We start from the raw sequence: 53,819 nt of genomic DNA, 5'->3' as shown, positions 1-53,819 counted from the left end.
TGGGGGATCTTCCTGCGCAACCACGACGAGTTGACGTTGGAAATGGTCACCGACGAAGAGCGCGACTACATGTACTCGGAGTACGCCAAGGATCCGCGGATGAAGGCGAACGTCGGCATCCGCCGCCGCCTGGCCCCACTGCTGGACAACGACCGCAACCAGATCGAGCTGTTCACCGCGCTGCTGCTGTCGCTGCCCGGCTCGCCGGTCCTGTACTACGGTGACGAGATCGGCATGGGCGACGTGATCTGGTTGGGAGACCGCGACGGGGTGCGCACCCCGATGCAGTGGACGCCGGACCGTAACGCCGGCTTCTCCAAGGCCAATCCCGGCCGGCTGTACCTGCCGCCCAGCCAGGACTCCGTGTACGGCTATCAGGCGGTCAACGTGGAGGCCCAGCGCGACACGTCCACGTCGCTGCTCAACTTCACCCGCACGATGTTGGCCGTGCGGCGCCGCCACGAGGCCTTCGCCATCGGGAGTTTCGAGGAACTGGGCGGCTCGAACCCGTCGGTGCTGGCGTTCCTGCGGCAGGTGTCCGGCGACGGCGACACCGTGCTGTGCGTCAACAACCTGTCGCGGTTCCCGCAGCCGATCGAACTGAACCTGCAGCATTGGAGCGGACGCACGCCGGTCGAGCTGACCGGGCAGGTGGAGTTTCCGCGCATCGGTCACCTGCCCTACCTGCTGACACTGCCGGGACACGGGTTCTATTGGTTCCGGCTGAGCGGATGCGAGGAGGATGCATGACGATCACTCGCGCCGGCGTCAATCCAGGCAAGAAAGAGGAGCGGCGCTGATGACTTCCCCGGAGAAATTGCCCTGGTCCGAGTGGCTTCCACAGCAGCGTTGGTACGCCGGGCGCAACCGTGAACTGTCCAGCGCCGAGCCGAGCGTCGTCGTGGCGCTGCGCGACGACCTCGACCTGGTGCTCGTCGACGCCTCCTACGCCGACGGTTCCCGCGACCGCTACCAGGTGATCGTGCGATGGGATTCCGCCCCGGTCGTCGAGTACAGCAACGTCGCCACCATCGGCGCCGCCGACGACCGGACCGGCTTCGACGCGATGTACGACGCCGACGCGCCGCAGTTTTTGCTGTCGCTCATCGACTCGTCGGCCGCGCGCGGCGCGTCGGGCGTCGAGGTGAGATTCGCCAAGGAGCCCGACGCCGAGCTGCCGCTGGAGGCGATGGCGCACGTGTCCGACGCCGAGCAGTCCAACACGAGCGTCATCTTCGACCGCGACGCGATCTTCAAAGTGTTCCGCCGCGTCAGCGGCGGCATCAATCCCGACATCGAGCTCAACCGCGTGCTGGGCCGCGCGGGCAACCCGCACGTCGCCCGGCTGCTGGGCACCTACGAGATGACGGGTCCGGGCGACGAGACGTGGCCGCTGGGCATGGTGACCGAGTTCGCCGCCAACGCCGCGGAAGGCTGGGCGATGGCCAGCGCCAGCGTTCGCGACCTGTTCGCCGAGGCCGATCTCTACGCGTACGAGGTCGGCGGCGACTTCGCCGGCGAGTCCTTCCGCCTCGGTGAGGCCGTGGCGTCGGTGCATGCCACCCTGGCCGAGACCCTCGGCACCGCGCAGGCGGTCTTCCCGGTGGAGAACGTGCTGGCGCGGCTGTCGTCGACCGTGGCCCTGGTGCCCGAGCTCGAGGAGTTCGCCGCGACCATCGACGAGCGGTTCCGCAAGCTGGTCGCCGAGACGATCACCGTGCAGCGCGTCCATGGCGATCTGCACCTGGGGCAGGTGCTGCGCACGCCGGAGAGCTGGTTGCTCATCGACTTCGAGGGTGAGCCGGGGCAGCCGCTCGAGGAACGCCGCGCGCCCGATTCGCCGCTGCGCGACGTGGCCGGCGTCCTGCGGTCATTCGAATACGCCGCCTACGGGCCGCTGGTGGACCAGGCCGATGACAAGCAGTTGGCGGCCCGGGCCCGCGAGTGGGTCGAACGCAACCGCACCGCGTTCTGCGACGGCTACGCGGCGGCCTCCGGGATTGACCCCCGCGATTCGGCGCAGCTGCTGGCCGCCTACGAACTGGACAAGGCCGTTTACGAAGCCGGCTACGAGGCCCGGCACCGGCCCGGCTGGCTGCCGATCCCGTTGCGTTCCATCGCCCGCCTGACCGCCGTCTGAGCGGCGATCGCAAGCGCGGCGTAGCCGGGGCGCAGCGGGTCGCCGCCATCTGCGTAGCGTCGGCTTAGCCGGGCGCAGTCGCCCGTCGGCAAGCGGCGTGCGCTGCACGCGCCGCCGCCGTCTGGAACCATGTGCGTGTGCCGAACGAGATCAATAACAGTGAGTCGCGGTTGTCCTGGGTGCTGGCGGTGCTGGCGGGGATCCTGGGAGCGACCGCCTTCACCCATTCCGCCGGCTACTTCGTGACCTTCATGACCGGGAACGCCCAGCGGGCCATGCTCGGGTATTTCCGCGGCGACGTGTTGCTGTCGGTGACGGCGGGCGTGTTGATCGTTTGCTTCGTCTCAGGCGTGGTGATCGCCTCGGTGTGCCGGCGGCATTTCTGGGTGGCGCACCCGCATGGGCCGACGGTGCTGACGACGTTCAGCCTGCTGGCGGCCACCATGGTGGACGTCATCGATGAGGGCTGGGAAGAGAATCTGCTCGATTTCGCGCCGATCATGTTGGTGGCCTTCGGCATTGGGGCCCTCAACACATCGTTCGTCAAGGACGGCGAGGTGTCGGTCTCGCTCAGCTACGTGACCGGGACGCTGGTCAAGATGGGCCAGGGCATCGAACGCCACCTCGCCGGTGGGACGGCGGCCGAATGGCTGGGTTATTTCCTGCTGTTCGCCAGCTTCGTGGTGGGCGCAACCGTGGGCGGGTTCATCAGCCTGTTCGTCAACGGGACGTGGATGCTGGTGGTGGCCACGGTCGTGTGCGCGCTGACCACCGGCTACACCTACTTCCACTCCGATCGGCGCGCCCTGCTCGACGCGGGTGAAAAAGAGCATCGGCAGTAGCGCTGACCGGTGCGCTACTGCCGATGCTGGCTTGCCGGGATTTAGGTCGCCGGCTGCGCGGGTTGCGCCGGCTGTGCCGGTTGCGCGGGTTGCGCGGTGGTGTTGCTGGCCAGCAGCACCTGCTGCATGTCGGGCTTCATGGCCATCAACTGCTGGTTCCAGTAGGGCCACGAGTGCGTCCCGTTGGCGGGGAAGTTGAACACCCCGTTGCGCCCGCCCGCGGCCGCGTAGTTGTTCTGGAACTGCTCGTTGGTGCGCAGCGTCAGGCCCTCCAGGAACTTGGCCGGCATGTTGTCGCCGCCCAGGTCGCTGGGAGTGCCGTTACCGCAGTAGACCCAGATGCGGGTGTTGTTGGCGACCAGCCGCGGAATCTGGACCATCGGGTCGTTGCGCTTCCACGCCGGGTCGGTGGACGGGCCCCACATGCTGTTGGCGTTGTAGCCGCCCGCGTCGTTCATCGCCAGGCCGATCAGGGTGGGCCACCACCCCTCGGACGGGTTCAGGAACCCGGACAGGGCGGCGGCGTAGGGGAACTGCTGCGGGTAGTAGGCGGCCAGGATCAGCGCCGAGCCGCCCGACATCGAGAGCCCCACCGCGGCGTTGCCCGCCGGGGAGATCTGCTTGTTCGCCTGCATCCACAGCGGCATTTCCTGGGTCAGGAAGGTCTCCCACTTGTAGGTGTAGTTCTGCCCGTTGCCCGACGACGGCTGGTACCAGTTGCTGTAGAAGCTGGACTGGCCGCCGACCGGCATGATCACCGACAGGCCGGACTGGTAGAACTCCTCGAAGGCGGGGGTGTTGATGTCCCAGCCGTTGTAGTCGTCCTGCGCGCGCAGGCCGTCCAGCAGGTACACGGCGTGCGCGCCGCCGGGCTGGAACTGGACCTTGATGTTGCGGCCCATCGACGGCGACGGAACCTCGAGGTATTCCACCGGGAGCCCCGGCTTGGAGAAGGCGCTCGCGGTGGGGAAGCCTCCGGTGGCGGCGACGAGACCGGACAGCAGGGAGGCCCCCACGGCAGCGATCGCCAGTCGGCGCGGCATGTTCGCCCCCGCGCCACGCAACTTTCGCACCTTTTCGATGAACGACATAGCTCTCTACCCATCCCAACTTTCATCTGCCGCACCATGCGGTGGAATCTGTTCTCGGGGAGTGAAACACAGCGCGAGCGCCGAATTCGGTTGTCGCGGCCGCAGCGACAGATCGCGGTTAGCTAACGATTGCGAGTCGGCCAGACATCATCACGTTCGGGTCACGATCGGCTCTCGGTACCGCGCCGGCCCTTGCGACGTGATGGCGGGCGCGCTAGCACCGCCGTGGCGCTCTAGGCGACCAAGCGACGCAAAAGCGTTGACGCCGTGGTGATTCCGAGCACCGCCGCCACCACCAGCACGACGATGCCGACCGGGTTGAACGGGGTTCCGATCAGCAGCGCCCGCAGTGCGTCGACCTCGTAGCTGAGGGGATTGACCTTGCTCAGCGCGCGCAACCACGCCGGCATCACGTCGACCGGGTACAGCGCGTTGGAGGCGAAGAACAGCGGCATGGTGATCGCCTGTCCGATGCCCATCAGGCGATCGCGGTTGCGCACCAAGCCGGCCAGCGTCATCGACAGGCACGCGAAGAACGCGGCGCCGAGCATGACGACCCCCATCGCCGCCGCGATCCGCAGGGGATTGATCGTCAGTCCTACACCCATCAGGTACGCCAGCGCCATCACACCGACGACCTGGGCCACCGAACGCACCCCGGCCGCGAACGCCTTGCCGGTGATCAGCGCCGACGCCGGCGCCGGCGTCACCATGAGCTTGGCGAGTACGCCGGCGTCGCGATCCCAAATGATCTGTATCCCATAGAAAATGGAGATGAACAACGCCGACTGGGCGATGATCCCGGGGGCCAGGAAGGCCAGATACGACACCGATCCGGTCGCGATGACGTGTAGGTGGCTGAAGGTGGTACCGAAAATCAGCAGCCACAGCGCGGGCTGCACCATCCGGGTGACGAGTTCGGTCCGGTCGTGTTGCAACTTCTGCAGTTCGACGATCGCGAATGCTCCGATGCGGCCGGTCAGCGCGCCGACCCGCTGCCATCCCCGCGGTGCGCGAAGCAGTGTCCCCGCCGCGGCGCCATCAACCGACACGGCGCGCCGCCTTTCTGCTGGAACGGATTTCCCGGATGGACCCGGGTTCCTCCGTCGACGCCGCCTCGTCGTCCAAACCCGTTGCCGCGTAATGGCGGAACACATCCTCGAGCGTGGCGCCCGGCGACCCGTTGGACAGCCGGGCCTTCAACGCGTCGGGTGCGCCGACGGCCCGCAACGCGCCGTGGTGCATCAGCGCCACCCGGTCGCACAGCGCGTCGGCCTCCTCCATGTAGTGCGTCGTCAGTAGCACCGTCATGCCGAACTGCGCCTGCATCTTTCGCACCTGCGACCACACGCCGTCGCGCGCGATGGGATCCAGCCCCACGGTCGGCTCGTCCAACACCAGCAGCGACGGACGATTGACCAGCGCCTGCGCCACCTCGAGACGGCGGACCATGCCGCCGGAGTAGGCCGACGCCATCCGGTCGGCCACGCCCAGCAGGTCCATGGCGACCAGCGCCTGATCGACGCGATCGGAGCGCTCGGCGCGCGGCACACCGTACAACCGCGCGAACCACTCCACGTTCTGCCGGCCCGTCAGCGCGGGCTCGATCGAAAGCTGTTGCGGCACATAGCCGATGTTGCTTCTGATGTCGGTGGTTTGGCGGCGCGCGTCCATCCCGAAAATGTGGAGCTCGCCCTGCTGCACCGGGGCCAGCGTGGTCAGCATCCGGACCATGGTCGTCTTCCCGGCGCCGTTGGGGCCCAACAGGCCCATGGTTTCGCCGGGCCGGACCTGCAATGTCACGTCGTCGACGGCGGTGAACTGGCCGTAGCGGTAGGTCAGATGCCGGGCGTCGATGGCCATCGGCAGCGCCGCGCTCATGATCGTCGCTCCTGAAGCATGCGGGTCATCGTGTCGAGGACCTCCAATCCCTTTGCCAAGGACTCGATTTCGTCGGCGTCGAGTTCGTCGAGCAGCTCGGACAGCAGGTCGCGCCGGGCGGCCCGGGACGCGTCGAGGATCTGCTGGGCGGGCTCGGCGAGCCGAAGCTGGCACACCCGGCGATCGGTGTCCCCGGCGGTGCGGAGCAGCAGCCCGTCGGAGACCAACCTGGTGACCAGGGTCGAGGCGGTATTGGGCACCAGCCCGAGTTCGGCCGCGGCGGCGCTGACCGAGATTCCCGGACGCCGGCCGACCAGCCACAGCAGTTCGGACTGCGATTCGGAGAGCCGCGACGAATCGAACGCCCGGCCGGCCGACCGGCGTAGTTGCCGCCGGAAGCGGCCGACCACGCCGAACAGGTCGGTTGCGACGTCGGTGCGTGTCTTCACTTCCGCCATGATACCTCTGTAGCCGAGCTATTTAGGTGGGGAAGCTCCGCGTACGGTAAGTACCCGCTACCTGGGCAGGCGATGCAGCGCGACGCCGGTCACGGCGCCGTCGTCGACGTCGGCGGTCATGTACGTGCAAAACGGCTGGCGGCGCCGATCCGTCGGCGACCCCGGATTGAGCAGGCGCAACCCGGTCTCGGTGGTGCTGTCCCAGGGGATGTGGCTGTGCCCGAACACCAGCACCTGGCTGTCCGGGTACAGCCGTGACATACGCGCGTCGCGGCCCGCTGCGGCGCCGGTCTCGTGGGTGACCGTGAACCGGACGCCCGCCAGGGTCACGTCCGCCCGCTCGGGGAGCCGGGCCCGCAACGCCGGGCCGTCGTTGTTTCCCCAGCACCCGACCAGGCGTGTCGCGGCGCTTTCGAGGCGATCGAGGAACTCCGGCGAGATCCAGTCGCCGGCGTGGATGACGACGTCGGCCTGGGCGACCTCATCCCACACCTGCGCGGGCAGGTCGCGGGCGCGTTTGGGGATGTGGGTATCGGCGATCAGCAGCAGCCTCACCGACCCATTGTGGGCGAAATTCTGGGTAGTCCACGGCTGAAAGAGGAGGAATCACATGACACCGGGATTGAGCACCACGCTGCACACCTCGTTCGAGGACGCGGTGGAGCGCACCACGCAAGCGCTGGCCGACCAGGGTTTCGGCGTGCTGTCCACGATCGACGTCAAGGCCACGCTCAAGCAAAAGCTCGGCGAGGAGATGGAGGACTATCTCATCCTGGGCGCCTGCAACCCGGCGCTGGCGCACCGGGCGCTGAACGCTTACCGCCAAATCGGCCAATTGTTGCCGTGCAACGTGGTGGTGCGCTCCGACCCCGCCGGCGACGCGGTCTTGGTCGAGGCCATGGATCCCCAGCTCATGGTCAAGGTGACCGGCGAAGCCGGGGCGCTGCAGGAGGTCGCGGACCAGGCCACCACCAGGCTGCAAGCGGCGATCGGCGCACTCGGGTAACCGTCAGCCGCGCTCGCTGCGGGCCTCGGCGCCCGATTCGCCGGCATCGAACGAGTCATCGGAGCCCGCGGCGCCCACGTACGAGCCGTCGTCCTCACCCGCGGCGGCGCGGGACCGAGCTTGGTGGGTGTCGGGTTCCACGTCTTCCTCGGCTTTGTGGCCCTTGCGGTCTGGCATGGCGGTTCCTTTCTGAAGCCCACGGCGACGCCGCGGCATCGAACACCTGGCGCGGCAACGTCCACCTCCCGAATTCCCCCGACGGCTCAGGCGAAACGGGTGGGCGCGGCCTTCGGCGCCCGGGCGCTACCGCGCCAGGAAGTCGAGCAGGGCCGCATTGAATTCGTCGGGATGGCTCGAGATGGGTTCGTCCGTCCACCGGCTGCCACCCGCGAGGGCTCGGTGCTAACCGCGCGGCCCACCGTTATTGTTAGCAGCCGAAACCAAGGAGAACACCCAATGCGCACCTTCGAATCAGTCGCCGACCTCGCCGCCGCCGCGGGCGAGGAGCTGGGCCACAGTGACTGGGCCACCATCACCCAGGAAGACGTCAACCTGTTCGCCGACGCGACCGGCGATCACCAGTGGATCCACGTCGACCCGGAGCGGGCCGCGTCCGGGCCGTTCGGCACGACCATCGCCCACGGCTTCATGACCCTGGCGCTGTTGCCGCGACTGCAGCACCAGATCTACACCGTCAACGGCATCAAGCTCGCAATCAACTACGGCCTCAACAAGGTTCGCTTCCCCGCGCCGGTCCCGGTCGGCTCGCGGGTGCGCGCGCAGAGTTCGTTGGTCAGCGTCGACGACGTGGGCAACGGCGCCGTGCAGGCGACCATCTCGACCACCGTCGAGATCGAAGGGTCGGCCAAGCCGGCGTGCGTGGCCGAGAGCGTCGTCCGCTTCGTCGCCTGAAAACGCCGCGTCGACGCCTGAAAACGCCGCGTCGACGCCTGAAAACGCCGCGTCGAACGTCGACTTGTTGCGGCGAAACGCGGCCTCTTCGCGCAACAAGTCCACGTTCGGGTGTCGCGCGGCCGCGGATCAATCCTCGCCGCGGGTGTCGATCACGCGCTGGGCGATGTCGATGAGCTTGGTCTGACTCTCCTGCGACAGCCGGCGCAGCAACTCGAAGGCGCGCACGTCGTCCACGCCGTAGCGCTCCATGATGATGCCCTTGGCCTGCCCGATGCGGTCGCGCGACGACAGGGCCGATTGCATCTGCCGTCCGTGGCGCCCGGCCATGATCGCCGACGCGGCGTGCGCGGCGAACACGGTTCCGATGGTCTCGGCCTCGGTATCCCACACGTTGGGCCGGAAGCTGAACAGGTTCAGGGCGCCGGCGGTGCGCTCGGCGGTGTAGAGCTTGAACGACAGGCTGCTCAGCACCCCGTGTTCGACCGCCGCCGGCGCGTACTTGGGCCAGCGTGGCTCGTCGCGCAGGTCGTCGCTGCGCACGATCGTTTCATTCAGGGCGGCGTCGTGACAGGGGCCCTCACCGAAGTCGTGCTGCAGCTTGTCGAGCTTCGCGACCAGGCTGTCGGTGTCGGCGACCGATTCGAACTCCCCACCCGCCTTGAGCAGCAGCACCCCCGCGATGTCCGCGGCCGGTATCAGCTCAACCGCGGCGGTGGTCACGTCGGCGAAGACGTCGTCCAGCGAACGTGGGGTGGCGATCTCGCGGGCGAGCTCGGCAATGCGCACGGCCAACTCGTGCTTCGAGGTTGGGTCCAAAGACTCCATAGGGGCGCATTCTCCACGATGGATCCCCGACGCGTAACCCCGGCGATCAGCGGCCCCGGCCGGACGGCCGACCGATGGGAAGTTGCGATGCCCCGAGTTTGGCGTCATAGGCCCCGGGTATCCGGCGTCGACCAGCCCCATCTCGATCCCCCAGGGAGGCCCCAGTGTTTGTGCACAACAAAGATCTTCAATTCGAGGTACGGGTCGACCGGCCCGACCCTCGATTCGCGTCGCTGCTGATGGACCAGTTCGGCGGCGCCAACGGTGAACTCACCGCGGCGCTGCAGTACTTCACCCAGGCTTTCGTGCTTCGCCAGAAGAACCCGAAAATGTATGACTTGTTCATGGATATCGCGACCGAGGAGCTCAGCCACCTCGAAATGGTCGGATCGATGATCACCATGCTGCTCGACGGGCTCAACGACAACCTCAAGATCGCCAACGAGAAATGCGACTGGATGCCGGCGGTGACGGCGAACGGCGGCGGCCGGGACGGCCTCATCCACTCGGTCGCGGTCAACCCGCTGTTCCTGGTGCTCAGCGGCGGTGGACCGGACGTCAAGGACTCCGGCGGAAACAACTGGACCGGCGCCTACATCGACGCCAACGGCGACCCGACCGTCGATCTGCGCAACAACGTCGCGGCGGAATCGCGCGCCAAGATCGTCTACGAATACCTCAAGCAGTTCACCGACGACCCCGGCGTCCAGGACACGCTGACGTTCCTCATGACGCGCGAGGTCGCGCACTATCAGCAGTTCACGGCAGCGCTCAACGAGCTTCCGGTGAACTTCCCGCCGGGACAGCTGCCCGGCGACCCGCGGTTCCAGAACGTGGCGTTCAACATGTCCAACGGGGGCGGCGAGTCCGTTCGCGGTCCGTGGAACCAAGGACAGGGCCCCTGGCCCGAGGGCACGGAATGGGAGTACGTGGAAAAGCCCGAGCAGCAGTGGCTGGGCGGCGCCACGCGCAAGAACACCGGCGCCAAGGAGAACCCGCAGGGCTCGCCGGCCGTCAACGCCGAGAAACCGTTCACGCACGAACAGCACGTTCCCACAGGCTAATTGGAGACGAGATGGCCGGGCGTCCGATCAAGACGCCCGGCCATCGTCGTTGCCGGGTCAGTGCATCTGCGGATCCGGCGGATTGTCCTTGCCGCGTCCGGTCACCGCGTCCCGGACGTGGTCGACGATCGCCGCGCCCATCCCCATCGTCTTGAGCACGGCCGGGTTCGGCGGCGTGTCCGGGTGCGGTCGCGTCGGAGCGATCTTCTTTGCCGCTTCCAGCTTTTCGCCGATCTTTTCCAACTCCTCACGGCTGAGCACCGTTTCGACTTGGGGCCACACCTCATTCTGTTCGTAGGCGATGTGGTCGCGCCCCGCCGCGACGAATTCCTGCAGCGCCTCGTGGTAGTCCGGCTCGCCCGGCTTACCGTCCTCGAGCCGCTGCAGCAGCTTCTTGCCGGCCTGCTCCTGCTCGATCGCCTTGTCGACGAGTCCATCGCCCATTGCGTCGCGCACCGCCGGCCAAAAGAATTGCTCCTCAATCGCTTCGTGCTGCGATTCGGCGATGATGAGGTTGTTGACCATGGTTTCCAGGCCGCTCGCCTGCGCGCCGGGGCCCGACGGCGCGCCGTCGAGCGTCTCCAACAGACCGAGCACGCTCTTGTGGTCCTGACGGAGAAAAGTGATTGCGTCCATGCTTTGCCTTCCAATTGGGCTGTCCCTCGAAGTTGGGTGCGGATACCCGGGCCCGGGGCTTCGAAACAGCTTCGAAACGACGGGTGCCCCAAGTTCGCTCAGCGCAACTTCGGCAGGACATCGGTGCGGTAGAAGTCGATGGCGGTGATGGGGTCGTCTTGGGGAAAGTGCAGGAAGGGGACGGCCCCGGCGTCGAGCACCCGCTGCACGACGCTGATGTGCGGGGCCGCGTCGGTGCCGACGGTCCAGCCGGCCAACACCTTGTCGACGGGGTTGGACTCGGCGGCGCGCTGGATCTCGACGGGATTGGGCTGGTCGACGGCGCCGGCCGTGAAACGCCACAGCGTAGCGGCGCGGGCCGCCTCGGCATTGCCGCCGACGACCGCGAACAGTTCGGCGCGTTTACCCAACGTGGCGGCATCCCGCCCGGCGGCCTGCGCTCCGGAACCGAAGGCCGCCAACAGTTTTGGGTCCATCACATCGTGGGCCTGGGTGATCCAGCCGTCCCCGTGCTGCCCGGCCAGTTTCGCGCTCTTCGGGCCGCCGGCCGCCACGAAGATCGGCGGCGGGGTGGAAGGCACGTCGTAAAGCTTCAACGAGTTCGTCTGAAAGTATCTCCCCGAGAAGGAGATTCGCGATCCGCTCCACAACCGGCGGATCAGGTCGATCGCCTCGACCAGCCGGTCATGGCGCTCGGCGTAGTCGCCATAGGCGTTGGTGGTGGCCTGTTCGTTGAGCCGTTCACCGGTGCCGACGCCCAGGAACACCCTGCCCGGGTTGAGGATTGCCAGCGAGGCGAAGGCCTGGGCGACCGTGGCGGGGTGGTAGCGGTAGGTCGGGCAGGTCACCCCGGTGCCGAACGAGATCCGGCTGGTGGCGCTGCCGACCAGCGCCAGCGTGAGCCACGGGAACATCGAATGGCCCTGGTTGTCCTGCCAGGGCTGAATGTGGTCGCTGGCCCACACGTGGTGGAAGCCGGCCTCTTCGGCCGCCTGCGCCTGCGCCACCAGCCGGTCGGTGCGGAACTGCTCGTGGGACAGCACGAACCCCACGCCCTTGCCCGACGGCGGTGGCGGACCGGCGGACGTGGCGTGGTCGGTGCCCCGCGTCGTGCAGCCGTCCGACAGCCCGACGGACCCGAGCATGCCCGCGCCGGCGGCCACCCGCCCGAACGCTCGCCGCGACATGCCGGTCACCCGGGTCGGCATACCCGCGCCGCATCACCTCAACACCCACTAGCGTGACGTGGATGACCCCGCACGTCCGCCCGGCGCTCAAGGCCGACGTCCGCGAGCTGTCGCGCACGCTGGCCCGCGCGTTCTACGACGATCCGGTGATGGTCTGGCTGATGCCCGACCAGAACAAGCGCACCGCGGGCCTGGCCCGGCTGTTCGCGACGATGACCCGCCACCATCATCTCGGCCGCGGCGGCGTGGAGGTGGCCACCGAGGATTCGGGCATCGGCGCTGCGGCGCTGTGGGATCCGCCCGGCCAGTGGCAGGAGACGCCCGGTGCGCAGCTGGCGATGACGCCCACGTTCCTGCGGGTGTTCGGTCTGCGCTCGATGCGCGGCCGTGCGGTCCAGGAATTGATGAAGAGCGTGCACCCCGAGGAACCGCACTGGTATCTGGCGGTCATCGGCAGCGACCCGGCGGTCCGTGGCCAGGGATTCGGTCAAGCCCTGATGAGGTCGCGGCTGGACCGCTGCGACGCCGAATACTGTCCGGCCTACCTCGAATCGACCAAATTCGAAAACGTCCCGTACTACGAGCGTTTCGGGTTCACCGTCACCCGCGAGATCGTGCTGCCGGACGGCGGCCCGAAGATGTGGGCGATGTGGCGGGCGCCGCGGGCCGTTTAGTCACCCAATCCGGCGGGCAACCGTTTTGGCATGAGCGAGAACCCCCAAGCCGACGATCTGGTCGATCCCGCCGACTTTCCCGAGGAGGGCGGACCGGGCGACACCCTGAACGCGAGCGAAGGAACCGACTCCGACGAACTGCGCAACGACGACGGTGACATCGTCGTCGATCCCCCCGAGGGCTGGAGCGAGGCCAATCGCTTCGGTGTGACGGCGAGAGAGGAACGAGAGGGCGAATCCCTCGACGAGCGACTGGCCGCCGAGGAGCCCGATGTGCCCGATGACATCGAGCCCGTGGACGACGGGCCGCGGCGCGCGCATCGCGGCCAGATCGACGGCACCCCCGAAGACGGCGATTCGCTCTACGACGTGGTCGACGAGTAAGTCAGTGCTCGCCTGTTTACTGCAGCCGATGTGATCAGGGAGTGCTCTGCCACCCGGCGATGCCGGTCGCGATCATCCGCAACTGCTTGACCGCGAGCCGGCGGATGTCCTCGGTCGCCTCGGCGCTCTGCGAATCCTCGATGGCCTCCGCGATGACGATCATGGCGTTGACGAACAGGGTCGCCAGCACGTTGAGATCCTCGGTGGTCCACTTGTTCAAACCGGGGAAACGCGCCAGGTCGGTGGCCAGCTCGGAGGTGATCAGCCGGATCTCGGTGCGAATGGCGTAGCGCAGCACGGACAGGCCGCTGTTGCGCTCGCGACCGATCAGCCTCCAGTGCTCGCGCCGGTCGGCCACGCTGGCGACCAGGATCTCGACGGACGACTCGATGACCCGGTTCGGGTCGAGCTTGCCGGCGCGGGCGTCGCGCAAGGTGTCACGCAGGCTGCGAAACGACTCGTCGATCAGGACCAGGCCGAGCGCCTCCATCGATTCGAAGTGGCGGTAAAACGCCGCCGGCACGATCCCGACCTCGCGGGTCACCTCCCGCAGGCTCAGGCTGGAAAAGCTGCGGTCCTGCAAGAGCTTGAGCGCCGCGGCGATGATGGCGCGCCGCGTCGCCTCCTTGCGCTCCTCGCGCGACTGGCTTTCCCGCGAGCGTTCGCGTCCGGAGCCGCGCGCCCGTGAGCTAGGAGTACGGCTGTTCACTGTGTGAACCCTACCACATCGGGCCAGTAAACCCTTGACTACCTGGCCGTTGCGGCCGCACGGTGTACATATGTTCACTCAAAACGCTCAAGCTTCTGGCCGGGTCCTCGCGCGGACGTTCCGCCAGCGCGTGTTGGGTTCGGAGCTTCTAGACCTGCTGACCGGTCCGCACGGCGTCGACCGCTACACCGAGCTCGTCGCACCGACATGGACGCTGGGCGACGCCCGCGCCAAAGTGACCGACGTGCGCCGGACCACACCCCGCAGTGTCACGCTCACCCTGACACCCAACGACACCTTCCTGGCCACCCACACCGTCCGGGCCGGCCAGTACGTCAACCTGACCGTCGAGATCGACGGGCGCCGGCACACCCGCTGCTATTCCCCGGCCAACGCCGAAGAGGCGGCCACCCTCGAGCTGACCATCGGCCGCCATGAGGGAGGGCTGGTCTCGAACCATCTGTACGAACACGCCCGTCCCGGCATGGTGGTCGGTTTGGCCGGCGCCGGCGGCGACTTCACGCTGCCCGCGCCGCGTCCCCGGCGGATCCTGTTCGTCTCCGGGGGAAGCGGGATCACCCCGGTGATGGCGATGCTGCGCACCCTGGTAGCCCAGGGGCATCGCGGCGAGATCGCCTTCGTCCACTACGCCCGCACGCCCGCCGAGGCGTGCTACCGCGACGAGCTGGCCGCGCTGGAGTCGGTGCGGGTGCTGCGCGGTTACACCCGCGCCGACGGCGGCGACCTGGCCGGACGCTTCGGCCCGGAACACCTGGCCGCCGCGATGCCCTCACCCGACGCGGTATTCGTCTGCGGCCCACCGGCTTTGGTCGAGGCCGTGCGGGAGCACTGCGACACCGTGTACACCGAAAGCTTCGTCCCGCCGGCCTTCGAAACACCGGCTAACCCGCCAGGAGGGCGAGTCACGTTCTCCGACAGCGGCGTTGACATCGTCGACGACGGACGCCCGCTGCTGGAACAGGCGGAATCCGCCGGCCTGTCCCCGGAAAACGGATGCCGGATGGGCATCTGTCACACCTGCACGCGGCGCAAAACCGCCGGCACCGTGCGCAACCTGGTCACCGGCGCGGTCTCGACCGCACCCGATGAGGACGTGCAGATCTGCGTGTCCGTTCCGGTCGGTGACGTGGACGTCTCGCTGTAGACAACGGACTTGAGAGGAAAAGCCATGACACCCAGCAAGATCACCCTGACACCCGAGCAGGCCGAGGATTTCGGCCGCGAACTCGACGCCATCAAAGAGCGCGTGATGGCGGACCTCGGCGAAAAGGACGCCGACTACATTCGCCGCGTCATCAAGACCCAGCGTGCGCTGGAGGTCGGCGGGCGCGTGCTGCTGTTCCTGCCGCCCGCGTGGCTGCTGGGCACCGGCATGCTCGGCATCGCCAAAATCCTGGACAACATGGAGATCGGCCACAACATCATGCACGGCCAGTACGACTGGATGCGTGACCCGGCGATCTCCGGCCGCACCTTCGAATGGGACACCGCGTGCCCGGCCGATCAATGGCGGCACTCGCACAACTACATGCACCACACCCACACCAACATCGTGGGAATGGACCGCGACATCGGCTACGGGATCCTGCGGATGAGCGAGGACCAGCGCTGGCAGCCGTACTTCCTGGGCAACCCGCTGTATGCCTTCCTGCTGATGGTGTTGTTCCAGTACGGTGTCGCGCTGCACGAACTGGAAACCGAGCGGATCCGCTCCGGCGAGATCCGCCTGGAGGACAAGCGCGAGGTGCTGCGCGCCATCTGGCGCAAGACCCGGCGACAGACGCTCAAGGACTACGTCGCCTTCCCGCTGCTGGCCGGCCCGTTCGCGCCGTTCGTATTCACCGGCAACCTCACGGCCAACCTGATGCGCAACGTGTGGTCGTACATGATCATCTTCTGCGGCCACTTCCCGGACGGCACACAGGAATTCACCGTCGAGGAAACCCGGGACGAGTCGCGCGGCATGTGGTACTTCCGCCAGGTGCTCGGCTCGGCGAACCTCACCGGCGGCCGGCTCTTTCATCTGCTCTCCGGCAACCTCTCCCACCAGATCGAGCACCACCTGTTCCCGGACATGCCGGCCCGCCGCTACGCGGAGATCGCGCCCGAGGTGCAGGAGATCTGCGAGCGCTACGGCATCCCGTACAACCGCGGTCCGCTGCTGCGGCAGTTCGGCACCGTCGTCCGCAAGATCGTCAGGCTGACCTTCCCGGACAGCTGGCGGCCCAAAGCCGGCGCCGACGCGCCCGCCGCCCGCGAGCCGGTCGCCGCGTAACTCGGTGCCGTCGACGCATTGCCTTGCGCCGGACGAGGGGGACAATGAGGTCCGTGGAATGGACCGGCGCGCGCTACGCGGACACCCCGACGGTGGAGGCCTCGACGTGGATCGACGCCGACCCGCAGCGGGTCTGGAACCTGGTCTGCGATATCGAGCTGATGCCCGCGGTCAGCAACGAGCTCCAGGCCGTGGAGTGGGCCGAGGGATCGGACGGCCCGCGGGTCGGCGCCCGCTTCGTCGGATACAACGAGCACGAGGCGTTCGGGCAGTGGAGCACCACGTCTGAGATCGTCGCGTGCGACGAGCCACGCGAATTCGCCTGGGCCGTCGGCGGTCCCGATAACCCGGCCTCGATTTGGCGATTCCGGCTGGCGCCCCGCGACGGCGGCACGGCCCTGAACTACTGGATGCAGATGGGGCCGGGACGTTCGGGGTTGTCGACCGCGATCGACTCGATGCCCGACAAGGAACAGAAGATCGTGTTCGTGCGGATGCGGGAGTTCGAGGCCGCGATCGGAAAGACCCTGGCCTCGATCAAACGGCTGGCCGAGCACGGAGTGCGGTGATGCGGACCGCCACCACGGTGGAGTTCTCCGGTACCGGGGACGACGCCGGGCAGGCGGTGGCGCTCGCGGTCGAGGCGGAAAAGCTGGGCCTCGATGTGTGTTGGGTGGCCGAGGCGTGGGGCGCGGACGCGCCGTCGGCGCTGGGCTACCTCGCCGCCCGCACCGAGCGGATGCTCCTGGGATCCGGCGTGATTCAGGTCGGCACCCGCTCGCCCGTCCTGATCGCCCAGACCGCGATCACGCTCGCCAATCTGTCGAACGGGCGGTTCCTGCTCGGGTTGGGCGCCTCGGGCCCGCAGGTGATCGAGGGTCTGCACGGCGTCTCGTTCGAGCGGCCGCTGGCGCGCACCTCCGAAACCATCGACATCATCCGGCAGGCGTTCGCGGGCGGAAAGATCTCTTACACCGGTAAGGAATTCGAGCTTCCCCGCCCCGGCGGCGAGGCGGTGCCGATGCGGTTGTCGACGCGGCCGCAGCACCCGATCCCGATCTATTTGGCCACGCTGTCACCGGCGATGCTGCGGTTGACCGGGCGGGTCGCCGACGGGTGGCTGGGCACCAGCTTTGTCCCGGAAGGCGCCGAGGACGCCTATTTCCGCCACCTTGACGACGGCCTGGCGGCCGCCGGCCGCGCCCGGGCCGACATCGACATCTGCCAGGGAGCCGAGGTCGCCTTCGCCGCCGACGAAGACGAGTTGCGGGGCATGGTCGCGGGCCGCAAGAAGGAGCTCGCGTTCAGCCTCGGCGGCATGGGATCGTCGAGCACGAACTTCTATAACCGGGCCTACGGCCGGCAGGGCTGGTCCGAGGTCGCCGCCGAGGTACGCGAGCGCTGGCAGCGCGGCGACCGCGACGGCGCGGCCACGCTGGTGACCGACGAGATGGTGCTGGCGACCACGCTGATCGGGACCGAGGAGATGGTGGCCGCGCGCCTCGCGGTGTGGCGCGACGCCGGCGTGAACACCGTGCGGCTTTATCCCGCGGGCGACACGCTGGACGCCAAGCTCGAGACGCTGGGCCGGGCCATCGAGCTGGTCCGCGCGGCTTCGGATTCTTGACGGCCGCCGAACGTGCACTGGTGGCGGGTTTTCCGCGCGTTTGTCGCCCTCGTTACACGCTCGGCGGTTCAGCTGGTCGTCGTCGGCGCGTCGGCCGCCTTGACGAGCTTCACCTCCGGCCGCTGCGGCACGCCGTCGGCGAGGAACCACCGGAAGGCCAGGTTGCCGCGCGGATAGCCGAGCGTGGTCAGGGAATTCGGGTGCGCGGTCTTCGCCCCGGACAGCACGATCGTCACCGAGCCGTCACTGTTGGCGACGGCGCTGTGGCCGTTGATCGAGCAGCGCGCGTCGGGGCCCTCCGAGGCGCCGTAGGTGGCCATGAACTGGTTCCACACCACCATGTTCCAGAACCTGCACGCCGGCGGCCGATGCGTGATCACCAGCGCCTCGTCCTCGTCGAGCACGAAACTGCCATACGAGTAACAGGCGTCGCGCGCCGACCAGCCGAAGTTGGCGTCCGGCACCTGGTAGGGCTCGGCGAACGCGTTTGCGGCGTGGGCGGTTTCGTGCCCGAGGGCGTGCGCGTCTTCGACCCGGTTGCCCACGGCCAGCGGCACGATGGCGAACATGGTTTGCAGCCAGGTCGCGACCGCGCGCAGGCGCGCCGCCGTCTCGGCGTCGCCGTGGCGGATCGGCGCCGGCTCGTCGAGCGCCTCGATCCGCCAGACAACCGGGCGCCCGGTCAGGGGGTCGGCCTGGTAGTCGCGGGTCATCAACACGGCCGCGTCGGCCGTCGGGGGGAATTCGAAGGCGAAGTTGCCGTCGGCGTCGACGTCGAGGTCGGTGTCGCGGACGATCGCGACCACCCGGTCCGACCACGCCCCGAGCGTCGGCTCGTTGTAGGCGGTGACCGAAAAGTACACGCTGTCACCCTTGTTCCCGCTGATGCGGTAGCGGCGCGCCGGGTCGACCGGGCAGATGTGGTAGTAGGCGTCGGTGTTGTCCCCGCCCCAGCGGCGGTCGCGGCGGAACGGGGTGTTGACCGCGACGAATTGCGGCCGATCGGGTTCGGGGAACAGGTAGGTGTCCAACGCCACGCCCAGCGTGGTGGCGAGCATGCGGTAGCCGTCGGCGATGTGCCGGTCATCGGTGACGGCGCGGTCACCCTCCAAAAACGAGCGATCAAGGCCGCCAAGGGTTTTCAACAGATCCTGCCACGCGACCGTCGATTCGTGCGTCATGCGCTGATTCCTTCCAGGAGCAACCGTGTCGTGCGATCGACCCACGCGTCATCGAGCTCGGTGGGGCGGGTGAGCAGGGCGACCAGCGTGATGCCGGCGATGGTTTCGGCCAGTTCCGCGGCGGTGACCTCCGGGCGCACGTCGCCGCGCGCCGCCGCCGCCGCGAGCCAGTCGCCCAGCCCGCCACCGATGACGCCGGCGAAGCGCTCCAGCAGAGCCGAGTGCAGGCTCGGATCCGCGGCCATCTCGCCGATCAGGCCCGGCAGGGCCGCCCGGGCGGACGGCGTGGTGAGGAAAACCATTGTGCGGCGCACCATCTCGCGCAGGCCGTCGGCCGTCGAGCCGGTATCCGGGATGGCGGTGCCCGCGCCGATGGGGAACACCGCCTCGTGCACCAGATGCGCCTTGCTGGGCCAGCGGCGGTAGATCGCGGGCTTGCTGGTGCCGGCCCGCTCGGCGATGGCCGACACCAACAGCCCCGGATAACCGGACTCGGCGAGCAGTTCAACCGTCGCGCGCAACACCGCGGCGTCGATACGCGGATCACGGGGCCGGCCAAAATCACCATCCATTACGAAACTGAGAGTAACATAAGTCGCCGTGACCGATGCCGTTCGCTCCGTTTCCCTCGATGACCTGGCCACGCCCCGATTCAGCGCCGAGGGTCAGCAGATCCTCGACATGATGAGCGCTATGGCCCCGCAGTGCCCGTTGGACGCCGACGCGCTGCACGCCCAGGCCAGTGCGGACACCGGCCTGCACGATTTCGGGCCCGACGACTACCGCGAACGGCTCGACGTCTTCCTCGCCGCGCTGCGCGAGATCGACGGGCTGCACGGCGCCGGGGCTGTCAACTTCTACGGGCAGCTGCTGCAGATCCTGAAGAACCGGCTGCTGCTGGCCGACCTGCTGCGGCGCCATCCCGAGATCAACGACATCGAACTGACCTCGCCCGTGGTGATCGCCGGGCTGCCCCGCACCGGCACCACGCACCTGCACAACCTGCTGGCGGCGCCACCCACCTTCCGCACCATGCCGTACTGGGAAAGCAATGAGCCCTTCCCGATGCCGAACGAGGTTGGCGTGCAGCCGGATCCGCGGCGGGCCCGGATGGACGTCGCGGTCGGGGTGATCAACACGGTGATGCCGCATTTCGCGCTCATGCACGAAATGACCACCGACCACGTCCACGAGGAGATCCAGCTGCTGGCCAACGATGTCTCCACGATGCTGCTGGAGACGCTCGCCCACGTGCCCCGCTGGCGTGACTACTACCAGTCCCACGACCAGACGCCGCACTACGAATACCTGGCCACCCAGCTGCGGGCGATGCAGTTCCTGCGCGGGGGCCGGCGCTGGCTGCTCAAGTCGCCGCAGCACCTCGAACAGGTGCCGGTGCTGGATCGGGTGTTCCCCGACAGCATCGTCGTGTTCACCCACCGCGACCCGGTGCCGGTGGCGCTGTCGATGATCACGATGATCACCTACTCCGCGCGCATGCACCGCTCGCCGGTGCCGGTCGAACAGATCGCCAGCTCCTGGATCGACCGCCTCGATCAGATGCTCAGCGCGCTGGTGCGCGACCGCGACACCATCGGCCCGGACCGCTCGGTCGACATCCGGTTCGACGACTTCATGGCCGACGAAGCCGGCGTGGCCGAGCGCGTCTACGCCCTGGCCGGCGAGCCCTACACCGATGAGGCGCGCCGGGCCGTCGCCGGCTACCTGGCGGGCCACCGCCGCGGACGCTTGGGCAACGTCGAAACGTCGTATGAGATGTTCGGCCTGAACGAGCACAGCCTGCGCCAGCGCTTCGCGCCCTATGTGGAGCGGTTTCTGGCCTAACCCTTTCCGAGCCGCTACGTTCTCAACACATGGTCACCATGCCCGCGCTGGACGGCGTCGAACACCGCTACGTCGAGCTCGGAAACGGCGTGACGATCCATGTCGCGGACGCGGGCCCGGCCAGCGGACCGGCGGTGATGCTGGTGCACGGCTTCCCGCAGAACTGGTGGGAATGGCGCGAGCTCATCGGCCCGCTGGCCGCCGACGGGTACCGGGTGTTGTGCCCGGACCTGCGCGGCTCGGGCTGGAGCTCGGCGCCGCGCACCAGCTACCGCAAGGACGAGATGGCCGACGACCTGGCCCGGGTGCTGGATCGGTTGGGCGTCGCGTCGGTCAAGCTGGTGGCCCACGATTGGGGCGGACCGGCCGCGTTCATCATGATGCTGCGCCATCCGGACAAGGTGACCGGTTTTTTCGGGGTGAACACCTCGGCGCCGTTCGTCAAGCGCTCCCCCTCGATGCTGCGCAACGTCTGGCGGTTCTGGTATCAGATCCCAATCTCGTTGCCCGTCATCGGCCCCCGGGTGATCAGCGCGTCGAACCCGCGGTTCCTCCGCCTGCTGGGGTCGTGGGTCGGCGGCGGCTACACGCTGCCCGAGGAGGACGTGCGACTGTACCTCGAGTGCATGCGGCAGCCGGGCCACGCCGAGGCGGGGTCGCGGTGGTACCGGTCGTTTCAGACCAGGGAGATGCTGAGCTGGATGCGCGGCGAGTACGACGGGGCCCGCGTCGACGTCCCCGTTCGCTGGCTGACGGGCACCGAAGACCCGGTGATCACGGCCGACCTGACCGAGGGATATGCCGACCACATCAAGGATTTCGAGGTCGAACTGGTCGACGGGGTCGGCCATTGGATCGTCGATCAGCGACCCGATCTCGTGCTGGATCGGGTCCGGGCCTTCCTCGCCGAAACGTAAACCGGGTGAGGGCTTTTCGGCGCCCCTAGTCGACGCCGATGGTGACTTCGGTCGATTTGATGAACACGGTCGCCGGCTGGCCCACCTTGAGCCCGAGGTCGGTCGCGGCGTCCCTGGTGACCGACGACGTGACGACCTGATCGCCGCCGTCGAGCGTCACCTTCACCACGGCCATCACGGTGCCGAGTTCGACCTCGGTGATCTTTCCCCGGAGCTGGTTTCGAGTCGAGAGCCGCATCGCAGAATCCTCCATGTCAGAACGGGCGGGGTCTGCGGTGAGCCTAGCCCCGCCGGGCCGGGCCCGGGATGGCTTGCGACACCTCGATTTACGGCGCCGGACGCGCTCAATGCCGCGGGCCGAGCAGGGCTACGGACGCATCCACCGCCGGTTCCACGATTTCTCGGACCGGTGTTCCGTCTTCGACCGCAAGTGCGGTCAGCTCCCGCAGACCGCCCAACAGGATCACGGCCAGGGGCGCGGTCAACGGCGGCAGCTTCGCGCGCCGGAACCCGGGACTGGCGCTGAGGTCGATCAACAGGCTGGTCAACAACTGCAACCCGCGGCGCTGGACCGGTCGAGCGGCCGCACCCAGCGACGGCAACTCACGGATCCAGCTCAACGTGATGGCCGGGCGCGCCTCGATGTAACCGACATAGGCCTCGACCGCCTGCCGGATCTGTGCGTGCCAATCGGCGTCGGGATCGACCGACGCCGCGATCTTCGCGCCCAGTTTCTCGATGTCGACGGCCAGCAGCTCGAGAAAGCACTCTTCCTTGCCCGCGAAGTGGTCGTAGAAGGTGCGTTTGGACGTGCGCGCGCAACGGACGACGTCGGCGACGGTGCTGGCGCGATAGCCGCGTTCGGTGATCGACGTGGCCAGGCCGTCGAGGAGCCGGAGGCGGAAAGGATCGACCTCGTCGAGAGCGGGGTCGCCATCCGTTGCTGTCATTGCTGAGGTCACGGCCCGCACCCCCATTCGGTTCGAAACGCACCTTGTCAGCTTTGGTACTGCAGAGTACCGTACTCGGAAAGGTCCGTGGTACATCGCGGTACCAACTCCGGCCCGGCAGATGGAGCAATGACGCCATGAGTGAACTAGCCACCGTCCCGCCGGCCACGGTTCACCTGCCCCCCGCGGTCCGAAGCCCGAAGCTGGTGCAGGGCATCGGTTTTGCCGTGTCGCGGCGGATGATGATGCGACGCCTGTCACGCCGCTACGGCAACGTCTTCACGCTGCGGCTGCCGATGTGGGGGCGAGTCATCATGGTCAGTGATCCACAGCTGGCCAAGCAGATCTTCACCACCAGCCCAGACGAACTCGGCAACATCCAACCCAATTTGAGCAGACTGTTCGGTCCCGGCTCCGTATTCGGACTCGAGGGCGACGACCATCGCCGGAGGCGGCGGCTGTTGGCGCCGCCATTTCACGGCAAGAGCATGAAAAATTACGAAAGCATCATTGAGGAAGAAACGCTGCGCGAGATGGCCGGCTGGCCGGAGGGCAGCCCATTCGCGACGTTGCCGCCGATGATGCGGATCACGCTGAACGCCATCCTGCGCGCGGTGTTCGGCGCCGAGGGGGCCGAACTCGACGAGCTGCGCAGGCTCATCCCGCCGTGGGTCACCCTGGGCTCACGCCTTGCGGCGCTGCCGAAGCCGAAGCGCTATCCCCGGTTCGGCCCGTGGGGCAGGTTGGACAAGTGGCGGCGCCAATACGACATCGTCATCGAGAAGCTGATCGCCGCGGAGCGGGCCGACCCGGACTTCGCCGAGCGGACCGACGTGCTGGCGCTGCTGCTGCGCAGCACCTACGACGACGGTTCCACGATGTCGCACAAGGACATCGGCGACGAGCTGCTGGCCCTGCTGGCCGCCGGGCACGAGACCACCGCGTCCACGCTGGCATGGGCATTCGAGCGGATCAGCCGACACCCCGAGCTGTTGGCGAGGCTGGTCGAGGAGGCCGACGGGGCCGGTGAGGGCGGCAACGAGCTGCGCCAAGCGACGATCCTCGAGGTGCAACGGGCCAGGACCGTCATCGATTTCGCCGGTCGCCACGTCTACCCCGATGCCTACCGGCTCGGCGAATGGGCGATCCCGCGCGGCTATTCGATCATCGTCGGCATCGCGCAGATACACGACAACCCCGACGTGTTCCCCGATCCGCGGCGGTTCGACCCGCAACGCTTCACCGACACCAAACCGTCGGCGCTGTCCTGGATCCCGTTCGGCGGCGGGACCCGCCGCTGCGTCGGCGCGGCGTTCGCCAACATGGAAATGGACGTCGTGCTCCGGACCGTGCTGCGCCACTTGACAATCGAGACCACGGATGCGCCCGGTGAGCGGTGGCATTGCCGCGGTGTGGCGTTCACCCCGAAGGACGGCGGTCGGATCACGGTGCGCCGGCGCTGAATTCGCCGGGGACCGCTACTGGCTGGAGGCGGCCCGATGCGGCAGCTTCCAGCCCGGTCGGATGAAGTGGCAGGTGTATCCGCTCGGATAGTGCTGCAGGTAGTCCTGGTGCTCGGGCTCGGCCTCCCAGAAGTCGCCGGCCGGGCTGACCTCGGTCACCACCTTGCCGGGCCACAGGCCGGACGCCTCGACGTCGGCGATGGTGTCCAGCGCGATCCGCTTCTGCTCCTCGTCCAGGTAGAAGATCGCCGACCGGTAACTGGGGCCACGGTCGTTGCCCTGGCGGTCTTTCGTTGTCGGGTCGTGGATCTGGAAGAAAAACTCCAGGATCGCCCGGTAATCGGTTACGGCCGGGTCGTAGATGATCTCGATGGCCTCGGCGTGGGTGCCGTGGTTGCGGTACGTCGCGTTGGGGACGTCACCGCCGGTGTAGCCGACCCGGGTCGAGACCACCCCCGGCTGCTTGCGGATCAGTTCCTGCATTCCCCAGAAGCAGCCGCCGGCGAGAATCGCTTTCTGGTTGGTCATCTCTCGTCCTCCTCACCCGCCACAGTGACGCCCAGGCTACACTCCGCCGATGAGCCGCAATGGTGCCGCGAAATCATGAGCACGCCGAAGTTCTCCCGTAGCGAACTGGCCGCCGCGTTCGAGCAATTCGAAGCGACCGTCGATGCGGCCGCGCAGTCGCACGACTGGGACGCGTGGGTCCAGCACTACACACCCGACGTCTTGTACATCGAACACGCGGCGGGCACCATGCACGGCCGCGACGAGGTCCGCGAGTGGATCAGCAGGACGATGGGCAGCTTCCCCGGCAGTCACATGGTCGCGTTTCCGTCGCTGTGGTCGGTGATCGACGAGGCGACCGGGCGCATCATCATGGAACTCGACAACCCGATGCGCGATCCGGGTGACGGCACGGTCATCGGCGCGACCAACATCTCGATCATCACCTACGCCGGTGATGGCCTGTGGCGTCAGCAGGAAGACATCTACAACCCGCTGCGCTTCGTGCAGGCCACGTTGAAGTGGTGCCGCAAAGCGCAGGAGCTCGGCACCCTCGACGAGGCCGGCGCGCAATTCATGGAGCAATACGGAGGCGCCCAGTGACCGCCAGGCCCAAACTCGTCATCGGCGCCAACGGCTTTCTGGGTTCGCACGTCACGCGCCAGCTGGTCGCCAAGGGCCATGAAGTGCGGGCCATGGTGCGCGAGAACGCCAACACCCGGTCCATCGACGACCTCGAGCTCACCCGGTTTCACGGTGACGTGTTCGACACCGCCGTGCTGCGGGAGGCCATGGACGGGGTCGACGACGTCTACTACTGCGTCGTCGACACCCGCGCCTGGCTGCGCGACACCTCGCCGCTGTTTCGCACCAACGTCGAGGGGCTGCGCAACGTCCTCGACGTGGCCGTCGCGCAACCCGACCTGCGTCGGTTCGTCTTCACCAGCACCTACGCGACGGTCGGCCGGCGGCGCGGGCGCGTGGCGACCGAGGACGACATCGTCGCCACCCGCGGGTTGTCGGACTACGTCCAATCCCGGGTCCAGGCCGAGAACCTGGTGATGCGCTGCGTGGCCGAATCCGGGCTGCCCGCGGTGGCGATGTGCGTGTCGACGACCTACGGCAGCGGCGACTGGGGCCGCACCCCGCACGGCGCGTTCATCGCCGGCGCCGTCTTCGGCAAGCTGCCCTTCACCATGGACGGCATCCAATTGGAGGTCGTCGGCGTCACCGACGCCGCGGAGGCCATGCTGTTGGCCGCCGAGCGCGGCCGCATCGGCGAGCGATACCTGATCTCCGAGCGAATGATCGCGTTGACCGAGGTGGTGCGGATCGCGGCCGACGAGGCCGGCGTGCCGCCGCCGCGACGTTCCATCCCCGTTCCGGTGCTGTACACCCTCGGCGCCCTGGGCAGCCTGCGAGCCCGGCTCACCGGCAAGGACGCCGAGCTCAGCCTCGCGTCGGTGCGCATGATGCGCGCCGAGGCGCCCGTCGACCACAGCAAGGCCGTCCGCGAATTGGGTTGGCAGCCACGCCCGGTCGAGGAGTCCATCCGCGAGCCGGCCCGATTCTGGGCCGCCATGCGAAATGCCAAGGGTAAGAGCGCGACTCCCCGCTGAACGCCACGCCGACCGCTGTTCAGGACGCGGCGCGGCGCTGGGCGTGGGACTAGCCTCGAGCGGGTGAATACCGAGCGAGTGTCCGTCGATCTCACCGGGGCTCCCCAGACCATGCTGGCGACGTTCTACGCCAAGGCGCTGGACGCCGACTTCGACAAGCCGATCCTGGGTGATCGGTACGCGAAGGAGATCGTCGATCGCATCGACTACGACTGGAAGAAGACGACCATCACCGCCCGGCGGGCGCCGTCGGTCACTACCCGTTCGGCACACTTCGACCATTGGACGCGCAAATTCCTTGCGGCGCACCCGCGCTCGGTCGTCCTGCACGTGGGCTGCGGACTGGACAGCCGGTTCTTCCGCGTGCAGCCGGGTCCGGACGTGCAGTGGTACGACGTCGACTACCCCGAGGTCGCGGCGCTGCGCGCCCAGCTCTACCCGAGCGGCGATCACTATCGCGTGATCGCCGCCTCGGTCACCGACCCGTCATGGCTGAGCGAAATCCCCACCGATCGCCCCACGCTGATGATCGGGGAGGGGCTGACCATGTACCTGACCGAGCAGGACGGCACCGCGTTGCTGCGCCGGGTGGTCGACCGGTTCGGCTCGGGTGAGCTGCAGTTCGACGTGTTCAACTGGCTCGGGATCAAGTCGCAATGGCTCAACTCCGTGGTGCGACGGTCGGGATCCACGCTGCGGTGGGCGATCAACGGGCCCGACGACATCATCGCGGCCGTACCGGCAGTGCGGCTGCTGGCCTGCGAGCGCTGGTTCGAGTCGGACACCTTCGCACGATTGCCACGCTCATCCCGACTCCTGGGAAGGGTGATGTCGCTGATCCCCGCCGCCGCGAACATGTCCCAGTACCATCGCTACGCATTCGGCCCGCCGGACGGGAAGGGTTGACGGCGGCCGGGTGTTACAGCCCCAATAGGCGTCTGTAGGAGGTATCGACCATGGCCCACCGGCAAGTCCTCGAGCCGAACGCGGGGCACCCGATCACCATCGAACCCACCCAGGGCAGGGTGCAGGTCCGCGTCAACGGCGAACTGGTGGCCGACACCACCGCCGCGCTGGAACTGCGCGAAGCCACAATCCCTGCGGTGCAATACATTCCGATCGCCGACGTGCAACAGGATCGGCTCACCCGCACCGACACCAGCACGTATTGCCCGTTCAAGGGCGACGCCAGCTATTACAGCGTGACGACCTCGTCCGGTGACACCGTCGACGACGTGATCTGGACCTATGAGCAGCCGTATCCGGCGGTCGCCGCGATCGCCGGGCACGTCGCGTTCTACCCGAACAAGGCCGACATCACCGTCTCGGCTCAGTAGGGGACCCATCCGGGGAGGGCGGACGCCGTCGCCCGGGTGTCGCCGTAGAGGCGCATCGAGACGATCAGCCCGGCGCGGGTGTCGAAGATGCACACGAACGGGCTGTCGTAGGAGGTGCCGTCGGACGTCGTGCCGGTGGCCTGTGCCTCCACCACCACCGTCTCTCCCTCGTTGACGCAGCGCACCAGGTCGATGACCAGCTCGAGGTCTTGTTTGCGCCGCTCGACCGCGCGCCGGAAGGTGTCCTTGTCGCATGCGGTGCGCGTGTAGAGCGTCCAGAAGGTGAAGTCGTCGCGCAGCAACGCGAAGCCCTCGTCCAGATCGCCGCCGTCGCTGATGCTCTGCAAAAACATCCAGGCCAGTTCGCCCTGAGGGTCATCGAAGGGCGTCATCACACCGCAATACTGACTGGGGACGGAGTTCAGGGTCAATCGAGCGGTCGGAGAGTCATCAGGTGAAAAGCACGCGCACGGTCGTGTTCCCCGGGGCCGCCAGCTTCGGGCACACGTTGTCGCCGCTGCGCCGCGGCCCCGCGGATCCCTGCTTCCGCGCGACCGGCGACGGCTCGATCTGGCGGACCAGCCTGCTGCCCACCGGCCCCGTCACGGCCAGGATCAGCCGCGCGGCCCCCAACGCCGCGCACTGTGTGGCGTGGGGGAGCGGCGCGGGTGAGTTCGTCGAAATGCTGCCCGCCCTGCTGGGTCTCGAGGACGACGCCTCCGACTTCGTGCCGCGGCATCCGACGGTCGCCGCCGCGCACCGGCGGGTTCCGCACCTGCGGCTGGGCCGCACCGGGCTGGTGCTCGAGGCGCTGATCCCGGCGATCATCGAGCAGCGGGTGCCCGGCGCCGACGCGTTCCGCTCCTGGCGCGTGCTGGTGACCAAGTACGGGACACCGGCGCCGGGGCCCGCCCCCGAGGGCATGCGGGTGGCGCCGTCGGCGCAGCGGTGGCGAACCATCCCGTCGTGGGAGTTTCATCGCGCCAACGTCGACCCCAGGCGCGCACAAACGGTGGTGACCTGCGCGCAGCGCGCCGCGTCGCTGGAGCGGCTGACATCACGGCCGGCGGCACAGGCGCGGGCGGCCTTGACGTCCCTGCCGGGCGTGGGGGAATGGACCGCCGCGGAGACGGCCCAACGCGCCTTCGGCGACGCCGACGCCGTATCGGTGGGCGACTACCACATCCCCAAGATGATCGGCTGGACACTGCTGGGTGAGCCCGTCGACGACGCGGGAATGCTCGACTTGCTGGAGCCGATGCGGCCACATCGCCAGCGCGTGGTCCGGCTGCTCGAGGCCAGCGGATTGGCCTACGAACCGCGCCGGGGCCCGCGCCTGCCGGTGCAGCAAATCCACTCACTGTGATCCGTCGCGTTTTTCGGCGTCGCCATCGGGTACCCAGCAGAGCAAGAAAGTGTGTGGGAACCCCACGGAAGGAAGCTAGGAAACACGCGATGACTCAGTTCACAATTCCGGGATTGACCGACAAGCAGGCGGCGCGGCTCACCGAACTGCTGCAAAAACAGTTGAGCACCTACAACGATCTTCACCTGACGCTCAAGCACATTCACTGGAACGTGGTCGGCCCGAACTTCATCGGCGTGCACGAGATGATCGACCCGCAGGTGGAGGCCGTGCGTGGCTTCGCCGACGATGTCGCCGAACGCATTGCCGCCCTGGGCTCTTCGCCGCAGGGCACGCCGGGTGCCATCATCAAGGACCGCTCGTGGGACGACTATTCGGTGGGCCGCGACACCGTCCAGGCCCACTTGGCCGCGCTGGACCTCGTCTACAACGGCGTGATCGAGGACATCCGCCAATACATCGACGAGACCGACGAACTCGACCCGGTGACCCAGGACCTGCTGATCGGCCAGGCGGGCCAGCTGGAGAAGTTCCAGTGGTTCGTCCGGGCGCACCTGGAAAGCGCCGGCGGTCAGCTCGCCCACGCGGGCAAGAGCACCGAGAAGTCCGCCGCCAAGAGTGCGCGCAGCAAATCCTGACACCCTCAGTCGCACACTTCGCGCCATCGCCCCGGCAAATCGATGCCGGGGCGATGGCGCGTCGGCTTGGCCGCCACGCAGGTGCCGACCGCCCGGAATAAGTGGACCCTAGTCCGGTTATACCGGGTAGTCCGCTCTACGAGGAGGTCAAATGCCTGCAGTTACGGCCAACCCACTGACATTGCCGCGCGTCCGCGGCCCCGGCCCCGCCGACACCGAGCGGCCAGTGCGATCGATCACCACGGGCCCGCGCGGGTACGAGGGTGAGGGGTTCCCGGTCGTGCGCGCCTTCGCCGGGGTCGGTAGCGCCGCCCTGGATCCCTTCGTCCACATGGACCAGATGGGCGAGGTGAACTACCAGCCCGGCGAACCCAGGGGCACCGACTGGCACCCGCACCGCGGCTTCGAAACGGTGACCTACATGCTCGACGGGAAATTCGCGCACCAGGACTCCCACGGCGGTGGGGGGCTGATCACCGACGGAGCGACCCAGTGGATGACCGCCGGCTCGGGCATCCTGCACATCGAGACGCCGCCGGCCGAACTCGTCGAGAGCGGCGGACTGTTCCACGGCGTCCAGCTCTGGGTGAACCTGCCGAAGAAGGACAAGTTCGCGCCGCCGCGCTACCAGGCCATCGAGGGTGGTGACGCCGCATTGGTCGCGTCCGACGACGGCGGGGCGCTGATCCGCATCATCGCGGGCGAGATCGACGGCCACCGGGGGCCCGGGGTCACGCACACGCCGGTCACGCTCGCGCACGCGACGGTCGAGAACGGCGCCCGGCTCAACATCCCCTGGCGGCGCGACTTCAACGCGCTCGTGTACGTGCTGTCGGGCAGCGGGTACGTCGGGCCGGTCGCCCACCCGATCCACCAGGGGCAGCTGGCGGTCCTGGGCCCAGGCGACCGGATCACCGTCGGGGCGGAGCGAGCTCGGGATTGGGGCGACGCGACCGCCATTGATGTCCTGCTTCTAGGTGGGCGGCCCATTCGCGAGCCGGTATTCCACTACGGGCCTTTCGTGATGAACACTCGCGCGGAATTGATCGAGGCGCTCGAGGACTATCAAGCCGGAAAATTTGGCGCTATTCCGCCAAATGCACTAATGCCCCACCATGGCGGTGGCACACTCTAGCAATGCTTCCACGGGGGACTCGCAGGCCGGGCCGTCCGCCTGCGGCGAAGGCGGACGAGACCCGGAAACGAATCATCCAAGCTGCTCGTTTGGTGTTCAGCGAACGCGGCTACGACGGCGCGACGTTCCAGGCCATCGCCTCCCGTGCCGACCTGACCCGCCCGGCGATCAACCATTACTTTTCGAGCAAGCGAGCGTTGTATCGGGAAGTTCTGGAGGACACCAACGAATTCGTCATTGCGGCCGGTATCAAAGAGGCGGACGCCGAAACCGGGCTGGTCGCGCGGCTGACGGCCTTCATCTCCGTGGCCGTTAGGGCTAATTCGGAAAATCCCGCCGGATCGGCGTTTTTAATGAGCGGCGTACTCGAGTCCCAGCGCCATCCGGATTTGACCGGAACCGACAACTCGTCGGTGCGCGTGTGCCGCGAGTTCCTGTTGCGCGCCGTCAACGACGCGATCGAAAACGGTGAGCTCGCGGCGGACGTCGATGCGTCGGCACTGGTCGAAACCCTGCTCGTCATCATCTGCGGGGTGGGCCTGTACGCGGGCTACGTCGAGAGCTACCAGCAGATGCTGGCCGTCACCGGAATGCTGCGCCAGCTGCTGGAGGGCGCGCTCTGGCGTCCGGGGGCCTAGCCCGCCGGGCGGCGCAGTGAAGTTGCGCACAAAGCGTATAGGCTAACTAACTTATCCCGGTACCATGGTCGGGATATGACTGACCTGGATGCCTCGACACCGCCTTCCGTGCGGTCTGCCGGCGACAGCTGGTCCATCACCGAACTCGTCGGCGCGACCGCGCTGGGCGTCGCCGCGTCGCGCGCGGCGGAGACCGCCGGCGCCGACCCGCTGATTCGTGACGAGTTCGCCCGCCTGCTGGTGTCGTCGGCCGGCCCGGCGTGGGCGCGGCTGGCGGACCCGGAGCTGTCCTGGCTCGCCGACGATCAGCACGGGCGGCGCGCGCACCGAACCGGCATCGACTACCAGGCCGTGCGCACCCACTTCTTCGACGAATACTTCGACGGCGCAGTGCGTTCCGGAATCCGGCAGGCGGTGATTCTGGCCGCGGGCCTGGACTCGAGGGCCTACCGGCTGGACTGGCCCACCGGCACCACCGTCTACGAGATCGACCAGCCCAAGGTGCTGCAGTACAAGTCGGGCATCCTGCAGCAGCACGGCGCCGTGCCCACCGCGATCCGCCATCCCGTCCCGGCGGACCTGCGCGAGGATTGGCCGACCGCGTTGGCCGCCGCGGGATTCGACCGCACGCAGCCGACCGCCTGGCTGGCCGAGGGGCTGCTGCCGTACCTGCCCAGCGATGCCCAGGACCGGCTGTTCGAGATGTTGACCGCGCTCAGCGCGCCCGGCAGCCAGGTCGCGATCGAGGTGTTCGGCATCAACTCGCGGAGCAACTCGCAGCGCTGGTTGCGGATGCGCGAGCGGCTCGGCCTGGACGTCAACGTCCAGGCGCTGACCTACCACGAGCCGGACCGCTCGGACGCCGCCGCATGGCTTTCCGACCACGGCTGGCACGTGCACGCCGTGGACAACCGCGAGGAGATGGCCCGACTCGGCCGCCCGGTGCCCGACGACCTTTCCGACGAGGCGGTGCGCAGCACGTTGCTGCGGGCGCGCCTCGGCGAAACCACCTTTTGACCTTCGCCTGCCCAAGACCCAAGGAGTTAATGCATGAGCTCACTGCGCACCCACGACGACACCTGGGACATCAAGAGCAGCGTCGGCACCACCGCGGTCATGGTGGCCGCCGCCCGGGCCATCGAGACCGAGCAGCCCGACGCGCTGATCCGCGATCCCTACGCCCGGCTGCTCGTCAACAACGCCGGTGCCGACGTCCTGTGGGAAGCCATGCTCGACCCGGACGTCGTGGCCAAGATCGAAGCCATCGATGAGGAATCCGCCGCCCGGATCCAGCACATGCGCGGCTACCAGGCGGTGCGGACCCACTTCTTCGACGAGTACTTCGCCGACGCCGTCGCCACCGGGATCCGGCAGGTGGTGATCCTCGCGTCGGGGCTGGACTCGCGGGCCTACCGCCTCGACTGGCCGGCCGGCACCACGGTGTACGAGATCGACCAGCCCCAGGTGCTGGACTACAAGACCACCACGCTGGCCGAAAGCGGCGTGACGCCGTCCGCCGATCGCCGCGAGGTGGCGATCGACCTGCGCGAAGACTGGCCGGCCGCGCTGCGCGCCGCGGGTTTCGACCCGACCCGGCCGACCGCCTGGCTGGCCGAGGGACTGCTGATGTACCTGCCCGCCGAGGCGCAGGACAAGCTGTTCACGCAGATCGGCGAGCTGAGTCCGGCCGGCAGCCGGGTCTCCGCCGAAACCGCACCGATGCACGCCGAGGAGCGGCGCCAGCAGATGCGGGAACGGTTCAAGAAGGTCGCCGACCAGCTCGGCCTGGAAGAGACCATCGACGTCGGCGAGCTGATGTACCGCGACGAGCACCGCGCGAACCTCGCCGACTGGCTCAACGACCACGGCTGGCGCGCGACGGCGCAGAACTCGATCGATGAGATGCACCGCCTGAACCGCGGGGTGCAGAGTTTCGAGCTGGACCAGGACAAGGACGCCTTCTCCGACTTCGTGATCGCCGAGCGCCTGTAACGGCGCGGTTACCGCCGTTTCGGCAGGTCATCGCCCATAATGATGACTCATTATGGGCGGCGGCGCGGCGCAGCGATCACACCGCTGGGTGCTGTTGAAGGGCCGGCTCGTCGCCGGCATCGCTTCGGCCTTCGTCATGGCCATCACCGGAATCGGCTGGACGGGTTACCACACCGCCCTGGGCCGGATCATCATCTCCCACGCGCTGCCGAATGGGGCCGCCTCGCTCGGCGACAACCAGAACATCCTGCTGATGGGCCTGGACAGCCGGTTGGACCAGAACGGTCGGCCGCTACCGCAGGAGGTTTACGACGCGCTGCACGCCGGCGACGAAACCTCGGGCGGCTACAACGCCAATGTCCTTATCGTCGTGCACATTTCGGACCGTGACGGTCCCGTCACCGCGGTGTCGATTCCCCGCGACGACTACGCCGAGCTGCCGGGCTGCCCCGGCTCGGTGTGCACGGGCAAGATCAAGCAGGCGTACGGCCTGGCCTATCAGCAATCGTTGAACACGCAGGCCGCCGGGGACTCGGGCGGCGCGGGGTCGACCGATCTGGCGGCCCGCGAGCAAACCGCCCGCGAGGCCGGCCGCAAGGCCGAAATCAGCGCCGTCAGCGACTTTTTGGGTATCTCGGTCGACCACTTCGTCGAGGTCACGTTGGGCGCCTTCTACCAGATCGCCAAGGCGGTGGAGCCAATCACGGTGTGCCTCAACGGCGATACGCGTGACAGCTACTCGGGCGCGGACTTCCATCAGGGTGTACAGCGCATCGATGCGGCGGAGGCGATGGCCTTCGTGCGGCAGCGGCGCGACGAAAACGACGGCTCGTTCACCGATTTCGATCGGACGCGGCGCCAGCAGGCGTTCCTGGTGTCGTTGGTCGAGGCGGCCCGCAGCGGCGGCGCGCTGTCCAGCGTGAGCGGGCTGCGCAAAATGCTCGAGGTCGCCCGGGACAACGTCGCCGTCGACGCCGGGCTCGACCTCGGGCAGTTCGCCGCGCGGGCCTCTCGGCTGACCGGGCGGCCGCTGTCGCTGTACACCCTGCCGATCTCCGGCTTCGGCAAGGACGCGAACGGCTCCGACATCAACCTCGTCGATCTCGCTGCGATCCGGCGCATCGTCAACGAGCGCTTCATGTCCGACGCGCCGGCCGCGCTCGACGCCGCGTCGCCGGCGGCCCAGTCACCGCCCGCGCTGACCGAACCCGTCATCCTCGACGTCGTCAACGCCAGCTCGCGCGACGGACTCGCGGCCGCGCTCGAGGAGGCCCTCACCGGCCGGGGCTTCACCCGGGGCAGCGTCACGACCGCCGCCGCCGCGGCCGACGACAGCACGATCGAATACGGTCCCGGGGCCGACGCGGGCGCGCAGGTCCTGTCCGGGCAACTGCACGTGCCGGCGACCGCGGATCCCTCGGTGGCCTCCGGAACCGTCCGGCTGACCGTGGGAACGCGGTTTCCCGCGGCGGACTACCTCTCCCATTCCGAAGCCCAACCCGGCGCGGCCGGCGACGCGCCGTCGTCCGGGCAGGTGAGTGCGGTCGCCGCCACCGGCAGCGGCGACCGCGCCCCGGCGCCGACCGACCTCAGCCAGATGACGGCCTCGAGCGTCCCCTGCGTCAAGTAACCGCGCGGCCCGATCCTTTCTACTGCTCTCCCAACCGGATGGTTAGTATCGCGGTTATCACCGATGAGCGGCCGCCCCGCGGCGGGACTCTGCTCGGGAAGGACAATGATGACCACCGAATCGGTTGCATCGCAGGCATCGCTCTCCAAGGACTCCACGAACGGGACCGGCTCGGCCGACGTCGCCGCCACGGTTGCCCGGCTTCGTCAGACCTTCGCCACCGGACGCACCCGCGACGTCGACTGGCGCAAGCGGCAGTTGCTGCAGCTGGTGAAGCTGATGGAGGAGAACGAGGCCGCGCTGGCCGCCGCGCTCGCCGAAGACCTGGACCGCAGCCCCTTCGAGGCTTACATCGCCGACATCGCCACCACCGCCGGTGAGGCCAAGTACGCGGCCAAGCGCGTGCGCAAGTGGACGCGGCGCAAGTATCAACTGCTGGAGCTGCCGCAGCTGCCCGGCCGCGGCTGGGTGGAATACGAGCCCTACGGCACCGTGCTGATCATCGGAGCCTGGAACTACCCCTTCTACCTCACGCTGGGCCCGGCCGTCGGGGCGATCGCCGCCGGCAACACCGTGATCCTCAAGCCGTCGGAAATCGCGGCCGCGTCCTCGCGCGTGATGGCCGAGCTGGTGCCCAAGTACCTCGACAACGATGCCATCGCGGTCATCGAGGGCGACGGCGCGACCAGCCAGGAGCTCATCGCCCAGGGCCTGGACCGGGTGATGTTCACCGGCGGCACCGAGATCGGCCGCAAGGTCTACGAGGGCGCGGCGCCGCACCTGACCCCCTGCACGCTCGAGCTCGGCGGCAAGAGCCCGGTGATCGTCGCGGCGGACGCCGACGTGGAGGTGGCGGCCAAGCGGATCGCCTGGATGAAGCTGCTCAACGCCGGACAGACTTGCGTCGCACCGGATTACGTGTTGGCCGACGCCACGATTCGCGACGAACTGGTCGACAAGATCGGCGCCGCCATCACCAAGTTCACCTCCGACAAACCGGACGGCATGCGGGTGGTCAACCAGCGGCAGTTCGACCGGATCAGCGGCTACCTCTCCGGCAAGGACGGCACGGTCACCGTCGGCGGGGCGTGCGACGCGTCGACGCTGCGCATCCAGCCCGCGGTGGTGGTGGATCCCGACCCGGACGGCCCGCTGATGCGGAACGAGATCTTCGGCCCGGTCCTGCCGGTGATCACCGTCCAAAACCTGGACGAGGCAATACGTTTCGTGAACTCGCGGCCCAAGCCGCTGTCGGCGTACCTGTTCACCAAGCGGCGCGAGACCCGCGAGCGGGTGATCAAGGAGGTGCCGGCGGGCGGCATGCTGGTCAACCACGTCGCCTTCCAGGTGTCGACGGCCAAGCTACCCTTCGGTGGCGTCGGCGCGTCGGGCATGGGCGCCTACCACGGCAAGTGGGGCTTCGACGAGTTCAGCCACCGCAAGGCGGTCCTGACCAAGCCCACCCGCCCCGACCTGTCGAGCTTCATCTACCCTCCATACACCGAGCGGGCCTTCAAGATGGCCCGCCGGATGTTCTGACCCGGCTTCGCCGAACCAGTTGCTAGACAAAGTTTTTCACAGCAGAGAGGAACCTAATGCCCGGAGTGCAGGATCGCGTCGTCATCGTCACCGGAGCCGGTGGGGGACTGGGCCGTGAGTACGCCCTGACCCTCGCCAAGGAGGGCGCCAGCGTCGTGGTCAACGATCTCGGTGGCGCCCGCGACGGCACCGGCGCCGGCCACAACATGGCCGACGAGGTGGTCAAGGAGATCAAGGACGCCGGTGGCCGGGCGGTCGCCAACTACGACAGCGTCGCCGAGCCCGAGGGCGCCGAGAACATGGTCAAGACCGCGCTCGACGAATTCGGCAAGGTCGACGGCGTGGTCAGCAACGCGGGCATTCTGCGCGACGGCACGTTCCACAAGATGTCCTTCGAAAACTGGGACGCCGTGCTCAAGGTGCACCTCTACGGTGGGTACAACGTCATCCGCGCCGCGTGGCCGCACTTCCGTGAGCAGAGCTTCGGCCGTGTCGTCGTCGCCACCTCCACCAGCGGGCTGTTCGGCAACTTCGGGCAGGCCAACTACGGCGCGGCGAAGCTCGGCCTCGTCGGGCTGATCAACACGCTGGCCCAGGAGGGCGCCAAGTACAACATCAAGACCAACGCGGTCGCGCCGATCGCCGCCACCCGGATGACGCAGGACATCCTGCCGCCGGAGGTCTTCGAGAAGCTCACCCCGGAGTACGTCGCCCCGGTGGTGGCCTACCTGATGACCGAGGAGCTGACCGACACCGACTCGGTGTTCATCGTCGGCGGCGGCAAGGTGCAGCGCACCGCGCTGTTCCAGAACGACGGCATCACCTTCGACAGCGTGCCGTCGGTCGAGGACATCGCCGCCAAGTGGGGCCAGATCACCGACCTGTCCGCCGCCCAGCAGGCCAGCTTCAAGCTGGGCTGAGCCCGGCCTTCCCGAGTGGTCGGCGGGTCAGGCGAGCAGCGCCTCGCGCAGGCGCTCCACGTCTGACTCGCTGACGCTCGCGGCGCGCAAGTAGGCGTCCAGCGACCCGAATTCCTCGTCGATGGTTTGGCGCGCGGCGGCCAGGTAGACCTCGCGGACCCCGAGCACGCCGTCGGACAGCCGCGCCTCGGTCCAGGTCACCACCTCCGGGGTCAGCTCGGCGTCCTGGCGCTGCGCGATCATCGCGGAGATCTGCGCCCGCAGGGCGGGCGCGGCGTCGTTGCTGCGCAGGAAGTCGGCCAGGATGGTGTCGCGGTCGATGCCGATCGCCTCCAGCACGGTCGCCACCACGAAGCCGGTGCGGTCCTTGCCGGCGAAGCAGTGCGTCAGCACCGAATGCCCGTCGGCCAGCAGCGAGATGACGCGGTGCAACGCCCGCTGCGCCCCGTTACGCGTTGGGAATTGGCGGTATTCGTCGATCATGTAGCGGGTGGCGGCCTCGTTGACCGACTGCTCCGATTCCTCGACGCCCTCGCCGGTGAGCAGGCGCTGGAAGGCGTGTTCGTGCGGCGCCGCGTCGTCGGTCCCGGCGTCCTGCTCGCCGAGATCGGGGAAGGGCAACAGGTGCACCTCGACGCCGTCGGGAACCAGCCCCGGCCCGCGCCGCGCGACCTCGCGGGCCGCCCGCAGATCGGCGACGTCGGTGATGCCCAGCCGGCTCAGCGTCGCGCGGCCGTCGTCGTCGAGCCCGCTCAGTTCGCCGGAGCGGAACAGCCGCCCGGGTTTGAGCGCCGGTGCGCCGTCGGAGACGTCACGAAAGTTCCACGCGCCCGACAGTTCTCGCAACGCCTCAGTCATGCGCGGTGACCGCCGCGGCGAGCGCCGACTTCTCCCGGCCCAGCTCGGCGCGCGCGATGGTTCGCATGTGCACCTCGTCCGGGCCGTCGAAGATCCGCATGGCGCGGTGCCAGCCGTAGAGGCGGGCCAGCACCGTGTCGTCGCTGACGCCGGCGGCCCCGTGCACCTGGATGGCGCGGTCGATGACGTCGCAGGCCACCTGCGGGGCCACCGCCTTGATCTGGGAGACCAGCAGGTGCGCGGCCTTGTTGCCGTGCTGGTCGATGGTCCACGCCGCCTTCTCGCACAGCAGCCGTGCCTGGTCGATCTCGTTGCGGGACTTGGCAATTGACTCCCGCACCACGCCCTGCTCGGCCAGCGGGCGGCCGAACGCCACCCGCTTTTGGGCCCGGTCGGACATCAGGGCCAGGGCGCGCTCGGCCCCGCCGAGCGCGCGCATGCAGTGGTGGATGCGGCCCGGCCCGAGGCGGGCCTGGGCGATCGCGAAGCCGCCGCCCTCCTCGCCGAGCAGGTTGGTGGCCGGCACGCGCACGTTGTCGTAGACGATCTCGCAGTGGCCGTGCTGGTCCTGCCAGCCGAAGACCGGGGTGGAGCGCACCACCGTCACGCCGGGCGTGTCCATCGGCACCAACACCATCGACTGCTGCTGGTGGCTCGCGGCGTCGGGGTTGGTGCGGCCCATGACGATCAGGATCTTGCAGCGCGGGTCGGCCGCGCCCGACGTCCACCACTTGCGGCCGTTGATCACGTAGTCGGCGCCGTCGCGCACGATCGAGGTCTCGATGTTGCGGGCGTCGCTGCTGGCCACGGCCGGCTCCGTCATGGAGAAGGCGCTGCGGATCTCGCCGGCCAGCAACGGCTCCAGCCACTGCTTGCGCTGTTCCTCGGTGGCGAACAGGTGCAGCGTCTCCATGTTGCCGGTGTCGGGTGCCGCGCAGTTGAGCGCCTCGGGGGCGATCTCCAGGCTCCAGCCGGTGATCTCGGCCAGCGGCGCGTATTCGAGGTTGGTCAGGCCCGATTCGGCCGGCAGGAACAGGTTCCACAGGCCCTGCTGCTTGGCCTTGATCTTCAGTTCCTCGACGACGGGCGGAACCGTGTGGTCGCGCGGGCCGGCTTCGTGACGGAACTTGTCGTAGTCGGCCTCGGCCGGGAACACATACTCGGTCATGAAATCGGTCAGCCGCTTGTGGTAGTCGCTGGCCTTGGCCGACATCGCGAAGTCCATGCCCGTCACGATAGGTCACGCGCGACAAGGGGGCGCGAGCAGACGCAGAAGCACCGCGACACGCCGTTGAGGAGGTGCTCGGGTGTCTGTTCGCGGCAGGATTGGGGCGTGACCGAATCCCGCCCCCCGTTCCCGCCGTTCACGCGGGAGACCGCGCTGCAGAAGGTGCAGGCGGCCGAGGATGCCTGGAACACCCGGGACCCGCACCGCGTCAGCCTGGCGTACACGGTCGATTCGCGGTGGCGAAACCGCGGCGAGCGCATCGTTGGCCGCGACGAGATCGTGGCGTTCCTGACCCGCAAGTGGCAGCGCGAACTGGATTACGCGCTGCGCAAGGTTCTTTGGGACTTCCACGACAACCGCATCGCGGTCCGCTTCCAATACGAGTGCCGCGACCAGTCGGGGCAGTGGTATCGCAGCTACGGCAACGAGCTGTGGGAGTTCGCCGAGTCGGGGCTGATGGCCCGCCGCGAAGCCAGCATCAACGACGTGCGGATCGACGAATCGCAGCGACGCATCTTCGGGCCCCGCCCGTCGTCCGAACACGCCCACGACATCCCGCTCTGGTAGCGGCGGGCAACAACGACGCCTTGTGACCTCACAACGGTGTGGCCGCTACTGCATCGGCATGCGGCGGCGAACCATCGACCGGGAGTCGATCGCCCGTCGGCGGGGTATCCCGCCCCGGGTGGCCCAGAGCCGATCACCCATCCATGGCGGAACCTGGTTAAGGTAGCGAAGCGCGCGGCCGAGCCAGCGCCACGCCCATCGGCACGGACAGTACGTAAGGGTACGGAAAGTAGATGTACGCGCCATGACAGATGCGCAGACGACGGTAGGAGTGGTCTCCGAGTCCGGGGCCGACGAGCGGCGGGTCGCGCTGGTGCCGAAGGCGGTGGCGTCGCTGGTGGGCAGCGGCGTGGCGGTCGTGGTCGAGTCCGGCGCGGGCGAACGGGCGCTGCTGCCCGACGCGCTCTACACCGAGGCCGGCGCCACCATCGGGGACGCGTGGGCCGCCGACGTCGTGGTCAAGGTCGCGCCGCCGACCGCGGACGAGGTCGGCAAGCTACACAGCGGGCAGACGCTGATCGGCTTCCTGGCGCCGCGCAACGCCGAGAACTCGATCGGCGCATTGAAGCAGGCGGGCGTGCAGGCCTTCGCGCTGGAGGCCATCCCGCGGATCTCGCGGGCTCAGGCGATGGACGCCTTGTCGTCGCAGGGCAACGTGGCCGGCTACAAGGCGGTGCTGCTGGCGGCCTCGGAGGCGACCCGGTTCTTCCCGATGCTGACGACGGCCGCCGGAACGGTGAAGCCGGCCACGGTGCTGGTGCTCGGGGTCGGGGTGGCCGGACTGCAGGCGCTGGCGACGGCCAAGCGGCTCGGTGCCCGCACCACCGGTTACGACGTGCGGCCCGAGGTGGCCGATCAGGTGCGCTCGGTGGGCGCGCAGTGGCTCGACATCGGGATCGACGCGGCCGGTGAGGGCGGATACGCCCGCGAGCTGACCGACGAGGAGCGCGCGCAGCAGCAGCAGGCGCTGGAGAAGGCGATCAGCGGTTTCGACGTCGTGATCACCACGGCGCTGGTCCCGGGCCGGCCCGCGCCGCGGTTGGTGACCGCTGCGGCCGTGGAGGCGATGAAGCCCGGCAGCGTGGTGGTGGACCTGGCCGGCGAGACCGGCGGCAACTGCGAGCTCACCGAACCCGGCAAGACGGTCGTCAAGCACGACGTCACCATCGCGTCGCCGCTGAACCTGCCGGCGACGATGCCCGAGCACGCCTCCGAGCTCTACAGCAAGAACATCACCGCTTTGCTGGACTTGCTGCTCACCGACGGCAAGCTGGCGCCGGACTTCGACGACGAGGTCATCGCGGACTCCTGTGTGACGCGGGACTGAGAGGACTACATGTACGACGAACTGTTGGCCAACGTGGCGATCCTGGTGCTGTCCGGGTTCGTCGGGTTCGCGGTCATCTCCAAGGTGCCCAACACGCTGCACACGCCGCTGATGTCGGGCACCAACGCCATCCACGGCATCGTGGTGCTGGGCGCGCTGGTGGTGTTCGGCTCGGTCGAGCAGCCCTCGCTGGCGGTGCAGATCATCCTGTTCGTGGCCGTCGTGTTCGGCACGCTGAACGTCATCGGCGGGTTCATCGTCACCGACCGGATGCTGGGCATGTTCAAGGGCAAGAGGAAACCGGTACCCGCCGCGAGTGAGGAGCCGGCCGCCAAATGAACTACTTGGTCATCGGCCTGTACATCATTTCGTTCGCCCTGTTCATCTACGGCCTGATGGGCCTGACCGGGCCCAAAACGGCGGTGCGGGGCAACCTGATCGCCGCGGTGGGCATGGCGATCGCGGTGGCCGCGACGCTGGTCAAGATCCGCCACACCGACCAATGGGTGCTGATCATCGCCGGCCTGGTGGTGGGCGTGGTGCTCGGTGTCCCGCCGGCGCGCTACACCAAGATGACGGCGATGCCGCAGCTGGTGGCGTTCTTCAACGGCGTCGGCGGCGGCACGGTCGCGCTGATCGCGCTGTCGGAATTCATTGAGACGCAAGGCTTTTCGGCGTTCCAGCACGGTGAGTCGCCGACCGTGCACATCGTGGTGGCGTCGTTGTTCGCCGCGGTCATCGGCTCGATCTCGTTCTGGGGATCGATCATCGCGTTCGGCAAGCTGCAGGAGATCATCTCCGGCGCACCGATCGGTTTCGGCAGGGCCCAGCAGCCGGTCAACCTGCTGCTGCTGGTCGCCGCGGTGGCCGCCGCGGTGGTGGTCGGGGTGCACGCCCATCCCGGCACCGGCGGGGCGTCCCTGTGGTGGATGATCGGGCTGCTGGCCGCGGCCGGCGTGCTGGGCCTGATGGTGGTGCTGCCCATCGGCGGCGCGGACATGCCCGTGGTCATCTCGCTGCTCAACGCGATGACGGGGTTGTCTGCCGCGGCCGCCGGTCTGGCGCTGAACAACACCGCGATGATCGTGGCCGGCATGATCGTCGGCGCGTCCGGCTCGATCCTGACCAACCTGATGGCCAAGGCCATGAACCGCTCGATCCCCGCGATCGTCGCCGGCGGCTTCGGCGGCGGCGGGGTGGCCCCCAGTGGCGACGGCGGGGGAGACAAGACCGTCAAGGCCACCTCGGCCGCGGACGCCGCGATCCAGATGGCCTACGCCAACCAGGTGATCGTGGTGCCGGGCTACGGCCTGGCCGTCGCGCAGGCGCAGCACGCGGTGAAGGACATGGCGGCCCTGCTGGAGGACAAGGGCGTGGAGGTCAAATACGCCATCCACCCGGTCGCCGGCCGGATGCCCGGGCACATGAACGTGTTGCTGGCCGAGGCCGAGGTCGACTACGACGCCATGAAGGACATGGACGACATCAACGACGAGTTCGCGCGCACCGACGTCGCGATCGTCATCGGCGCCAACGACGTCACCAACCCCGCGGCCCGCAACGACGCGTCCAGCCCGATCTACGGCATGCCGATCCTCAACGTGGACAAGGCCAAGTCGGTGATCGTGCTGAAGCGGTCGATGAACTCCGGGTTCGCGGGTATCGACAACCCGCTGTTCTACGGCGAGGGCACCAGCATGCTGTTCGGCGACGCGAAGAAGTCGGTGACCGAGGTCGCCGAGGAACTCAAAGCGCTGTAAAGACTGCGGTCCTCCGCGCCGGGGCTAAACGGGCGGGTAGGCCGGCGGCGGGTACCCGTTGCCGTCGGTGACACCGCGCAAGCCCCAGGTGAGGTACCGCATGAAGAACTCGATCTCGTCGCTTCCGTCGTAATCCGGGCTCGGATCCATCGGTCCCACCTCTCGAATCTCGTTCGAAGAGGAGTCTAGTCGCATGCCCGTCGACGTGACACCCGGCGTTTTTGCTTAAACTGTCCAACCAGTTGATTGATAGTTATTCTTGGCCGAACCGGGCCTGGCCTGCCCGTACCGACGATAGTGAGAACAGATGCCCACCGACAGCATCACACCCAATGGGCAAACGCGGCGCGAAGAGCTGCTGGCCGTCGCCACCAAGCTGTTCGCGGCGCGCGGCTATCACGGCACCCGGATGGACGACGTGGCCGACGTGATCGGCCTGAACAAAGCGACCGTCTACCACTATTACGCCAGCAAGTCGCTGATTCTGTTCGACATCTACCGCCAGGCCGCCGAGGGCACGCTGGCCGCCGTGCACGACGACCCGTCCTGGACCGCGCGCGAGGCGCTCTACCAGTACACCGTCCGGCTGCTGACCGGCATCGCCAGCGATCCCGAGCGCGCCGCGGTGTACTTCCAGGAGCAGCCCTACATCACCGAGTGGTTCACCAGCGAGCAGGTCGCCGAGGTCCGCGAGAAGGAAGCGCAGGTCTATCACCACGTGCACGGCCTGATCGACCGCGGGATCGCCAGCGGCGAGTTCTACCAGTGCGATTCGCACGTGCTGGCGCTGGGCTACATCGGCATGACGCTGGGCAGCTATCGCTGGCTGCGGCCCAGCGGGCGGCGCTCCGCCAAGGAGATCGCGGCGGAGTTCAGCACGGCGCTGCTGCGCGGACTGATCCGCGACGAGGCGATCCGCACGACGTCTCCGCTGGGTCCTTAACCGCGCAGGTGCTTGTCGAGGAACGCGAGCTGGTCGGCGACCACCCGCTCGAACGCGTCGTCGACGTAGATCGCGAAATGGCCCTCGGGATACAGCTTGACCTCGCCGCGGGGCGCTCTGGCCGCGTGGCGCAGCGTCGCCGCCGCGGGGGCCACCGAGTCGGCCTCGCACACGCAGAACAGGATCGGGCAACCGATCTTCGGTGTCAGGCGTCCCGGGCGATAGGTGAAGACCTGCAACGCGATTCGGGCGGCGACCTCGTTGCGTACGTCGGCGCCGTCGGGCACCAGCCGCAGGTAGCCCTCGTACGCGTCGGGCGTGTTCATCAACGCGACCTCGCCGGGCCGCCCCGCCGTCGCGACCATCACCGGTGGCCCGCCCCGCTTGCTCGCGAGCACGTCGCGCACCGCCCGCGCGGTGATGCGTGCGGTGATCAGCGGGTTGGTGATGGTGCCCGCGGACGCGATGCCGTCGGTGAAGGGGCACTGGGCGACGGCCGCGGCGATGCCCGGCAGCCGCGCCGCCGTCGCGATCACGTGACCGCCGGCAAAAGAGGTGCCCCACAACGCGATTCGAGCGGGATCGACACCCGGCAGCGTGCGCGCGTAGTCGACGGCCGCGGCCCAGTCGGCGAGCTGCATGCCGACGTCGAGGACCTGACGGGGCCGGCCCCCGCTGTCGCCGAAGTTGCGGTAGTCGAACACCAGGCACGCGTAGCCGGCCGCGCTGAAGCGTTCGGCGTAGGCGTCCAGGCGCATGCTCCGCACGGCGCCCAGGCCGTGGGCCATCACCAGCAGCGGCGCGGGGCCGTCGCCCGGCGGGCGGTAGAGCCAGGCGCTGATCAGGTCGTCGCCGGACGGGAACCGAAGGTCTTCGCGTGTGCTCATCAACGGATGATTCTGCCCCCGCGGTCCACGGGCGGTCCGCAGGTATGCGCGCCCAAATTAATGGACTAGTGTCTAGAAACGTTTTGAGCGCTCAACGGACGGAGACTGTCATGGCGATCCGCGTCGCGCACGTCGGTACCGGCAACGTCGGTGGGCTGGCCCTCGCCGAACTGATCACCAACCCGCAGTTCGAGCTGACCGGGGTGTGCGTCTCCACCCCGGAAAAGGTGGGTAAGGACGCGGGCGAGCTGTGCGGCGTCGGCCTGGACGCCGGCGTGGTGACGGGCGTCGCCGCCGTCGACGACCTGGACACCATCATCGCCGCCAAGCCCGAGTGCGTCGTCTACTGCGCAATGGGCGACACCCGGCTGCCCGAGGCCATGGCCGACGTCATGCGCATCCTGGCCGCCGGGATCAACGTCGTCGGATCCTCGCCGGGGCTGCTGCAGTACCCGTGGGGCGTGATGCCCGACAAATACATCGCCCGCGTGGAAGACGCTGCCAAGCAAGGCAATTCAAGCATCTTCATCAGCGGCGTCGACCCCGGGTTCGCCAACGACCTGATCCCGTTCGCGCTCGCCGGGACGTGTCAGCGCATCGAGCAGGTGCGCTGCATGGAGATTCACGACTACGCGTCCTACAACGGCACCGAGGTCATGGACTACATGGGATTCGCCAAGCCCATGGACGAGATCCCGATGCTGCTGCAGCCGGGCATCCTCAGCATCGCCTGGGGCACCGCGATCCGTCAGCTGGCGGCCGGCCTGGGCATCGAGGTCGACGAGATCACCGAGTCCTACCAGCGCGAGCCCGCGCCCGAGGACTTCGACATCGCGGTCGGCCACGTCGCCAAGGGGACCGTGGCCGTGCTGCAGTTCGAGATCCGCGGCATGGTCAAGGGCCACCCCGCCATCGTCATCGAGCACGTCACCCGGCTGCGGCCCGACCTGCGCCCGGACCTGCCCCAGCCCGCCGCGGGCGACGGCTCGTACCGCGTCGAGATCACCGGCGAGCCCTCCTACGCGGTCGACATCATTCCCAGCAGCCGCAAGGGCGACCACAATCACGCCGCGATCGCGGGCGCCGCGGGCCGCGTCGTCAACGCCATCCCGGCGGTGATCGCGGCGCCCCCCGGCATCCGGACCACGCTCGACCTGCCGCTGGTCACCGGAAAAGGCCTTTACGCACCAAGCACTTTGGTGACCAGTTAATCGAAAGGAGACCCAGGTGGGTCGCGTTGACGGAAAAGTTGCACTGATCAGTGGCGCCGCCGGTGGGATGGGCGCCGAAGACGCGCGCCTGCTCGTCGAGGAGGGCGCCAAGGTTGTCATCGGCGACATCCTCGACGACCAGGGCAAGGCGCTGGCCGACGAGATCGGGGAATCCGCGCGCTATGTACACCTCGACGTCACCCAGCCCGACCAGTGGGAAGCCGCGGTCGCGACCGCGGTCGGCGAATTCGGCAAGCTCGACGTTTTGGTCAACAACGCCGGCACCGTCGCGCTCGGCCCGCTCAGGAGCTTCGATCTGGCCAAGTGGCAGAAGGTCATTGACGTCAATCTGACCGGAACATTCCTGGGCATGCGGGTGGCCGTCGACCCGATGATCGCGGCCGGCGGTGGCTCGATCATCAACGTGTCGTCGATCGAGGGCCTGCGCGGTGCGCCCATGGTGCACCCGTATGTCGCATCCAAGTGGGGAGTGCGGGGCCTGGCCAAGTCGGCCGCCCTGGAGCTGGCAAAGCACAACATCCGGGTCAACTCCATACACCCCGGCTTCATTCGCACCCCGATGACCAAGCACCTGCCCGAGGACATGGTGACCGTCCCGCTGGGCCGGCCCGGGCAAGTGCGGGAGGTCGCAACGTTCGTGCTGTTTTTGGCCAGCGACGAATCGTCGTACGCCACCGGCAGCGAGTTCGTCATGGACGGCGGGCTGATCACCGACGTGAACCACAAGGACTTGTTCTAGTGCGGTGCTATAACCGCAATCATGCTGCGTAGGCTGGCCGGCCTGGTCGGATCGAATCACGTCGTCACCGACCCCGACGTGCTGGCGGCGCGCAGCGTCGACCACACCGGCCGCTACCGCGGGCGGGCGAGCGCGCTGGTGCGGCCCGGCTCGCCCGAGCAGGTCGCCGAGGTGCTGCGGGTGTGCCGCGACGCGGGCGCGCACGTGACGGTGCAGGGCGGCCGGACCTCACTGGTGGCCGGCACCGTCCCCGAACACGACGACGTGTTGCTGTCCACCGAGCGGCTGCACGCCATCGGTGACGTCGACACCGTCGAGAGCCGCATCGAGGTCGGCGCCGGAGCCACCCTGGCCGCGGTGCAACGGGCCGCGGCCGCGGCCAATCTCGTGTTCGGTGTGGACCTGTCCGCCCGCGACACGGCGACCGTCGGCGGCATGGCGTCGACCAACGCCGGCGGCCTGCGCACCGTCCGGTACGGCAACATGGGTGAGCAGGTGATCGGCGTCCAGGTCGCGCTGCCCGACGGCTCGCTGCTGCGCCGCCATAGCCGGGTGCGCCGGGACAACACCGGCTATGACCTTCCGGCGCTGTTCGTGGGCGCCGAGGGCACGCTCGGCGTCATCACCGGGCTGGATCTGCGGCTGCACGCCATCCCCCCGCACCGGGTGACCGCCATCTGCGGATTCGCCGACCTCGACGCGCTGGTTTCCGCCGGCCGGATCTTCCGCGACGTGGACGGCATCGCGGCCCTGGAATTGATCGACGGCCGGGCCGCCGCGCTGACCCGCGAGCATCGCGGCGTGGGGGCCCCGGTCACCGGGGACTGGCTGCTGCTGGTGGAGTTGGCCGCCGATCACGACCAGACCGAGCGCCTCGCCGGGCTGCTCGAGAACGTGCCGATGTGCGGTGAACCGGCGGTGGGTGTGGATCTTGCCGCGCAGCAACGGTTGTGGCAGGTGCGCGAATCACTCGCCGAGGTGCTCGGCGTGTACGGCCCGCCGCTGAAGTTCGACGTGTCGCTGCCGTTGTCGGCGATCAGCGAATTCGAAAGGCAAGCCGTCGATTTGGTCAGCACCCACGCCCCCGGGGCGCTGCCGGTGCTGTTCGGGCATATCGGCGAGGGCAACCTGCACCTGAACGTATTGCGTTGCCCGGGCGAGCAAGAGCGGCACCTCTACGAGCCGATGATGGACCTCATCGCGCGGTGCGGCGGCAACGTCAGCTCCGAGCACGGCGTCGGCAGCCGCAAGCGGCCCTACCTCGCGATGTCACGCGAGCCCGCGGACATCGCCGCGATGCGCACCCTCAAGGCCGCGCTGGACCCGACCGGCTACCTCAACGCCGCGGTGCTGTTCGAGTAGCCCGCCTTCGCGAGCCCCTCGTTACCGACGCTGCTACTCGGGAAACGCGTTGCCAGTTACAGTTTCGCGGGGCTAGGACGAGCCCTTGATCCCGACCGCGTGGCGCAGCTGCGCCAGGAACTGGTCGGCGTCGTCGCTGCGCACGATGTAGTGCGAGATCGCGATCCGGATGACCGTCGCCGCCTTCACCGCGGAGTTGGGCCCGGGCAGGTGCCGCTGCAAGCCCTCGCGCATCTGCGGGATCACCCACGAGAACTGGGCGATGGTGTGCTCGGGCTCGACGTCGACCATGCGCACGCCGGAGTACGAATGCTGGTAATCGACGATGAACCGCAGCACGGCGTCGAGCTTGTCCACGCCCTTGAGGCCCGCGGTGGCCTTCACGAGGCCGCTTTCGAAGATCTGTCGCTCGTAGGCCGAAAACGCCGACAGCAACTCCTCTTTGGACGCGAACCAGCGGTACAGCGTCGGGCGGGAGACACCCGCCTGGGTGGCCACGTCGGACAGGCTCAGTTTGGTCTTGCCGTTGCGGCCGAGCACCTCGGCGGTGGCCGCCAGAATGCGCTGACGGGTCGAGGTGTCAGTGTCGGCGATCGTCGTCGCCCGGATCGGGTGGCTCATGTTTTCGCCTCCACGTTAGGCCCGAGGCGGGCGCCGGCGCACCAGCACCGACTGCTGGATGGCGCCGACCGCGCCCTGTTCGTCGAACAATGTGCCGATCGTCGTCCCGATCCCGTCCGGCCCGTAACTGGTTTCCGCCCTGATCCCGATCCAATCACCATCGGGGACACGAAACACGTGCACGGCCAGATCGGTGTTGAGGAAGGTCCATTTGGTGATGTCCAGCTTGCTGCCGATGCCGTTGGCGCAGTCGGCGACCGCGAACAGCCGTTCCAGCTGGGTCATGGGCTCGCCGTTGACCAGGTCGACGGTCGGGTTGATCCACGATTCGCCCGGGCCTTCGCTCAGCGGCTCGGTCAGCCACAGCCACTCGAGGCTGTGCACGTAGTTGCGGTCCCAGTCCTTGGCCTTGAGGTTGCGGTCGTAGGCCTCGGCCTTCGGCCGGGGCAGGGGAGCCGCGGCGTGCGCGAGCTCCTCGGTGTCCTGGTGCTGCAACCGCCAACCGGTGGCGCGCGCCACCGGCCGGGGAGCGCCGTCGGGACCCGGCGCCAGCATCTCGGCGCTGACGAGTTCGATCTGCTTGCCGGGCCGTTGCACCTGCGCGCGGACCCACAGGTCGCCCTCGGCCGGCACCCCGCCCAGCAGGTCGATCACGACCCGGGACAGGCGGGTGTCGTCGCGCTGTTCGCAGCGCTCCAGCGCCCGGACCAGCAGCCCCGACACCGGACCACCGTGCTGGATCGCCGCCGACCAGGTGCCGCGCGCCAGGTCGGTCGCCCGGAACTTCTGGCCCGGCGCGTCGGCCGGATCGATCAACTCGTAGTAGGCGTCGGTCATCGTCAACCTCTTCGGGGTCAGGGCAGGCCGGCGCCGGGAGTGGTCACCGTGACGGCGTCCAGCCGGGAAAGCCGGGTGCCGGCCAGGCGCTGAGGATAGGCGTCCGTGCTCGACAACAGAAACAGGGTGCGGCGCTGCGGGCCGCCGAGGGCGCAGGCGATGGCGACCCGATCGCCCATGTCGATCCGGTCGGTCACGTCCCCGCCGGCCACGATCCGCTCGAACTGGTGGGCCAGGGTCATCGACGTCCACACCCCGCCCTCGGCGTCGAGCGCGATGCCGTCGGGCGGCCCGTCCAGGCCGTCGGCGAAGCTCCGGCGGTTGGTCAGCCCACCGTCGCCGCCGATCGAAAACGCGGTCAGCCGCCGGCCCGTCGACTCGGCGACGATCAGCGTCTTGCGGTCCGGGGTGATCACCATCCCGTTGGGGAAGTCGAGATCCTCGGCGACGACGGTCGCGCTGTCGTCGGGGTCGAGGCGGACGATGACGCCGCCGCGCAGCGCCTGGCATCCGATGTAGGCGCGGCCCACGTCGTCGATGACCATGTCACCGAGGTTGGCCGGGGCCACGTCGGCGAGATCGGCGATGGTGGCGACGCTTTCGCCGTCGTAGCGCAGCACCCGCCGATCCTCGGTCGACGCGATCAGCAGCGAGCCGTCGGGACGGAAACCCAAGCCCGACGGCGAGTGCCCGGGCAACGGCAGCGTGGTCAGCGAGCCCCCCATGGTCGAGGTGTGGACCGCCTCGCCTAGCATGTCGGAGAACCACAGCAGGCCCTCGAACCAGCGCGGCCCCTCGCCGAAGCAGAACCCGTTGGCCAGCGGCTCGGGGATCATCCGCTCATGCCTTTGGCCAACCTTCCGCTTTACAAAACACCGAAAAAGTGTCACGCACCGCGGGTACCGGTGTCAATCTGCGGACCGGGCGAGTTCTCGTGCGACGGCCTCGTGGTAGGCGTCGATCTTCGCCGGGTTGGCCTGGATGAAGAGCTGATCGGGCAGGGGCGCGTGCTTGTACGCCTCGATCGTCATGGTCCGGGAGAACAGCGTGACGTCCTGGCCCGGCCGGGTGAAGTGGTACGACACGGTGATCCTGCCCTCCATGCCGCCGTTCCCGTCGCGGTCATGGCCCAGGCGGCCGATCGAGGTGAACACGAACAGCGTCGGCCGCACGGCGGCGGCCAGCTGCCAGCGGAAGATCCGGTCGCCGTCGGGCCCTGCTTCCTCCCAGGTGTCACCCACCTTGAGGGGTAGGTCGGGCAACCCGCCGATGTGCGCGCTGCCGGGGTAGGTCTTGGTCCAGTTCAACGGGTTGGTGACGAAGTCGTAGACGGTCTCGGCGGACTGCGTGAACGCGGTCTCCGAAGTGGTGGTCACGATGCCCAATGACGTTGCCTCCCTGCGCTTTTCGTCGGCGGGCTGGTCCGCCGGGCCGCGGTCTTGTTAGCCAAGCTTTACAAATCCTACTCAAAGTGTCACGCTGAGCCCTGAGCTGCTAGCGCGAGAGGTGGAGCGGATTTGACGAAAGCTTCCGAGGAGTCTCAGCAGACCGAGTGGACGGTGCAAGGCCTGCTGGATCTGTTTGACGTGCAGGCCGACGGGCAGGACCGGTTCGCCGGCGAGACCGGCATCGCCGGCGGCGACGAACGTCAGGTGGTGGAGGGCACCCAGGTGCTCGCCCAGGCGATTGTCGCGGTGGCCAAACGATTCCCGGACAAGTCGGTGCGCTCGGCGCACGCGGTGTTCTCCCGCGCCGTGACCGTCGGCCCGCCGATCGAACTGATCCTCGACGTCGTGGCCGAGGGCCGGTCCACCGCCACCGCCGTCGTGGCCGTCCACCAGAACGGCCGCCGGTGCCTGAGCATCACGGTGCTGGCCGACGTCCCCACCGCCGACGTCATCCGTCACCACCTGCCGCGCCCCGAGGTGGCCGCGCCGGCCGACGCCAACCCCTCACCGATGCCGATGGTCGGCCGCGAGCTGCGCCTGGTGGACGTCGTCGACGTCAACAGCCCCGACGAGGTCGGCCCGCCGGAGCTCTACGCGTGGCTGCACTACGACCCCATCCCGACCCGCGACGACCTCGCCAAGGCGCTGCTGGCGTACTTCACCGGTCACCTGGGGATCTCCACCACCATGCGCGCGCACGAGGGCATCGGCACCGCCCAGGCGCACCTGACCGTGTCCACCGCGCCGATGAGCATCTCGGTCGCCTTCCACGAGCCGGCGCGCTGGAGCGGCTGGCTCCTCTACACCCATGAGAGCACCCAGGTGGGCGCGGGCATGTCGTACGTGCGCGGCACCGTGCACGCCGAGGAGGGGGAGCTGCTGGCGTCGTTCTCCCAGGAGGCGCTGATCCGCCCGCTGCGGACCAGCGACACCGCGATCGATTCCCGCGCGCGCTTCTGACGGCTGGAAAGTCAGATGCGCTTCACCATCACCCACCCGATGCACAGCCATCCCTACAACCCGGAATTGGTCAGTGGGGACGGCATCGGCAAGGTGGCCGCGGCCACCGAAGCGGCCGGGATCCACGGTTTCGGCTTCACCGATCACCCCGCGCCGTCGCAGCGGTGGCTGGACGCGGGCGGGCATGACGCGTTAGACCCTTTCGTCGCACTGGGTTTCGCCGCCGCCACCACCTCCACCCTGCGGCTGATTCCCAACATCGTCGTGCTGCCGTACCGAAACCCGTTCGTGGTGGCCAAGTCCGGCGCCACCCTGGATCTGCTATCCGGCGGCCGCTTCACCCTCGCGGTGGGCGTGGGCTACCTCAAGCGCGAGTTCGCGGCGCTGGGCGTCAGCTACGACGAGCGCGCCGAGTTGTTCGAGGAAGCGCTGCAGGTGATCCGGGCCGTCTGGACCGAAGACGACATCTCCTTTGAGGGCAAGCACTTCAGCGCGCGCGGCATCACCGCGCATCCCCGGCCGCTGAGCAGCCCGCACCCGCCGATCTGGATCGGCGGCAACACCACCGCGTCGCGCCAGCGGGTGGCACAGTACGGCGACGGCTGGTGCCCGTTTCCCGCCCCGCCCCAGTTGGCGCAGACCGCCGGCACGGCCACCATCGATTCGGTGCAAAAGCTCGCCGAGGGCATCGAGGACCTGCGACGCAGATGCGATGCGGCGGGCCGGGATTGGTCGGCGATCGACATCACCTTCACCAACTTCGAGGGCGGCAGCCCCGCCGATGACGCGTTCAACGCCGACGCGTACCTCGACGGCCTGGACAGGCTGGCGAAGCTGGGGGTGACGTGGGTCAGTGTCCACCTGCCCGGCGACAGCATGACGCACGCACTCGAGACCCTCGACCGTTTCCGCACCCTCGTGATCGACGCGGCCTGAATGGACTTCTCCCGCGTCGCGCTCTCACCCGAGGACCAGGATTTCTACGATCAGTTCCGGGAGTTCATCGCCGAGCACGTCACCGATGAGGTGCGGCGGCGTGACCGGGAGACCGGTGAAAACTTCAGTGAACCGGTGCATTTGGCGTTGGGCGAAGCCGGTTATCTGGAATCGGACTGGAAGCTGGAGTCCGAGGGCGGCTTCAATCCGGTGCGCCGCCGGATCTTTCACCTCGAGATCGGTCGCGCCCACGCCCCGTGGTTCCACTGGGGCACCACGGCGGTCGTCGCGCGGTTGGTGCAGCAGTTCGGGGCGCCCGAACTCGTCGACGCGGTGCTGCCGGGCGTGCTGTCCGGTGAGATCCGGCTCTGCCTGGGCTACACCGAACCCGAGGGCGGCTCCGACGTCGCCACCTGCAAGACGCGCGCCGTGCGCGACGGCGATGCGTGGGTCATCAACGGGTCCAAGATGTTCACCTCGAACGCGCAGAACGCCAAGTACGTCTTCCTGCTCACCAACACCGATCCGCAGGGACCCAAGCACAAGAACCTGACCATGTTTCTGGTGCCGCTGGATTCGGAGGGCATCGAGATCCAGGGCATCCGCACGCTGGATGGTGACCGCACCAACATCGTGTACTACAGCGACGTGCGGGTCGATGACCTCTACCGGATCGGCGAGGTCAACGGCGGCTGGACGGTG

Annotated in this window: 63 protein-coding genes (2 of these 63 only partly in view); 39 read left to right on the top strand and 24 right to left on the bottom strand. The window is 68.3% G+C overall.

All coding sequences use genetic code 11. The features are described from left to right. The 3 genes from treS to OCU_RS49270 all read left to right on the top strand — a co-directional run. Positions 1–750, top strand: partial view of a maltose alpha-D-glucosyltransferase gene (gene treS, locus OCU_RS49280; RefSeq protein WP_008262145.1) — the 3' portion only. It extends 1,023 nt beyond the left edge of the window; 750 of the gene's 1,773 nt are visible here — the last part of the coding sequence; the start codon falls outside the window, past its left edge; it ends in the stop codon at positions 748–750. A gap of 49 nt (positions 751–799) precedes the next feature. Beyond that, a complete protein-coding gene (locus OCU_RS49275) occupies positions 800–2,140 on the top strand; it encodes a maltokinase N-terminal cap-like domain-containing protein (protein ID WP_008262144.1) in 1,341 nt (446 codons plus the stop codon). A 137-nt stretch (positions 2,141–2,277) separates the two neighbouring features. Further along, positions 2,278–2,982: a YoaK family protein gene (locus tag OCU_RS49270; protein WP_008262142.1), complete on the top strand. Its 705-nt coding sequence runs from the start codon at positions 2,278–2,280 to the stop codon at positions 2,980–2,982. A gap of 41 nt (positions 2,983–3,023) precedes the next feature. Here the strand turns inward: OCU_RS49270 and ag85C are convergent, their stop codons facing one another. The 5 genes from ag85C to OCU_RS49245 form a co-directional block, all read right to left on the bottom strand. Then, a complete protein-coding gene (gene ag85C, locus OCU_RS49265) occupies positions 3,024–4,073 on the bottom strand; it encodes a diacylglycerol acyltransferase/mycolyltransferase Ag85C (protein ID WP_008262140.1) in 1,050 nt (349 codons plus the stop codon). 233 nt (positions 4,074–4,306) lie between these two features. Continuing rightward, positions 4,307–5,125: an ABC transporter permease gene (locus OCU_RS49260; protein ID WP_008262137.1), complete on the bottom strand. Its 819-nt coding sequence runs from the start codon at positions 5,123–5,125 to the stop codon at positions 4,307–4,309. Continuing rightward, entirely contained in the window at positions 5,115–5,954 is an 840-nt protein-coding gene (locus OCU_RS49255; RefSeq protein WP_009956680.1) for an ATP-binding cassette domain-containing protein, read from the bottom strand. The genes OCU_RS49260 and OCU_RS49255 overlap by 11 nt, the downstream gene beginning before the upstream one ends. Continuing rightward, on the bottom strand, positions 5,951–6,412 hold the full coding sequence (locus tag OCU_RS49250; RefSeq protein WP_008262134.1) for a MarR family winged helix-turn-helix transcriptional regulator: 462 nt from the start codon (positions 6,410–6,412) through the stop codon (positions 5,951–5,953). Before OCU_RS49250 ends, OCU_RS49255 begins: the two co-directional genes overlap by 4 nt. A gap of 57 nt (positions 6,413–6,469) precedes the next feature. Beyond that, positions 6,470–6,967: a metallophosphoesterase family protein gene (locus OCU_RS49245; RefSeq protein ID WP_008262133.1), complete on the bottom strand. Its 498-nt coding sequence runs from the start codon at positions 6,965–6,967 to the stop codon at positions 6,470–6,472. Between the two features lie 55 nt (positions 6,968–7,022). Here OCU_RS49245 and OCU_RS49240 point away from each other — a divergent pair, with 55 nt between their 5' ends. Further along, positions 7,023–7,418 (top strand): DUF302 domain-containing protein, encoded by a 396-nt coding sequence (locus OCU_RS49240; protein ID WP_009956678.1) that lies wholly within the window; start codon positions 7,023–7,025, stop codon positions 7,416–7,418. Between the two features lie 3 nt (positions 7,419–7,421). Here the strand turns inward: OCU_RS49240 and OCU_RS51460 are convergent, their stop codons facing one another. Then, positions 7,422–7,595, bottom strand: a complete 174-nt coding sequence (locus OCU_RS51460; protein ID WP_008262122.1) for a hypothetical protein — start codon at positions 7,593–7,595, stop codon at positions 7,422–7,424. Positions 7,596–7,874: 279 nt separating this feature from the next. On the opposite strand from OCU_RS51460, the gene OCU_RS49235 reads away from it, so the two are divergent. After that, positions 7,875–8,330 (top strand): MaoC family dehydratase, encoded by a 456-nt coding sequence (locus OCU_RS49235; RefSeq protein WP_008262120.1) that lies wholly within the window; start codon positions 7,875–7,877, stop codon positions 8,328–8,330. 129 nt (positions 8,331–8,459) lie between these two features. Here OCU_RS49235 and OCU_RS49230 read toward each other — a convergent pair whose 3' ends face one another. After that, a complete protein-coding gene (locus tag OCU_RS49230; RefSeq protein ID WP_009956677.1) occupies positions 8,460–9,158 on the bottom strand; it encodes a GAF and ANTAR domain-containing protein in 699 nt (232 codons plus the stop codon). 164 nt (positions 9,159–9,322) lie between these two features. Here OCU_RS49230 and OCU_RS49225 point away from each other — a divergent pair, with 164 nt between their 5' ends. After that, entirely contained in the window at positions 9,323–10,222 is a 900-nt protein-coding gene (locus OCU_RS49225; RefSeq protein WP_009956675.1) for a manganese catalase family protein, read from the top strand. Positions 10,223–10,279: 57 nt separating this feature from the next. Here the strand turns inward: OCU_RS49225 and OCU_RS49220 are convergent, their stop codons facing one another. Both OCU_RS49220 and OCU_RS49215 read right to left on the bottom strand, forming a co-directional pair. Further along, positions 10,280–10,858, bottom strand: a complete 579-nt coding sequence (locus OCU_RS49220) for a hemerythrin domain-containing protein (RefSeq protein WP_009956674.1) — start codon at positions 10,856–10,858, stop codon at positions 10,280–10,282. Between the two features lie 98 nt (positions 10,859–10,956). Then, positions 10,957–12,054: a F420-dependent hydroxymycolic acid dehydrogenase gene (locus OCU_RS49215; protein WP_085981116.1), complete on the bottom strand. Its 1,098-nt coding sequence runs from the start codon at positions 12,052–12,054 to the stop codon at positions 10,957–10,959. A gap of 53 nt (positions 12,055–12,107) precedes the next feature. Here OCU_RS49215 and OCU_RS49210 point away from each other — a divergent pair, with 53 nt between their 5' ends. Together OCU_RS49210 and OCU_RS49205 are read left to right on the top strand one after the other, a co-directional pair. Then, complete coding sequence (locus OCU_RS49210; protein ID WP_036459961.1) at positions 12,108–12,719, top strand: GNAT family N-acetyltransferase; 612 nt, start codon at positions 12,108–12,110, stop codon at positions 12,717–12,719. Positions 12,720–12,749: 30 nt separating this feature from the next. Continuing rightward, positions 12,750–13,103 carry a hypothetical protein gene (locus OCU_RS49205; protein ID WP_008262101.1) on the top strand — a complete coding sequence of 118 codons (354 nt, stop codon included), beginning with the start codon at positions 12,750–12,752 and terminating at the stop codon, positions 13,101–13,103. Positions 13,104–13,137: 34 nt separating this feature from the next. Here the strand turns inward: OCU_RS49205 and OCU_RS49200 are convergent, their stop codons facing one another. Then, positions 13,138–13,812, bottom strand: coding sequence for a TetR family transcriptional regulator (locus OCU_RS49200; protein ID WP_008262100.1), 675 nt, complete (start codon positions 13,810–13,812; stop codon positions 13,138–13,140). Positions 13,813–13,882: 70 nt separating this feature from the next. On the opposite strand from OCU_RS49200, the gene OCU_RS49195 reads away from it, so the two are divergent. The 4 genes from OCU_RS49195 to OCU_RS49180 are packed head-to-tail and all read left to right on the top strand — an operon-like array spanning position 13,883 to position 17,735. After that, positions 13,883–14,977, top strand: coding sequence for a ferredoxin reductase (locus tag OCU_RS49195; RefSeq protein WP_041787137.1), 1,095 nt, complete (start codon positions 13,883–13,885; stop codon positions 14,975–14,977). 24 nt (positions 14,978–15,001) lie between these two features. After that, complete coding sequence (locus OCU_RS49190) at positions 15,002–16,108, top strand: fatty acid desaturase family protein (RefSeq protein ID WP_014381491.1); 1,107 nt, start codon at positions 15,002–15,004, stop codon at positions 16,106–16,108. A 44-nt stretch (positions 16,109–16,152) separates the two neighbouring features. Further along, complete coding sequence (locus OCU_RS49185) at positions 16,153–16,677, top strand: SRPBCC family protein (RefSeq protein WP_020188393.1); 525 nt, start codon at positions 16,153–16,155, stop codon at positions 16,675–16,677. Next, positions 16,677–17,735 carry an LLM class flavin-dependent oxidoreductase gene (locus OCU_RS49180; protein ID WP_026071118.1) on the top strand — a complete coding sequence of 353 codons (1,059 nt, stop codon included), beginning with the start codon at positions 16,677–16,679 and terminating at the stop codon, positions 17,733–17,735. Before OCU_RS49185 ends, OCU_RS49180 begins: the two co-directional genes overlap by 1 nt. Before the next feature lie 68 nt (positions 17,736–17,803). On the opposite strand, the gene OCU_RS49175 is transcribed toward OCU_RS49180, so the two are convergent. Further along, a complete protein-coding gene (locus tag OCU_RS49175; protein ID WP_009956661.1) occupies positions 17,804–18,916 on the bottom strand; it encodes a DUF1214 domain-containing protein in 1,113 nt (370 codons plus the stop codon). Beyond that, a complete protein-coding gene (locus OCU_RS49170; protein ID WP_009956660.1) occupies positions 18,913–19,488 on the bottom strand; it encodes a TetR/AcrR family transcriptional regulator in 576 nt (191 codons plus the stop codon). The genes OCU_RS49175 and OCU_RS49170 overlap by 4 nt, the downstream gene beginning before the upstream one ends. A gap of 28 nt (positions 19,489–19,516) precedes the next feature. On the opposite strand from OCU_RS49170, the gene OCU_RS49165 reads away from it, so the two are divergent. Beyond that, positions 19,517–20,761, top strand: a complete 1,245-nt coding sequence (locus OCU_RS49165) for a sulfotransferase family protein (protein ID WP_009956659.1) — start codon at positions 19,517–19,519, stop codon at positions 20,759–20,761. Between the two features lie 29 nt (positions 20,762–20,790). Further along, positions 20,791–21,678 (top strand): alpha/beta fold hydrolase, encoded by an 888-nt coding sequence (locus tag OCU_RS49160; RefSeq protein ID WP_009956658.1) that lies wholly within the window; start codon positions 20,791–20,793, stop codon positions 21,676–21,678. A 25-nt stretch (positions 21,679–21,703) separates the two neighbouring features. Here OCU_RS49160 and OCU_RS49155 read toward each other — a convergent pair whose 3' ends face one another. Further along, the gene (locus OCU_RS49155) at positions 21,704–21,916 is read right to left on the bottom strand and encodes a TOBE domain-containing protein (RefSeq protein WP_008262084.1); all 213 of its coding nucleotides are present in this window, start codon (positions 21,914–21,916) and stop codon (positions 21,704–21,706) included. A 106-nt stretch (positions 21,917–22,022) separates the two neighbouring features. Next, positions 22,023–22,628, bottom strand: a complete 606-nt coding sequence (locus tag OCU_RS49150) for a TetR/AcrR family transcriptional regulator (RefSeq protein ID WP_008262083.1) — start codon at positions 22,626–22,628, stop codon at positions 22,023–22,025. 137 nt (positions 22,629–22,765) lie between these two features. Here OCU_RS49150 and OCU_RS49145 point away from each other — a divergent pair, with 137 nt between their 5' ends. After that, a complete protein-coding gene (locus OCU_RS49145; protein ID WP_009956657.1) occupies positions 22,766–24,091 on the top strand; it encodes a cytochrome P450 in 1,326 nt (441 codons plus the stop codon). A 15-nt stretch (positions 24,092–24,106) separates the two neighbouring features. Here the strand turns inward: OCU_RS49145 and msrA are convergent, their stop codons facing one another. Beyond that, entirely contained in the window at positions 24,107–24,619 is a 513-nt protein-coding gene (gene msrA / locus OCU_RS49140; RefSeq protein WP_009956655.1) for a peptide-methionine (S)-S-oxide reductase MsrA, read from the bottom strand. A gap of 75 nt (positions 24,620–24,694) precedes the next feature. Between msrA and OCU_RS49135 the strand changes: the two genes are divergently transcribed. From OCU_RS49135 to OCU_RS49120, 4 genes are all read left to right on the top strand, one after another. Continuing rightward, positions 24,695–25,201 carry a nuclear transport factor 2 family protein gene (locus OCU_RS49135; RefSeq protein WP_009956654.1) on the top strand — a complete coding sequence of 169 codons (507 nt, stop codon included), beginning with the start codon at positions 24,695–24,697 and terminating at the stop codon, positions 25,199–25,201. Further along, positions 25,198–26,217, top strand: a complete 1,020-nt coding sequence (locus tag OCU_RS49130) for an NAD-dependent epimerase/dehydratase family protein (RefSeq protein ID WP_009956652.1) — start codon at positions 25,198–25,200, stop codon at positions 26,215–26,217. The genes OCU_RS49135 and OCU_RS49130 overlap by 4 nt, the downstream gene beginning before the upstream one ends. 78 nt (positions 26,218–26,295) lie before the next feature. Further along, entirely contained in the window at positions 26,296–27,123 is an 828-nt protein-coding gene (locus OCU_RS49125) for a class I SAM-dependent methyltransferase (protein ID WP_014381487.1), read from the top strand. 50 nt (positions 27,124–27,173) lie between these two features. Further along, entirely contained in the window at positions 27,174–27,554 is a 381-nt protein-coding gene (locus tag OCU_RS49120; RefSeq protein ID WP_008262071.1) for a DUF427 domain-containing protein, read from the top strand. Here the strand turns inward: OCU_RS49120 and OCU_RS49115 are convergent. Continuing rightward, positions 27,548–27,946, bottom strand: a complete 399-nt coding sequence (locus OCU_RS49115) for a nuclear transport factor 2 family protein (protein WP_009956648.1) — start codon at positions 27,944–27,946, stop codon at positions 27,548–27,550. The two genes, OCU_RS49120 and OCU_RS49115, sit on opposite strands and share 7 nt — an antisense overlap. A gap of 62 nt (positions 27,947–28,008) precedes the next feature. On the opposite strand from OCU_RS49115, the gene OCU_RS49110 reads away from it, so the two are divergent. From OCU_RS49110 to OCU_RS49070, 9 genes are all read left to right on the top strand, one after another. Then, the gene (locus OCU_RS49110; protein ID WP_008262067.1) at positions 28,009–28,920 is read left to right on the top strand and encodes a DNA-3-methyladenine glycosylase family protein; all 912 of its coding nucleotides are present in this window, start codon (positions 28,009–28,011) and stop codon (positions 28,918–28,920) included. 89 nt (positions 28,921–29,009) lie between these two features. Continuing rightward, on the top strand, positions 29,010–29,558 hold the full coding sequence (locus OCU_RS49105; protein ID WP_008262065.1) for a Dps family protein: 549 nt from the start codon (positions 29,010–29,012) through the stop codon (positions 29,556–29,558). Positions 29,559–29,709: 151 nt separating this feature from the next. Then, positions 29,710–30,693, top strand: a complete 984-nt coding sequence (locus OCU_RS49100) for a pirin family protein (RefSeq protein WP_014712547.1) — start codon at positions 29,710–29,712, stop codon at positions 30,691–30,693. Positions 30,694–30,695: 2 nt separating this feature from the next. Continuing rightward, complete coding sequence (locus OCU_RS49095) at positions 30,696–31,331, top strand: TetR/AcrR family transcriptional regulator (RefSeq protein WP_026071119.1); 636 nt, start codon at positions 30,696–30,698, stop codon at positions 31,329–31,331. 75 nt (positions 31,332–31,406) lie between these two features. Next, complete coding sequence (locus tag OCU_RS49090; protein ID WP_014381484.1) at positions 31,407–32,348, top strand: class I SAM-dependent methyltransferase; 942 nt, start codon at positions 31,407–31,409, stop codon at positions 32,346–32,348. A 33-nt stretch (positions 32,349–32,381) separates the two neighbouring features. Further along, positions 32,382–33,323: a class I SAM-dependent methyltransferase gene (locus tag OCU_RS49085; RefSeq protein WP_009956642.1), complete on the top strand. Its 942-nt coding sequence runs from the start codon at positions 32,382–32,384 to the stop codon at positions 33,321–33,323. A gap of 52 nt (positions 33,324–33,375) precedes the next feature. Beyond that, positions 33,376–34,953 carry an LCP family protein gene (locus OCU_RS49080; protein WP_014381483.1) on the top strand — a complete coding sequence of 526 codons (1,578 nt, stop codon included), beginning with the start codon at positions 33,376–33,378 and terminating at the stop codon, positions 34,951–34,953. Between the two features lie 105 nt (positions 34,954–35,058). Beyond that, positions 35,059–36,492, top strand: coding sequence for an aldehyde dehydrogenase family protein (locus OCU_RS49075; protein ID WP_009956640.1), 1,434 nt, complete (start codon positions 35,059–35,061; stop codon positions 36,490–36,492). A gap of 56 nt (positions 36,493–36,548) precedes the next feature. Further along, positions 36,549–37,412: an SDR family oxidoreductase gene (locus OCU_RS49070; RefSeq protein ID WP_008262046.1), complete on the top strand. Its 864-nt coding sequence runs from the start codon at positions 36,549–36,551 to the stop codon at positions 37,410–37,412. A 27-nt stretch (positions 37,413–37,439) separates the two neighbouring features. On the opposite strand, the gene OCU_RS49065 is transcribed toward OCU_RS49070, so the two are convergent. Continuing rightward, the gene (locus OCU_RS49065; protein WP_009956639.1) at positions 37,440–38,270 is read right to left on the bottom strand and encodes a tyrosine-protein phosphatase; all 831 of its coding nucleotides are present in this window, start codon (positions 38,268–38,270) and stop codon (positions 37,440–37,442) included. Further along, entirely contained in the window at positions 38,263–39,483 is a 1,221-nt protein-coding gene (locus OCU_RS49060) for an acyl-CoA dehydrogenase family protein (RefSeq protein WP_009956638.1), read from the bottom strand. Before OCU_RS49060 ends, OCU_RS49065 begins: the two co-directional genes overlap by 8 nt. Positions 39,484–39,603: 120 nt before the next feature. Between OCU_RS49060 and OCU_RS49055 the strand changes: the two genes are divergently transcribed. The 4 genes from OCU_RS49055 (at position 39,604) to OCU_RS49040 (ending at position 43,152) form a co-directional block, all read left to right on the top strand. Continuing rightward, positions 39,604–40,065: a nuclear transport factor 2 family protein gene (locus tag OCU_RS49055; protein WP_014381481.1), complete on the top strand. Its 462-nt coding sequence runs from the start codon at positions 39,604–39,606 to the stop codon at positions 40,063–40,065. Between the two features lie 244 nt (positions 40,066–40,309). Next, positions 40,310–41,392: a Re/Si-specific NAD(P)(+) transhydrogenase subunit alpha gene (locus tag OCU_RS49050; protein WP_026071122.1), complete on the top strand. Its 1,083-nt coding sequence runs from the start codon at positions 40,310–40,312 to the stop codon at positions 41,390–41,392. A gap of 9 nt (positions 41,393–41,401) precedes the next feature. Beyond that, a complete protein-coding gene (locus tag OCU_RS49045; protein WP_014381480.1) occupies positions 41,402–41,731 on the top strand; it encodes an NAD(P) transhydrogenase subunit alpha part 2 in 330 nt (109 codons plus the stop codon). Next, entirely contained in the window at positions 41,728–43,152 is a 1,425-nt protein-coding gene (locus OCU_RS49040; RefSeq protein WP_009956633.1) for an NAD(P)(+) transhydrogenase (Re/Si-specific) subunit beta, read from the top strand. The genes OCU_RS49045 and OCU_RS49040 overlap by 4 nt, the downstream gene beginning before the upstream one ends. Positions 43,153–43,176: 24 nt before the next feature. On the opposite strand, the gene OCU_RS50935 is transcribed toward OCU_RS49040, so the two are convergent. Next, complete coding sequence (locus OCU_RS50935; RefSeq protein ID WP_003874194.1) at positions 43,177–43,302, bottom strand: hypothetical protein; 126 nt, start codon at positions 43,300–43,302, stop codon at positions 43,177–43,179. A gap of 157 nt (positions 43,303–43,459) precedes the next feature. On the opposite strand from OCU_RS50935, the gene OCU_RS49035 reads away from it, so the two are divergent. Then, positions 43,460–44,095 carry a TetR/AcrR family transcriptional regulator gene (locus OCU_RS49035; RefSeq protein WP_014381479.1) on the top strand — a complete coding sequence of 212 codons (636 nt, stop codon included), beginning with the start codon at positions 43,460–43,462 and terminating at the stop codon, positions 44,093–44,095. On the opposite strand, the gene OCU_RS49030 is transcribed toward OCU_RS49035, so the two are convergent. Beyond that, on the bottom strand, positions 44,092–44,982 hold the full coding sequence (locus OCU_RS49030; protein WP_014381478.1) for an alpha/beta hydrolase: 891 nt from the start codon (positions 44,980–44,982) through the stop codon (positions 44,092–44,094). The two genes, OCU_RS49035 and OCU_RS49030, sit on opposite strands and share 4 nt — an antisense overlap. Before the next feature lie 110 nt (positions 44,983–45,092). On the opposite strand from OCU_RS49030, the gene OCU_RS49025 reads away from it, so the two are divergent. The 3 genes from OCU_RS49025 to OCU_RS49015 are packed head-to-tail and all read left to right on the top strand — an operon-like array spanning position 45,093 to position 48,315. Further along, on the top strand, positions 45,093–46,193 hold the full coding sequence (locus OCU_RS49025; RefSeq protein WP_014381477.1) for an NAD(P)H-dependent amine dehydrogenase family protein: 1,101 nt from the start codon (positions 45,093–45,095) through the stop codon (positions 46,191–46,193). Positions 46,194–46,209: 16 nt separating this feature from the next. Continuing rightward, positions 46,210–46,953, top strand: coding sequence for a glucose 1-dehydrogenase (locus OCU_RS49020; protein ID WP_009956630.1), 744 nt, complete (start codon positions 46,210–46,212; stop codon positions 46,951–46,953). Positions 46,954–46,974: 21 nt separating this feature from the next. Beyond that, positions 46,975–48,315 (top strand): FAD-binding oxidoreductase, encoded by a 1,341-nt coding sequence (locus OCU_RS49015; RefSeq protein WP_014381475.1) that lies wholly within the window; start codon positions 46,975–46,977, stop codon positions 48,313–48,315. 72 nt (positions 48,316–48,387) lie between these two features. Here the strand turns inward: OCU_RS49015 and OCU_RS49010 are convergent, their stop codons facing one another. The 4 genes from OCU_RS49010 to OCU_RS48995 all read right to left on the bottom strand — a co-directional run bounded on the left by OCU_RS49010 (position 48,388) and on the right by OCU_RS48995 (position 51,158). Next, the gene (locus OCU_RS49010) at positions 48,388–48,936 is read right to left on the bottom strand and encodes a TetR/AcrR family transcriptional regulator (protein WP_009955708.1); all 549 of its coding nucleotides are present in this window, start codon (positions 48,934–48,936) and stop codon (positions 48,388–48,390) included. 15 nt (positions 48,937–48,951) lie between these two features. Further along, the gene (locus OCU_RS49005; protein WP_014381474.1) at positions 48,952–49,773 is read right to left on the bottom strand and encodes a thioesterase family protein; all 822 of its coding nucleotides are present in this window, start codon (positions 49,771–49,773) and stop codon (positions 48,952–48,954) included. A gap of 17 nt (positions 49,774–49,790) precedes the next feature. Beyond that, on the bottom strand, positions 49,791–50,609 hold the full coding sequence (locus OCU_RS49000) for an SMP-30/gluconolactonase/LRE family protein (protein ID WP_014381473.1): 819 nt from the start codon (positions 50,607–50,609) through the stop codon (positions 49,791–49,793). A 72-nt stretch (positions 50,610–50,681) separates the two neighbouring features. Continuing rightward, the gene (locus tag OCU_RS48995) at positions 50,682–51,158 is read right to left on the bottom strand and encodes an SRPBCC family protein (RefSeq protein ID WP_008262011.1); all 477 of its coding nucleotides are present in this window, start codon (positions 51,156–51,158) and stop codon (positions 50,682–50,684) included. 132 nt (positions 51,159–51,290) lie between these two features. Between OCU_RS48995 and OCU_RS48990 the strand changes: the two genes are divergently transcribed. The 3 genes in view from OCU_RS48990 to OCU_RS48980 are tightly spaced (at most 15 nt apart) and all read left to right on the top strand, a layout consistent with a single transcriptional unit that may run on beyond the window. Beyond that, positions 51,291–52,181: an acyl-CoA thioesterase gene (locus tag OCU_RS48990; RefSeq protein ID WP_014381472.1), complete on the top strand. Its 891-nt coding sequence runs from the start codon at positions 51,291–51,293 to the stop codon at positions 52,179–52,181. A gap of 15 nt (positions 52,182–52,196) precedes the next feature. Continuing rightward, positions 52,197–53,117, top strand: a complete 921-nt coding sequence (locus OCU_RS48985; RefSeq protein ID WP_014381471.1) for an LLM class F420-dependent oxidoreductase — start codon at positions 52,197–52,199, stop codon at positions 53,115–53,117. After that, on the top strand, positions 53,118–53,819 hold the 5' portion of the coding sequence (locus OCU_RS48980; protein WP_014381470.1) for an acyl-CoA dehydrogenase family protein. The gene runs 474 nt beyond the window's last position; the window shows 702 of its 1,176 coding nt (coding positions 1–702); it begins with the start codon at positions 53,118–53,120; its stop codon lies beyond the right edge, outside the window.

Source organism: Mycobacterium intracellulare ATCC 13950, from assembly GCF_000277125.1.
GTDB lineage: Bacteria > Actinomycetota > Actinomycetes > Mycobacteriales > Mycobacteriaceae > Mycobacterium > Mycobacterium intracellulare.
This window is presented reverse-complemented; position numbering and strand designations above follow the sequence as displayed.

What these genes read in the sequence shown, in the direction of transcription:
- OCU_RS49275 (WP_008262144.1), top strand. Translation starts at nt 800, where the DNA reads ATGACTTCCCCGGAGAAATTGCCCTGGTCCGAGTGGCTTCCACAGCAG.
- ag85C (WP_008262140.1), bottom strand. Translation starts at nt 4,073, where the DNA reads ATGTCGTTCATCGAAAAGGTGCGAAAGTTGCGTGGCGCGGGGGCGAAC.
- OCU_RS49255 (WP_009956680.1), bottom strand. Translation starts at nt 5,954, where the DNA reads ATGAGCGCGGCGCTGCCGATGGCCATCGACGCCCGGCATCTGACCTAC.
- OCU_RS49250 (WP_008262134.1), bottom strand. Translation starts at nt 6,412, where the DNA reads ATGGCGGAAGTGAAGACACGCACCGACGTCGCAACCGACCTGTTCGGC.
- OCU_RS49240 (WP_009956678.1), top strand. Translation starts at nt 7,023, where the DNA reads ATGACACCGGGATTGAGCACCACGCTGCACACCTCGTTCGAGGACGCG.
- OCU_RS51460 (WP_008262122.1), bottom strand. Translation starts at nt 7,595, where the DNA reads ATGCCAGACCGCAAGGGCCACAAAGCCGAGGAAGACGTGGAACCCGAC.
- OCU_RS49235 (WP_008262120.1), top strand. Translation starts at nt 7,875, where the DNA reads ATGCGCACCTTCGAATCAGTCGCCGACCTCGCCGCCGCCGCGGGCGAG.
- OCU_RS49230 (WP_009956677.1), bottom strand. Translation starts at nt 9,158, where the DNA reads ATGGAGTCTTTGGACCCAACCTCGAAGCACGAGTTGGCCGTGCGCATT.
- OCU_RS49220 (WP_009956674.1), bottom strand. Translation starts at nt 10,858, where the DNA reads ATGGACGCAATCACTTTTCTCCGTCAGGACCACAAGAGCGTGCTCGGT.
- OCU_RS49210 (WP_036459961.1), top strand. Translation starts at nt 12,108, where the DNA reads ATGACCCCGCACGTCCGCCCGGCGCTCAAGGCCGACGTCCGCGAGCTG.
- OCU_RS49205 (WP_008262101.1), top strand. Translation starts at nt 12,750, where the DNA reads ATGAGCGAGAACCCCCAAGCCGACGATCTGGTCGATCCCGCCGACTTT.
- OCU_RS49195 (WP_041787137.1), top strand. Translation starts at nt 13,883, where the DNA reads ATGTTCACTCAAAACGCTCAAGCTTCTGGCCGGGTCCTCGCGCGGACG.
- OCU_RS49190 (WP_014381491.1), top strand. Translation starts at nt 15,002, where the DNA reads ATGACACCCAGCAAGATCACCCTGACACCCGAGCAGGCCGAGGATTTC.
- OCU_RS49185 (WP_020188393.1), top strand. Translation starts at nt 16,153, where the DNA reads ATGAGGTCCGTGGAATGGACCGGCGCGCGCTACGCGGACACCCCGACG.
- OCU_RS49180 (WP_026071118.1), top strand. Translation starts at nt 16,677, where the DNA reads ATGCGGACCGCCACCACGGTGGAGTTCTCCGGTACCGGGGACGACGCC.
- OCU_RS49175 (WP_009956661.1), bottom strand. Translation starts at nt 18,916, where the DNA reads ATGACGCACGAATCGACGGTCGCGTGGCAGGATCTGTTGAAAACCCTT.
- OCU_RS49170 (WP_009956660.1), bottom strand. Translation starts at nt 19,488, where the DNA reads ATGGATGGTGATTTTGGCCGGCCCCGTGATCCGCGTATCGACGCCGCG.
- OCU_RS49160 (WP_009956658.1), top strand. Translation starts at nt 20,791, where the DNA reads ATGGTCACCATGCCCGCGCTGGACGGCGTCGAACACCGCTACGTCGAG.
- OCU_RS49155 (WP_008262084.1), bottom strand. Translation starts at nt 21,916, where the DNA reads ATGCGGCTCTCGACTCGAAACCAGCTCCGGGGAAAGATCACCGAGGTC.
- OCU_RS49150 (WP_008262083.1), bottom strand. Translation starts at nt 22,628, where the DNA reads ATGACAGCAACGGATGGCGACCCCGCTCTCGACGAGGTCGATCCTTTC.
- OCU_RS49145 (WP_009956657.1), top strand. Translation starts at nt 22,766, where the DNA reads ATGAGTGAACTAGCCACCGTCCCGCCGGCCACGGTTCACCTGCCCCCC.
- msrA (WP_009956655.1), bottom strand. Translation starts at nt 24,619, where the DNA reads ATGACCAACCAGAAAGCGATTCTCGCCGGCGGCTGCTTCTGGGGAATG.
- OCU_RS49135 (WP_009956654.1), top strand. Translation starts at nt 24,695, where the DNA reads ATGAGCACGCCGAAGTTCTCCCGTAGCGAACTGGCCGCCGCGTTCGAG.
- OCU_RS49120 (WP_008262071.1), top strand. Translation starts at nt 27,174, where the DNA reads ATGGCCCACCGGCAAGTCCTCGAGCCGAACGCGGGGCACCCGATCACC.
- OCU_RS49115 (WP_009956648.1), bottom strand. Translation starts at nt 27,946, where the DNA reads ATGACGCCCTTCGATGACCCTCAGGGCGAACTGGCCTGGATGTTTTTG.
- OCU_RS49105 (WP_008262065.1), top strand. Translation starts at nt 29,010, where the DNA reads ATGACTCAGTTCACAATTCCGGGATTGACCGACAAGCAGGCGGCGCGG.
- OCU_RS49100 (WP_014712547.1), top strand. Translation starts at nt 29,710, where the DNA reads ATGCCTGCAGTTACGGCCAACCCACTGACATTGCCGCGCGTCCGCGGC.
- OCU_RS49095 (WP_026071119.1), top strand. Translation starts at nt 30,696, where the DNA reads ATGCTTCCACGGGGGACTCGCAGGCCGGGCCGTCCGCCTGCGGCGAAG.
- OCU_RS49090 (WP_014381484.1), top strand. Translation starts at nt 31,407, where the DNA reads ATGACTGACCTGGATGCCTCGACACCGCCTTCCGTGCGGTCTGCCGGC.
- OCU_RS49085 (WP_009956642.1), top strand. Translation starts at nt 32,382, where the DNA reads ATGAGCTCACTGCGCACCCACGACGACACCTGGGACATCAAGAGCAGC.
- OCU_RS49080 (WP_014381483.1), top strand. Translation starts at nt 33,376, where the DNA reads ATGGGCGGCGGCGCGGCGCAGCGATCACACCGCTGGGTGCTGTTGAAG.
- OCU_RS49075 (WP_009956640.1), top strand. Translation starts at nt 35,059, where the DNA reads ATGATGACCACCGAATCGGTTGCATCGCAGGCATCGCTCTCCAAGGAC.
- OCU_RS49070 (WP_008262046.1), top strand. Translation starts at nt 36,549, where the DNA reads ATGCCCGGAGTGCAGGATCGCGTCGTCATCGTCACCGGAGCCGGTGGG.
- OCU_RS49065 (WP_009956639.1), bottom strand. Translation starts at nt 38,270, where the DNA reads ATGACTGAGGCGTTGCGAGAACTGTCGGGCGCGTGGAACTTTCGTGAC.
- OCU_RS49060 (WP_009956638.1), bottom strand. Translation starts at nt 39,483, where the DNA reads ATGTCGGCCAAGGCCAGCGACTACCACAAGCGGCTGACCGATTTCATG.
- OCU_RS49050 (WP_026071122.1), top strand. Translation starts at nt 40,310, where the DNA reads ATGACAGATGCGCAGACGACGGTAGGAGTGGTCTCCGAGTCCGGGGCC.
- OCU_RS49045 (WP_014381480.1), top strand. Translation starts at nt 41,402, where the DNA reads ATGTACGACGAACTGTTGGCCAACGTGGCGATCCTGGTGCTGTCCGGG.
- OCU_RS49040 (WP_009956633.1), top strand. Translation starts at nt 41,728, where the DNA reads ATGAACTACTTGGTCATCGGCCTGTACATCATTTCGTTCGCCCTGTTC.
- OCU_RS50935 (WP_003874194.1), bottom strand. Translation starts at nt 43,302, where the DNA reads ATGGATCCGAGCCCGGATTACGACGGAAGCGACGAGATCGAGTTCTTC.
- OCU_RS49035 (WP_014381479.1), top strand. Translation starts at nt 43,460, where the DNA reads ATGCCCACCGACAGCATCACACCCAATGGGCAAACGCGGCGCGAAGAG.
- OCU_RS49030 (WP_014381478.1), bottom strand. Translation starts at nt 44,982, where the DNA reads ATGAGCACACGCGAAGACCTTCGGTTCCCGTCCGGCGACGACCTGATC.
- OCU_RS49025 (WP_014381477.1), top strand. Translation starts at nt 45,093, where the DNA reads ATGGCGATCCGCGTCGCGCACGTCGGTACCGGCAACGTCGGTGGGCTG.
- OCU_RS49015 (WP_014381475.1), top strand. Translation starts at nt 46,975, where the DNA reads ATGCTGCGTAGGCTGGCCGGCCTGGTCGGATCGAATCACGTCGTCACC.
- OCU_RS49010 (WP_009955708.1), bottom strand. Translation starts at nt 48,936, where the DNA reads ATGAGCCACCCGATCCGGGCGACGACGATCGCCGACACTGACACCTCG.
- OCU_RS49005 (WP_014381474.1), bottom strand. Translation starts at nt 49,773, where the DNA reads ATGACCGACGCCTACTACGAGTTGATCGATCCGGCCGACGCGCCGGGC.
- OCU_RS49000 (WP_014381473.1), bottom strand. Translation starts at nt 50,609, where the DNA reads ATGATCCCCGAGCCGCTGGCCAACGGGTTCTGCTTCGGCGAGGGGCCG.
- OCU_RS48985 (WP_014381471.1), top strand. Translation starts at nt 52,197, where the DNA reads ATGCGCTTCACCATCACCCACCCGATGCACAGCCATCCCTACAACCCG.